The 56259-nt window shown below is 62.1% G+C and carries 54 protein-coding genes and 1 riboswitch (2 of these 55 only partly in view); of the genes, 28 read left to right on the top strand and 26 right to left on the bottom strand.

The genetic code is table 11. The features are described 5' to 3' along the window. Together RTCK_RS16315 and leuD are read right to left on the bottom strand one after the other, a co-directional pair. Window positions 1-341 carry the 5' portion of a RidA family protein gene (locus RTCK_RS16315; RefSeq protein WP_142522432.1) on the bottom strand. 49 nt of this gene lie to the left of the window's left edge, so 341 of the gene's 390 nt are visible here — the first part of the coding sequence; it begins with the start codon at window positions 339-341; its stop codon lies off the left edge, out of view. A 6-nt stretch (window positions 342-347) separates the two neighbouring features. After that, window positions 348-953, bottom strand: coding sequence for a 3-isopropylmalate dehydratase small subunit (leuD, locus tag RTCK_RS16310; protein ID WP_142522433.1), 606 nt, complete (start codon window positions 951-953; stop codon window positions 348-350). A gap of 486 nt (window positions 954-1439) precedes the next feature. Here leuD and RTCK_RS16305 point away from each other — a divergent pair, with 486 nt between their 5' ends. Both RTCK_RS16305 and RTCK_RS16300 read left to right on the top strand, forming a co-directional pair. Continuing rightward, window positions 1440-7688, top strand: coding sequence for a HAMP domain-containing protein (locus tag RTCK_RS16305; RefSeq protein WP_235988747.1), 6249 nt, complete (start codon window positions 1440-1442; stop codon window positions 7686-7688). Window positions 7689-7695: 7 nt separating this feature from the next. Continuing rightward, a complete protein-coding gene (locus tag RTCK_RS16300) occupies window positions 7696-9384 on the top strand; it encodes a response regulator (RefSeq protein WP_235988726.1) in 1689 nt (562 codons plus the stop codon). Window positions 9385-9428: 44 nt separating this feature from the next. Here RTCK_RS16300 and RTCK_RS16295 read toward each other — a convergent pair whose 3' ends face one another. From RTCK_RS16295 to RTCK_RS16270, 6 genes are all read right to left on the bottom strand, one after another. After that, window positions 9429-9869: a type II 3-dehydroquinate dehydratase gene (locus RTCK_RS16295; protein WP_142522435.1), complete on the bottom strand. Its 441-nt coding sequence runs from the start codon at window positions 9867-9869 to the stop codon at window positions 9429-9431. 5 nt (window positions 9870-9874) lie between these two features. Next, window positions 9875-11176, bottom strand: a complete 1302-nt coding sequence (locus tag RTCK_RS16290) for a TRAP transporter large permease (RefSeq protein ID WP_142522436.1) — start codon at window positions 11174-11176, stop codon at window positions 9875-9877. Further along, a complete protein-coding gene (locus RTCK_RS16285; RefSeq protein WP_142593558.1) occupies window positions 11173-11691 on the bottom strand; it encodes a TRAP transporter small permease in 519 nt (172 codons plus the stop codon). Before RTCK_RS16285 ends, RTCK_RS16290 begins: the two co-directional genes overlap by 4 nt. 79 nt (window positions 11692-11770) lie before the next feature. Further along, window positions 11771-12772 carry a TRAP transporter substrate-binding protein DctP gene (gene dctP / locus RTCK_RS16280; RefSeq protein ID WP_142593557.1) on the bottom strand — a complete coding sequence of 334 codons (1002 nt, stop codon included), beginning with the start codon at window positions 12770-12772 and terminating at the stop codon, window positions 11771-11773. A 164-nt stretch (window positions 12773-12936) separates the two neighbouring features. Further along, window positions 12937-14826, bottom strand: a complete 1890-nt coding sequence (locus RTCK_RS16275) for a bifunctional sugar phosphate isomerase/epimerase/4-hydroxyphenylpyruvate dioxygenase family protein (protein ID WP_142522439.1) — start codon at window positions 14824-14826, stop codon at window positions 12937-12939. Beyond that, on the bottom strand, window positions 14823-15722 hold the full coding sequence (locus RTCK_RS16270) for a shikimate dehydrogenase (protein WP_142522440.1): 900 nt from the start codon (window positions 15720-15722) through the stop codon (window positions 14823-14825). Before RTCK_RS16270 ends, RTCK_RS16275 begins: the two co-directional genes overlap by 4 nt. A 170-nt stretch (window positions 15723-15892) precedes the next feature. Between RTCK_RS16270 and RTCK_RS16265 the strand changes: the two genes are divergently transcribed. Then, entirely contained in the window at window positions 15893-16573 is a 681-nt protein-coding gene (locus RTCK_RS16265) for a TetR family transcriptional regulator (protein WP_142593556.1), read from the top strand. Between the two features lie 23 nt (window positions 16574-16596). Here RTCK_RS16265 and RTCK_RS16260 read toward each other — a convergent pair whose 3' ends face one another. From RTCK_RS16260 to RTCK_RS16245, 4 genes are read right to left on the bottom strand one after another with little or no spacing between them, the layout of a single operon-like run. Then, a complete protein-coding gene (locus RTCK_RS16260; RefSeq protein WP_142522442.1) occupies window positions 16597-17922 on the bottom strand; it encodes a TRAP transporter large permease in 1326 nt (441 codons plus the stop codon). Beyond that, window positions 17922-18452 (bottom strand): TRAP transporter small permease, encoded by a 531-nt coding sequence (locus RTCK_RS16255; RefSeq protein WP_142522443.1) that lies wholly within the window; start codon window positions 18450-18452, stop codon window positions 17922-17924. Before RTCK_RS16255 ends, RTCK_RS16260 begins: the two co-directional genes overlap by 1 nt. A 4-nt stretch (window positions 18453-18456) precedes the next feature. After that, complete coding sequence (locus RTCK_RS16250) at window positions 18457-19491, bottom strand: TRAP transporter substrate-binding protein (protein WP_142593555.1); 1035 nt, start codon at window positions 19489-19491, stop codon at window positions 18457-18459. Window positions 19492-19544: 53 nt separating this feature from the next. After that, window positions 19545-21260 (bottom strand): thiamine pyrophosphate-requiring protein, encoded by a 1716-nt coding sequence (locus RTCK_RS16245; RefSeq protein WP_235988725.1) that lies wholly within the window; start codon window positions 21258-21260, stop codon window positions 19545-19547. A gap of 118 nt (window positions 21261-21378) precedes the next feature. On the opposite strand from RTCK_RS16245, the gene RTCK_RS16240 reads away from it, so the two are divergent. From RTCK_RS16240 to RTCK_RS16205, 8 genes are all read left to right on the top strand, one after another. Then, on the top strand, window positions 21379-22128 hold the full coding sequence (locus RTCK_RS16240; protein ID WP_142593554.1) for an IclR family transcriptional regulator: 750 nt from the start codon (window positions 21379-21381) through the stop codon (window positions 22126-22128). 460 nt (window positions 22129-22588) lie between these two features. Continuing rightward, complete coding sequence (locus tag RTCK_RS16235) at window positions 22589-23761, top strand: ABC transporter substrate-binding protein (RefSeq protein ID WP_142593553.1); 1173 nt, start codon at window positions 22589-22591, stop codon at window positions 23759-23761. Window positions 23762-23814: 53 nt separating this feature from the next. Then, window positions 23815-24675, top strand: coding sequence for a branched-chain amino acid ABC transporter permease (locus tag RTCK_RS16230; RefSeq protein WP_142593552.1), 861 nt, complete (start codon window positions 23815-23817; stop codon window positions 24673-24675). Between the two features lie 35 nt (window positions 24676-24710). Continuing rightward, window positions 24711-25703, top strand: a complete 993-nt coding sequence (locus RTCK_RS16225; protein WP_142593741.1) for a branched-chain amino acid ABC transporter permease — start codon at window positions 24711-24713, stop codon at window positions 25701-25703. Further along, window positions 25700-26443 carry an ABC transporter ATP-binding protein gene (locus tag RTCK_RS16220; RefSeq protein ID WP_142522448.1) on the top strand — a complete coding sequence of 248 codons (744 nt, stop codon included), beginning with the start codon at window positions 25700-25702 and terminating at the stop codon, window positions 26441-26443. Before RTCK_RS16225 ends, RTCK_RS16220 begins: the two co-directional genes overlap by 4 nt. Next, window positions 26440-27162, top strand: coding sequence for an ABC transporter ATP-binding protein (locus RTCK_RS16215; RefSeq protein WP_142593551.1), 723 nt, complete (start codon window positions 26440-26442; stop codon window positions 27160-27162). The genes RTCK_RS16220 and RTCK_RS16215 overlap by 4 nt, the downstream gene beginning before the upstream one ends. Before the next feature lie 112 nt (window positions 27163-27274). Beyond that, complete coding sequence (locus RTCK_RS16210) at window positions 27275-29575, top strand: FdhF/YdeP family oxidoreductase (protein WP_142593550.1); 2301 nt, start codon at window positions 27275-27277, stop codon at window positions 29573-29575. A gap of 148 nt (window positions 29576-29723) precedes the next feature. Continuing rightward, window positions 29724-31217, top strand: a complete 1494-nt coding sequence (locus tag RTCK_RS16205; protein ID WP_142593549.1) for an acetyl-CoA hydrolase/transferase family protein — start codon at window positions 29724-29726, stop codon at window positions 31215-31217. 37 nt (window positions 31218-31254) lie between these two features. On the opposite strand, the gene thiD is transcribed toward RTCK_RS16205, so the two are convergent. The 4 genes from thiD to RTCK_RS16185 form a co-directional block, all read right to left on the bottom strand. Then, window positions 31255-32073: a bifunctional hydroxymethylpyrimidine kinase/phosphomethylpyrimidine kinase gene (thiD, locus tag RTCK_RS16200; protein WP_142593548.1), complete on the bottom strand. Its 819-nt coding sequence runs from the start codon at window positions 32071-32073 to the stop codon at window positions 31255-31257. Further along, complete coding sequence (gene thiE / locus RTCK_RS16195; protein ID WP_142593547.1) at window positions 32070-32708, bottom strand: thiamine phosphate synthase; 639 nt, start codon at window positions 32706-32708, stop codon at window positions 32070-32072. The genes thiD and thiE overlap by 4 nt, the downstream gene beginning before the upstream one ends. Further along, window positions 32705-33511: a hydroxyethylthiazole kinase gene (gene thiM, locus RTCK_RS16190; RefSeq protein WP_142593546.1), complete on the bottom strand. Its 807-nt coding sequence runs from the start codon at window positions 33509-33511 to the stop codon at window positions 32705-32707. Before thiM ends, thiE begins: the two co-directional genes overlap by 4 nt. A 39-nt stretch (window positions 33512-33550) precedes the next feature. Beyond that, window positions 33551-33647: riboswitch (TPP riboswitch) on the bottom strand. 35 nt (window positions 33648-33682) lie between these two features. Next, complete coding sequence (locus RTCK_RS16185; RefSeq protein ID WP_142593545.1) at window positions 33683-35365, bottom strand: glycoside hydrolase family 13 protein; 1683 nt, start codon at window positions 35363-35365, stop codon at window positions 33683-33685. Between the two features lie 120 nt (window positions 35366-35485). Between RTCK_RS16185 and RTCK_RS16180 the strand changes: the two genes are divergently transcribed. Together RTCK_RS16180 and RTCK_RS16175 are read left to right on the top strand one after the other, a co-directional pair. After that, on the top strand, window positions 35486-35671 hold the full coding sequence (locus tag RTCK_RS16180; protein ID WP_142593544.1) for a hypothetical protein: 186 nt from the start codon (window positions 35486-35488) through the stop codon (window positions 35669-35671). Window positions 35672-35679: 8 nt separating this feature from the next. After that, a complete protein-coding gene (locus RTCK_RS16175) occupies window positions 35680-35892 on the top strand; it encodes a hypothetical protein (protein ID WP_142522456.1) in 213 nt (70 codons plus the stop codon). A 141-nt stretch (window positions 35893-36033) separates the two neighbouring features. On the opposite strand, the gene RTCK_RS16170 is transcribed toward RTCK_RS16175, so the two are convergent. From RTCK_RS16170 to RTCK_RS16160, 3 genes are read right to left on the bottom strand one after another with little or no spacing between them, the layout of a single operon-like run. Beyond that, window positions 36034-36816, bottom strand: a complete 783-nt coding sequence (locus RTCK_RS16170; protein WP_142593543.1) for an SDR family oxidoreductase — start codon at window positions 36814-36816, stop codon at window positions 36034-36036. A gap of 29 nt (window positions 36817-36845) precedes the next feature. Next, entirely contained in the window at window positions 36846-37289 is a 444-nt protein-coding gene (locus RTCK_RS16165; protein ID WP_142593542.1) for a metal-dependent phosphohydrolase, read from the bottom strand. After that, window positions 37286-37660, bottom strand: a complete 375-nt coding sequence (locus RTCK_RS16160; RefSeq protein WP_142522459.1) for a GFA family protein — start codon at window positions 37658-37660, stop codon at window positions 37286-37288. Before RTCK_RS16160 ends, RTCK_RS16165 begins: the two co-directional genes overlap by 4 nt. A gap of 242 nt (window positions 37661-37902) precedes the next feature. Here RTCK_RS16160 and RTCK_RS16155 point away from each other — a divergent pair, with 242 nt between their 5' ends. From RTCK_RS16155 to RTCK_RS16145, 3 genes are all read left to right on the top strand, one after another. Further along, a complete protein-coding gene (locus RTCK_RS16155) occupies window positions 37903-38856 on the top strand; it encodes a 1-phosphofructokinase family hexose kinase (RefSeq protein WP_142593541.1) in 954 nt (317 codons plus the stop codon). Between the two features lie 87 nt (window positions 38857-38943). Beyond that, complete coding sequence (locus RTCK_RS16150) at window positions 38944-39102, top strand: YqaE/Pmp3 family membrane protein (protein ID WP_142593540.1); 159 nt, start codon at window positions 38944-38946, stop codon at window positions 39100-39102. Window positions 39103-39214: 112 nt separating this feature from the next. Then, window positions 39215-39991 (top strand): DUF1194 domain-containing protein, encoded by a 777-nt coding sequence (locus tag RTCK_RS16145; RefSeq protein WP_142593539.1) that lies wholly within the window; start codon window positions 39215-39217, stop codon window positions 39989-39991. A 6-nt stretch (window positions 39992-39997) separates the two neighbouring features. Here RTCK_RS16145 and RTCK_RS16140 read toward each other — a convergent pair whose 3' ends face one another. After that, window positions 39998-41731, bottom strand: coding sequence for a sensor histidine kinase (locus RTCK_RS16140; protein ID WP_142593538.1), 1734 nt, complete (start codon window positions 41729-41731; stop codon window positions 39998-40000). A 300-nt stretch (window positions 41732-42031) separates the two neighbouring features. Here RTCK_RS16140 and RTCK_RS16135 point away from each other — a divergent pair, with 300 nt between their 5' ends. Together RTCK_RS16135 and RTCK_RS16130 are read left to right on the top strand one after the other, a co-directional pair. Further along, window positions 42032-42835: a TIGR02587 family membrane protein gene (locus RTCK_RS16135; RefSeq protein ID WP_142593740.1), complete on the top strand. Its 804-nt coding sequence runs from the start codon at window positions 42032-42034 to the stop codon at window positions 42833-42835. Window positions 42836-42844: 9 nt separating this feature from the next. Next, window positions 42845-43255 (top strand): TIGR02588 family protein, encoded by a 411-nt coding sequence (locus tag RTCK_RS16130; protein ID WP_142593537.1) that lies wholly within the window; start codon window positions 42845-42847, stop codon window positions 43253-43255. Here the strand turns inward: RTCK_RS16130 and pobA are convergent. Beyond that, entirely contained in the window at window positions 43252-44421 is a 1170-nt protein-coding gene (gene pobA / locus RTCK_RS16125) for a 4-hydroxybenzoate 3-monooxygenase (protein WP_142593536.1), read from the bottom strand. The genes RTCK_RS16130 and pobA overlap by 4 nt on opposite strands. A gap of 109 nt (window positions 44422-44530) precedes the next feature. Between pobA and RTCK_RS16120 the strand changes: the two genes are divergently transcribed. Then, on the top strand, window positions 44531-45421 hold the full coding sequence (locus tag RTCK_RS16120) for a helix-turn-helix domain-containing protein (protein ID WP_142593535.1): 891 nt from the start codon (window positions 44531-44533) through the stop codon (window positions 45419-45421). Here the strand turns inward: RTCK_RS16120 and RTCK_RS16115 are convergent. Then, the gene (locus RTCK_RS16115) at window positions 45411-46640 is read right to left on the bottom strand and encodes a glycerate kinase type-2 family protein (RefSeq protein ID WP_142593739.1); all 1230 of its coding nucleotides are present in this window, start codon (window positions 46638-46640) and stop codon (window positions 45411-45413) included. The genes RTCK_RS16120 and RTCK_RS16115 overlap by 11 nt on opposite strands. A gap of 153 nt (window positions 46641-46793) precedes the next feature. Between RTCK_RS16115 and RTCK_RS16110 the strand changes: the two genes are divergently transcribed. Next, window positions 46794-47132, top strand: coding sequence for a hypothetical protein (locus RTCK_RS16110; RefSeq protein WP_142522467.1), 339 nt, complete (start codon window positions 46794-46796; stop codon window positions 47130-47132). Window positions 47133-47137: 5 nt separating this feature from the next. Here the strand turns inward: RTCK_RS16110 and RTCK_RS16105 are convergent, their stop codons facing one another. Next, window positions 47138-47575 (bottom strand): Lrp/AsnC family transcriptional regulator, encoded by a 438-nt coding sequence (locus RTCK_RS16105; RefSeq protein ID WP_142593534.1) that lies wholly within the window; start codon window positions 47573-47575, stop codon window positions 47138-47140. A 114-nt stretch (window positions 47576-47689) separates the two neighbouring features. Here RTCK_RS16105 and rocF point away from each other — a divergent pair, with 114 nt between their 5' ends. Beyond that, a complete protein-coding gene (gene rocF, locus RTCK_RS16100) occupies window positions 47690-48610 on the top strand; it encodes an arginase (RefSeq protein WP_142593533.1) in 921 nt (306 codons plus the stop codon). After that, complete coding sequence (locus RTCK_RS16095) at window positions 48607-49677, top strand: ornithine cyclodeaminase (RefSeq protein ID WP_185928038.1); 1071 nt, start codon at window positions 48607-48609, stop codon at window positions 49675-49677. The genes rocF and RTCK_RS16095 overlap by 4 nt, the downstream gene beginning before the upstream one ends. A gap of 5 nt (window positions 49678-49682) precedes the next feature. On the opposite strand, the gene pcaQ is transcribed toward RTCK_RS16095, so the two are convergent. Next, window positions 49683-50609, bottom strand: coding sequence for a pca operon transcription factor PcaQ (gene pcaQ / locus RTCK_RS16090; RefSeq protein ID WP_142593532.1), 927 nt, complete (start codon window positions 50607-50609; stop codon window positions 49683-49685). Between the two features lie 94 nt (window positions 50610-50703). On the opposite strand from pcaQ, the gene pcaD reads away from it, so the two are divergent. The 5 genes from pcaD to RTCK_RS16065 are packed head-to-tail and all read left to right on the top strand — an operon-like array spanning window position 50704 to window position 54365. Beyond that, on the top strand, window positions 50704-51501 hold the full coding sequence (gene pcaD, locus RTCK_RS16085) for a 3-oxoadipate enol-lactonase (protein WP_142593531.1): 798 nt from the start codon (window positions 50704-50706) through the stop codon (window positions 51499-51501). A 4-nt stretch (window positions 51502-51505) separates the two neighbouring features. Next, the gene (gene pcaC, locus RTCK_RS16080; protein WP_142593530.1) at window positions 51506-51940 is read left to right on the top strand and encodes a 4-carboxymuconolactone decarboxylase; all 435 of its coding nucleotides are present in this window, start codon (window positions 51506-51508) and stop codon (window positions 51938-51940) included. Beyond that, window positions 51921-52661: a protocatechuate 3,4-dioxygenase subunit beta gene (gene pcaH / locus RTCK_RS16075; protein ID WP_142593529.1), complete on the top strand. Its 741-nt coding sequence runs from the start codon at window positions 51921-51923 to the stop codon at window positions 52659-52661. The genes pcaC and pcaH overlap by 20 nt, the downstream gene beginning before the upstream one ends. A gap of 1 nt (window position 52662) precedes the next feature. Then, entirely contained in the window at window positions 52663-53280 is a 618-nt protein-coding gene (gene pcaG, locus RTCK_RS16070) for a protocatechuate 3,4-dioxygenase subunit alpha (RefSeq protein WP_142522475.1), read from the top strand. 23 nt (window positions 53281-53303) lie between these two features. Further along, window positions 53304-54365, top strand: a complete 1062-nt coding sequence (locus RTCK_RS16065) for a 3-carboxy-cis,cis-muconate cycloisomerase (RefSeq protein ID WP_142593528.1) — start codon at window positions 53304-53306, stop codon at window positions 54363-54365. Between the two features lie 55 nt (window positions 54366-54420). Here RTCK_RS16065 and RTCK_RS16060 read toward each other — a convergent pair whose 3' ends face one another. Beyond that, entirely contained in the window at window positions 54421-55059 is a 639-nt protein-coding gene (locus RTCK_RS16060; RefSeq protein ID WP_185928037.1) for a L,D-transpeptidase, read from the bottom strand. A gap of 292 nt (window positions 55060-55351) precedes the next feature. After that, window positions 55352-56104, bottom strand: a complete 753-nt coding sequence (locus RTCK_RS16055) for an IclR family transcriptional regulator domain-containing protein (RefSeq protein ID WP_235988724.1) — start codon at window positions 56102-56104, stop codon at window positions 55352-55354. Between the two features lie 112 nt (window positions 56105-56216). On the opposite strand from RTCK_RS16055, the gene RTCK_RS16050 reads away from it, so the two are divergent. Next, a protein-coding gene (locus tag RTCK_RS16050) for a 3-oxoacid CoA-transferase subunit A (protein WP_142593525.1) crosses the window boundary here: on the top strand, window positions 56217-56259 show its 5' portion. Its footprint extends 665 nt past the window's final position; 43 of the gene's 708 nt are visible here — the first part of the coding sequence; it begins with the start codon at window positions 56217-56219; its stop codon lies off the right edge, out of view.

The following is a 56259-nucleotide window of genomic DNA, read 5'->3' as shown; positions in this document are numbered from 1 at the left end:
ATCTCCGGTGTGGTCAAGCCGCAAACCACCATGGTGGCTGCCGGCCTGATTCCGGCAAAGGCCCGCCCCAGGACCTCCACGATTGCATCGTAGTCCGCCATGTCGGTGATGTAGTAACGGACGCGAAGGACATCGTTCAGGCTGCCTCCGGCCTCGCGCAATGCCTTCTCGATCGTCGCAAGCGCATTGCGGGTCTGGTCGGCCACATTGTCGGGCATTTCCATCCGGGCATAGTCATAGCCGGTCGTGCCGGAGACATAGACCATGTCGCCGTCGATGACCGCGCGGGAATAGCCAATGCGGGCCTCGAACGGGGAGCCGGACGAAATGCGTTTCACCATCGCCGCTTAGAGCCAGGGCCGCTCGGTGCTGAGCTTCTGCTCAAAGCTGCCGATGACGGATTCGCTTTTCAAGGTGCTGGCAATGTCGTCCAGCCCTTCCAGCAGGATGTGGCGCCGCGCCGGATCGATGTCGAAACGGATGGACCCACCGTCCGGGCCGGTGATCTCCTGCGCCTCGAGATCCACCGTCAGCACCGCATTGGAGCCGCGCGAGGCATCATCCATCAGCTTGTCGAGATCGTCCTGGCTGACGACGATCGGCAGTATGCCGTTCTTGAAGCAGTTGTTGTAGAAGATGTCGGCGAAGCTGGTGGAGATGACGCAGCGGATGCCGAAGTCGAGAAGCGCCCAAGGCGCATGCTCACGCGACGAGCCGCAGCCGAAGTTGTCGCCGGCGACGATGATCTTGGCGTTGCGGTACGCGGGCTTGTTGAGAACGAAGTCTGGATTTTCCGACCCGTCCTCCTTGTAACGCGCCTCGGCGAAAAGGCCTTTCCCCAACCCCGTCCGCTTGATCGTCTTCAGGTAGTCCTTCGGGATGATCATGTCCGTGTCGACGTTGACGACCGGAAGCGGCGCGGCGACGCCGGTGAGCTTGGTGAACTTTTCCATGATCTGCCTCCGCATGGATTATCTGCGCAAGCCCTTAAAGCAAATCCCCGCCGATTTGAAGAACCGTTTGGGCCGCCGCGGTACGCCGACACCCCGAAAGCGATGAGTTCCTTGCCACTCAGACGGCGCGGAGGTCCGGTGTCGACCCGGAAGTCCACTGCGGTGGATGCGCTGGCTGACCGTAGGGGCGATGGCCGCGCTCCAGCAGAAGGGCTATTCGGAGCATGTACCGGTCATGGGGGACGATCTCCCCATGCATGCGGCAGCTATGCTTCCACCCACCAGAATCATGCTCAAGCCGCTGCGAAACAGAAGTTCTCGCAGTTGTCTGGTGATCCGCCCGCCCTAGTTTTACGCGATTGCTGGTCGTTCTCTGAGGGGGGAAAGTTGGTCAAGGCGAGCGGGAATTCTTCCGGAGACAAGCGGCGGGCCGGCGCTGGCGATCATGCAGTGGACGCGCCGGCGGAAGCGAATGCGCCGCCCAATGTGACCCCGCAGGAGGAAGCGTTGCAGCTCTCCGCACTGTTTGAGGTCGTGCAGCGGGTCAAAGGCGGCGATTTTACCGCCAGGCTGCCGGCGGATCTTACTGGCCTTTCCGGCAAGGTTGCCGATGCCTTCAACGAGATCATCGCCGCCAACCAGCGGATGGCATCCCAACTCGAACATGTCGGCCAGGTCGTCGGCCGTGAAGGCCGAACGAAAAACCACGTCCGGCTGAACCTGTCGGGCGGTGCCTGGAGCGGCATGGAAAACTCCGTCAACACGCTCATCGACGACCTCGTGTGGCCGACCCATGCGGTGACCAGGACCATCTCCGCCGTTGCCAAGGGCGATCTTCTGCAGACCGTTCCCCTGGACGTGGACGGTCGCCCCCTGAAGGGCGAGTTCCTCCGCTCGGCTGAAATCGTGAACGGCATGATCCGGCAGCTCGGCGTTTTCACGTCGGAAGTCACGCGCGTCGCCCGCGAAGTGGGGACGGACGGGAAGCTGGGCGGCCAGGCTCATGTTCCGGAGGTTACCGGCGTCTGGAAGGATCTGACCGAAAGCGTCAACTCCATGGCCTCCAACCTGACGGCCCAGGTCCGGAATATCTCGGACGTGACGATCGCCGTCGCGAACGGCGACCTGTCGAAGAAGATCACGGTGGATGTGCGCGGCGAGATCCTTCAGCTGAAGGAAGCGATCAACACCATGGTCGGCCAGCTTCGGTCGTTCGCATCAGAAGTGACGCGTGTCGCACGCGAGGTGGGCACGGAAGGCAAGCTCGGCGGACAGGCCATCGTCCCCGGGGTCGCCGGGACGTGGAAAGACCTGACCGATTCCGTAAACGCCATGTGCGGTAACCTGACCGACCAGGTCCGCAACATCGCTGAGGTCACCACCGCGGTTGCGCGCGGCGATCTGTCCCGGAAGATCACAGTCAACGTCTCCGGCGAGATCCTCGAGCTCAAGGAGACCATCAACACGATGGTCGACCAGCTCAACGGCTTTGCGGGTGAGGTGACGCGTGTGGCTCGCGAGGTCGGTACCGAAGGCCGCCTCGGCGGCCAGGCGAAGGTGCCGGGGGTCGCGGGCACCTGGAAGGACCTGACCGACAACGTGAACTCGATGGCCTCCAACCTCACCGCCCAGGTCCGCAACATCGCCGAGGTCTCCACTGCCATCGCCAATGGCGACCTGTCGAAGAAGATCACAGTCACGGTCTCGGGCGAGATCCTGGAGCTGAAGGAGACCATCAACACGATGGTCGATCAGCTGAATTCCTTTGCGGGCGAAGTGACCCGGGTGGCCCGCGAAGTCGGCACGGAAGGCCGGCTGGGTGGCCAGGCAAATGTCCGCGGCGTCGCCGGTACCTGGAAGGACCTGACGGAGAACGTCAATTCCATGGCCGGCAACCTGACGGCTCAGGTTCGTAATATCGCGGAGGTCTCGACCGCGATCGCGAACGGCGACCTTTCGAAGAAGATCACCGTCGACGTGAAGGGTGAGATCCTGGAGCTGAAGGAGACCATCAACACAATGGTCGACCAGCTCAACGGATTTGCCGGCGAGGTGACGCGCGTCGCCCGCGAGGTCGGGACAGAAGGCCAGCTCGGCGGCCAGGCAAATGTCAAGGGCGTGGCCGGGACCTGGAAGGACCTGACGGATTCGGTCAACTCCATGGCCTCCAACCTCACGGCCCAGGTCCGCAACATCGCCGAGGTGGCGACGGCGGTTGCACAGGGCGACCTTTCGAAGAAGATCACCGTCACGGTTTCGGGGGAAATACTGGAGCTGAAGGAGACCATCAACACGATGGTGGACCAGCTCAACGGTTTTGCATCCGAAGTGACCCGCGTCGCACGGGAGGTCGGGACCGAAGGCCAGTTGGGCGGCCAGGCGAATGTCAGCGGGGTCGCCGGCACCTGGAAGGATCTGACGGATTCGGTCAACTCCATGGCGTCGAACCTCACGGCCCAGGTGCGCAACATTGCCGAAGTCTCCACCGCGATCGCGAACGGCGACCTTTCGAAGAAGATCACCGTCGATGTGAAGGGTGAGATCCTGCAGCTGAAGGAAACCCTCAACACGATGGTGGACCAGTTGAACCGGTTCGCTTCCGAAGTGACGCGCGTGGCGCGCGAGGTGGGAACGGAAGGAAAACTGGGCGGACAGGCCCAGGTTCCCGGCGTGGCGGGAACCTGGCAGGACTTGACCGATAACGTCAATTCCATGGCGTCCAACCTCACCGGCCAGGTGCGAAACATCGCCGAGGTGACGACCGCGGTCGCCCGAGGCGACCTGTCGCGCAAGATCACTGTCGACGTGAAGGGAGAAATCCTGGAGCTGAAGGACACGATCAACACGATGGTCGACCAGCTCAACGCCTTCGCCGGCGAAGTAACGCGCGTGGCGCGCGAAGTGGGAACGGAAGGTAATCTTGGCGGTCAGGCGCAGGTGCCGGGAGTTGCCGGCACCTGGAAGGACCTGACCGACAACGTCAACTCCATGGCGTCGAACCTCACGGCCCAGGTCCGCAACATTGCCGAGGTGGCCACCGCGATCGCCGGCGGCGACCTGTCGCGCAAGATCACCGTCGATGTCAGGGGCGAGATGCTCCTGCTCAAGGACACGCTCAATACGATGGTTGACCAGCTGCGTTCCTTCGCCGGCGAAGTAACCCGCGTCGCACGCGAGGTCGGCACCGACGGACGTCTGGGAGGGCAGGCGGTCGTTCCGGGTGTGGCCGGCACGTGGAAGGACCTGACCGACAACGTGAACCTGCTCGCGGCCAATCTCACCACTCAGGTCCGCAACATCGCCGAAGTCACTACCGCCGTTGCCAGGGGAGACCTGTCCCGCAAGATCACCGTGGAGGTGAGGGGGGAAATCCTGGAACTGAAGAACACCATCAACACCATGGTGGACCAGCTGAACGCATTCGCGGGCGAGGTTACGCGCGTGGCGCGCGAGGTCGGCACGGAAGGTAAGCTCGGCGGGCAGGCGGTCGTTCCGGGAGTCGCCGGCACCTGGAAGGACCTCACGGACACCGTCAACGTCATGGCCACCAACCTGACCGAGCAGGTGCGCGGCATCGTCAAGGTCGTCACCGCGGTTGCGAACGGAGACCTGACCCAGAACCTGACGGTGGCCTCGAAAGGCGAGGTGGCCGCGCTCGCGGACACCATCAACAACATGACGCATACGCTGGCGACCTTCGCAGACCAAGTGACGACCGTGGCGCGCGAGGTGGGCGTCGAAGGCCGCCTCGGCGGGCAGGCGCGCGTGCCGGGCACGGCCGGCATCTGGAAGGACCTGACCGGCAACGTGAACCTGCTGGCCGCCAACCTGACGACGCAGGTCCGCGCCATTGCGGAGGTTGCGACCGCCGTGACCAAGGGTGACCTGACGCGTTCCATCCAGGTGGATGCCCGCGGCGAAGTGGCCGAACTCAAGGACAATATCAACACCATGATCGGTAATCTGCGCCTTACCACGGAGCAGAATACCGATCAGGATTGGCTGAAGACCAATCTCGCGCGCTTCACCACGATGCTGCAGGGGCAGCGCGACCTTGCACTCGTGGGACAGACGCTGCTGCAGGAGCTGGCTCCGCTGGTAGGCGCCCATCAGGGTGTGGTCTATCAGCTGAAGCAGGAGCCGGACCAACCGAACCTCGTGCTTCTCGCATCCTATGCGGACGGGGCCCCTCAACCTCACCCTGTTTCGCTCCGGCTCGGGGAGGGCTTGATCGGCCAATGCGCCCGCGACGGGAGGCAGATCCTGATCAGCGACATGCCGGAAACGGTGGTGCCCATCAGTTCCGGCATCTTCTCCGCCCGCCCGCGCAGCGCGATCGTTCTGCCTATCCTTTTCGAGGGGCAGGTAAAGGCCGTGCTGGAACTGGCTTCGATCGCCAACTTCACCGAACTGCAGCTCTCCTTCCTGGAGCAGCTGACCTCCTCGATGGGGATTCTGCTCAATTCCATAGAAGCGACCATGCAGACCGAGGCGCTTCTGCAGCAGTCGCAGGAACTGGCGGCCGAACTTCAGGCGCAGCAGAGCGAACTGCAACAGACCAACGAGCAGCTCGAACAGAAGGCGCAGCAGCTGGAAGAGCGCAATGTCGAGGTGGAGGCGAAGAACCAGGAAATCGAGCAGGCCCGACGGGCGCTGGAGGAGAAGGCGACCGAACTGGCGCTGACGTCCAAGTACAAGTCGGAGTTCCTCGCGAACATGTCGCATGAACTGCGGACGCCGCTGAATTCGATCCTCATTCTCGGCCAGCAGCTGGGAGAAAATCCGGAAGGAAACCTGTCTTCGAAGCAGGTGGAGTTCGCCAGGACGATCCACGGCGCCGGAACCGATCTCCTCAACCTGATCAGCGACATTCTCGATCTTTCGAAGATAGAATCCGGCACCGTCTCGGTCGAGGCCGAAGAGATTGCGGTCAACAACCTGCTCGAGGTGATGGCGCGGCCCTTCCGCCACGAGGCCGAGACGCGCGGCCTGGGATTCGAGCTGGAGGTGGACGACGGTCTGCCGCGCACGATCATCACCGATGCCAAGCGGCTTCAGCAGATCCTGAAGAACCTGCTCTCCAATGCCTTCAAGTTTACGTCCGAAGGGGGAGTGCGCTTGCGGGTAGCCCCGGTCGAGAGCGGCTGGACCGCCGCACATCCGTCGTTGAAGAATGCCCCGGCCGTGATTGCCTTCCAGGTATCCGATACCGGCACAGGAATTCCACCGGAGAAGCAGAGGATCATCTTCGAAGCTTTTCAGCAGGCGGATGCGTCGACCAGCCGGAACTATGGCGGAACGGGGCTGGGTCTCGCAATCAGCCGCGAACTCGCCAATCTGCTCGGCGGCGAGATCCAGCTCGACAGCAGACCCGGAGAAGGCAGCACCTTCACCCTTTACCTGCCGATGACATTCGTGGGAGCAGCATCGCAACCGGTCGGTATCGCTTCGACGGAGCCAGCCCCTCCGGCCTCCAATGTGGCTCCTGCCCTCAGTCATTCACGCAGGACGACCGGAGCGCTCGAGCTTCCGGAAGACGATCGTCATAAGATCAGCGGACGCGACGCGATACTTCTCGTCGTCGAGGACGATCCGGGCTATGCGTCTCTTTTGAGAGACGCTGCGCGGGCGAAGGGCTTCAAGGTATTGATTGCCGCCCGGGGAACCGATGCGCTGGCGCTGGCGCGCGATTATCGCCCCACAGCCATCTCGCTCGACATATGCCTACCCGACATGCTCGGCTGGACGGTGCTCAATCAGCTCAAGCAAAGCGCCGAGACGCGGCATATCCCGGTCCAGATCATCAGCATCGATGAAGATCGGCAGCATGGCCTGACGCGCGGGGCCTATGCCTTCACCCACAAGCCGGCGACGAACGACGGACTGGGGGATCTCTTCACAAAACTCAAGAGTTTCGCGGAACCCCGCCGCAAACGCCTGCTTCTGGTGGAGGACGACGAGCACGAACGGGTGAGCATCACCGCGCTGCTCGGGCATGACGATATCGACATCACGAGCGTTCCCACCGGGGGCGAAGCGCTAGAGATACTCGAGAACGAGGTCGTGGACTGTGTCGTGCTGGATCTTTCCCTGCCGGACATGTCCGGATTCGACGTCCTGACGCGGATCGGCAACGACGTGCGGATCGCAGATATCCCGGTCGTCGTCTTCACCGGCCGCGATCTTTCGGCGGAGGAGAGCGCCCGCCTGCAAACCATGGCCCGCAGCGTCATCGTGAAGGGTGTCGAGTCTCCCGAGAGATTGCTCGACGAGACCACACTCTTCCTTCACCGTGTCATCGCGGACATGCCTGCCGCCAAGCAGGATATGCTGGAGAAGCTCCATAGCTCCAACGAGGATCTCGTCGGCAAGACCGTTCTGCTCGTCGACGACGACGCCCGAAACATCTTTGCCCTGAGCAGCGTCCTGGAGCGCCGGAACATGAAGGTTCTGACCGCGACCACCGGCAGCGACGCAATCGACATCATCAACAGCCATCCCGAAATTGCCGTCGTTCTGATGGATATCATGATGCCGGGAATGGACGGATACGAGACCATGCAGATGATCCGTCGTGAGGACCGCCACGCCCGGCTTCCTATCATCGCACTGACGGCGAAGGCGATGAAAGGCGACAGGGAGAAATGCCTGGATGCAGGAGCGTCTGATTACCTGGCAAAGCCCGTCAACACGCAAGAGCTTCTCTCCGCGCTTCGCATGTGGCTTCACGAGTGAGATGAAGATGACAGACCCCGTCAATATCCTCCTGGTGGACGATCAGCCGGCAAAGCTGCTGAGCTACGAGGTGATCCTCCAGGATCTGGGTGAAAATCTCCTCGTCGCCCAATCGGCCCGCGAGGCGCTGGAGCAGCTCCTGCGAAGCGATGTGGCCGTCATCCTCGTGGATGTCTGCATGCCGGAAGAGGACGGTTTCGAGCTTGTCGAGCTGATCCGCAGCCATCCCCGCTTCGAGAAGACGCCCGTCATCTTCGTGTCGGCCGTCATGATGACGGAACTCGACAGGTTGCGTGGCTACGCTGCCGGTGCGGTGGACTATGTATCCGTCCCGATCGTGCCGGAAGTGCTGCGGGCCAAGGTGCGGGTTTTCGTGGAGCTCCACAGGAAGACCAGGGAACTCGAACGGCTGAACGCGGACCTCGAGCAAAGAGTGCAGGAGCGCACAGCCGAACTTGAGGAATCCTACCAGCAGCTCCGCAGCCTGAACGAAGATCTCGAGAGCCGCATCGAGCTTCGGACCCGCGAGCGCGAGGAGGCGATGGCGCAGCTGTTCGAGGCCCAGAAGCTCGACACGATTGGCCAGCTGACCGGCGGCGTGGCTCATGATTTCAACAATCTTCTGATGGCTGCACTGGGAAGCCTCAATCTCCTGCGGAAACGGATGCCGAATGACGAGAAAAGCCTCCGGCTTCTGGACAATGCCGTACAGGCTGCCGAACGTGGCGCGGCTTTGACCCAGCGTCTGCTGGCCTTTGCCCGCCGCCAGGAACTCAAGCCCCAGGCAGTCGATCTGGTTCGCCTCCTTGCCAGTATAGAGGGACTGCTGCAGCGGGCGGTCGGTCCGGCCATCCGCCTGGAGAACCGTCTGCCGGAACAGCTCGCATTCGCTCTGGTGGACGACAACCAGCTCGAACTTGCGATCCTCAATCTTGCGGTCAATGCGCGTGATGCCATCCAGCAGGAAGGTTCCATCTCCTTCGAGGCAGAGGAAATCGCACCCATGGCGGCCGACAGGCCTCCCGAGTTGAAGCCGGCCCGCTATGTCCGTTTCCGGGTGACGGACACGGGTGCGGGTATGGACGAGGAAACCCTGGCGCGTGCGGCGGAACCCTTCTTTACGACCAAGGGCCTCGGCAAGGGCACCGGGCTTGGTTTGTCCATGGTGCACGGCCTCGCCGCACAATCGGGCGGGCTCCTCAGGCTCTACAGCAATCCCGGACAGGGCACGACCGCCGAGCTCTGGCTGCCCGTCGCGGAGGAGACGATCGAGGAAATGCCGATGATCGCGGACACGATGGGCGCCGGGGCGGCAACATCGCCGGATTCGCTGAAGATCCTGGTGGTGGATGACGATGTGCTCGTCTGCATGGGCACGGTCGACATGCTCGAAGACCTTGGCCATCGGGTGACGGAAGCGAGCTCCGGCGCCGCTGCCCTGCAGATCATCGAGTCTGGGCACGCCTTCGATCTGGTGATCACCGATCACGCCATGCCGGGAATGTCCGGAGCGGAGCTTGCGCGGTCCCTGCTTGCGGGCAACCCGTCCCAGCCGATCATTCTGGCGTCCGGATATGCGGAGCTGCCGGACGACATGGCGATCGAAAAACTGTCCCGCCTCGTGAAGCCCTTCACCCAGGAACAGCTCGAACGAGCGATTTCTCGGGCGGTCGCCAAGCAGCCGACGGCCGCCTAGCACGTCAGTGACAAGGGGCGCGGATCAGAGCCTTTCCGTGTGGGTCACCGGGCGTTCTTCACGATCAGCATCTCCAGGGCGCGCACTGCGATCGGGTAGCCATCCGCACCGAGGCCCGCCATCACCGTGGTGGCGGTCATCGATACATAGGAACGATGGTAGATCGGCTCGCGCCGGTGGACGTTGCTGATATGGAACTCGATGATGGGTCCCTTGAACATCTTCAGCGCGTCGAGGAGGGCGAGCGATGTGAAGGTGAAGGCTGCCGGGTTGATGAGGATGCCTGCTCCCTCGTCGATTGCCTCGTGCACCCAGTCGATCAGCTTCTCCTCACTGTTCGTCTGGCGGAATTCGACCGGCCGCTCGCCAGCGGCCTCCCGGCACAAGGCCTCCACTTCGGCAAGCGTCGTCGTGCCGTAGATCTCCGGCTCCCGCTTGCCGAGGCGGTTCAGGTTTGGGCCGTTGAGAATGTAGATAGGCTTCATGATTCTTATCCCTGGTAGCCGAGAAGGCGCGGCAGCCACAGCACGCTGTCGGGCACGAAGGTAATGAAGATCAGGCAGACCACCATCCAGAACAGGAAGGGCAGCGCGTCACGGATAATGTCGCGCACCGGGCTTCCGGAGATATTGGTCATGATGAACAGCAGGAGGCCATAGGGCGGCGTGACCAGGCCAAGCATGATGTTGACCACGACAACAACGCCGAAGTGTACGAGGTCGATGCCCAGGGCCTGTGCGGTAGGGATAAAGACCGGCACGATGATGAGCAGGATGGCGGTCCCTTCCAGCACACAGCCGAGCAGCAGCAGGATGATGTTGACCAGGATGAGGAAGCCGATGGGCGTGAGGTCCATGCCTGTGAGCATGACCCTCAGGCTGTCGGGGATGTTCTCGATCGTAACGACATAGTTGAAGACGAGCGCGCCGGCGATCAGCATGCCGATCGATGCGGACGACTTGGCGCTGGTGTAGAGCGAGCCGTAGAAGTCCTTCAGGGTGATGCTGCGATACAGCAAAACCGAGATGACGAGGGCATAGGCCGCAGCGATGGCGGCTGCTTCGGTCGGTGTGGTGATACCGCTGTAGATGCAGCCGAGCAGGACCACCGGCATCATGAGCGCCGGAAAGGCCCGAATCGTGATGCGCGGGATCTCGCGCATATGCACCGGTTCCTCGATGGGGAAGTTCTTTCGGCGTGCGGTGATCGCCACCTGCATCATCTGCAGTCCGGCCATCAGCAAGCCGGGAACCATGCCAGCAAGGAAGAGGTAGCCGATCGAAGCATCCGAGACGAGCGCATAGATGATCATCGGGATCGAGGGTGGAATGATGGGTCCGATGACCGAGGTCACCGCTGTCAGCGCGGCGGCGTAGCTAGGTGTGTAGCGGCCGCCGCGGGTCATCATGTTCTGCATCATCCGGCCGCTCCCGGCCGCGTCGGCGATTGCAGAGCCCGACATGCCGGCAAAGATGATACTCTGAACGATATTGACCTGTGCAAGGCCTCCGCGGAAGCGCCCCACCAAGACGTTGCAGAAGGTCAGCAAGCGCTCCGTCATGGAGCCGACATTCATGAACTCGGCGGCAAGGATGAAGAGGGGAACCGCAAGGATGACGTAGTTGGAATACATCCCGTTGAGGAACTGTTCGGCAACGATCCCCATATCGGCGCCCACCAGGAACAGGTAGAGCGTCGAACCCGCCAGCATAGCGAGCCCAATGGGCAGGCCGAGAAACGCGAGAATGGTGATGATGACGATCGAGATCGAGAAAGGACTTGCGAAATTCATACGCCTGAACCCGCCTTGGTTGGGTCGAAGGCCTCAGGCGCCTGGCCGCGGATGGCTTGGATGCCGAGCCAGATGTAGCGGATGATCATGGCGACGACGAAGACGACGTAGATCGAATAGAGATAGTCGAACCGGATCTTCAGATAGGCTGTGCTCTCGACCTTCATGAAGGTGACGTAGTCGAAGATCGACGGCAGCGAGACACCAAAGAGGAAGACGAGCACAACGGAGCATATGATCTGCATCACGCGGCGGCTCTTGTCGCCTGCTCCGCCCCAGATGAGGTCGAAGCGGATTTCATCGACTTCCCTGATCACGAAAGCGGAGCCGAACAGGACGATCCAGATCCATAGCGCAACGCTGACCTCATGCGTCCAGCCAATCGAAAGGTTGAGGACATAGCGAAAGATGATCTGCAGAATGAAGACGACAAACATCGCCAGCAGCATCAGGCAGAGAATGTTCTCCGCTCGCCGCCTCAGCCAATCGCCGGCGGCTGCAAGCTTTTGCGTCATCACGTCTCTCCTCCCCCAAGGGAGGCGCGCTAGCTGACCAGCGCGCCTCAACAGTCATGGCCTTTCGGCCAGGCTGATCTTACATTCCAGCGACTTTTTCGAGAACGCCTTCCGGCCAGGACTTCGCCAGTTCGGAGTTCAGGTACTTCTCCTGGGCGAACTTGCGGAACGCATCCTGGTCCGGCTCGTAGATATCGAGACCGGCAGCCTTGAACTCCTCGACGAGGGTCTTCTCCTGCGCGACGTGCTGATCCTCGCTCCATTTCATGGCCTCATCGGCGGCTGCCTGGAAGGCCTGCTGCTGTTCCGGCGACATCTCGTCCCACACGCTCTTTGAAATGACGAGGAGGTCATATCCGATGAGGTGCGAAGTAAGCACGATCTGCGACATCACCTCGTAGAACTTCATGTTCTTGACGTTCGGCAGAGGATTGTCCTGGCCGTCGATCGCCCCGGTCTGAAGGGCGGTGTAGACTTCCGCATAGGCGACAGGCACCGGGTTGGCACCGATGGCCTCTCCCAGGAACTGCCAGGCATCGCCGCCCGGCATGCGCAGCTTGATGCCGGCCATGTCCTCGGGCGTGTTGATCTTCTTCTCGGGCTTCAGGCCCACATGACGGGCGCCGAAATAGGTCGGACCAAGGATATGGATCCCCAGTTGATCCTCGGCCATCTTCTTGAATTCGGCACCTGTCTCGCTCTTGAAGAAGGCCGAGACATGGGCGGCGTCACGGAACAGATAGGCCGAGGTCAATACCGACCATTCGGGGATCTGCTTGGAGATGTCCTGCGGTGCGATGTTGCCCATCTGCAGGTTGCCGCGCTGAATGGCGACGAGCTCCGTCCCCTGCTTGAAGAGGTTGCCGCCGTAGTAGGGCTCGAGCTTGAAGTTCTGGCTGATCCCCTCTGCCAGCTTCTTCGTCATCTCGGCGCGGATGTCCTGCTCCGAGAAGACGGCGGAGAACTTCAGGACCGGCTTGTCCTGCGCTGCTGCAGGCATCGAGAGCATCGGAAGGGCGAGAGCCGCCGCTGCCAAGGTGGTGGTGCCGAGGAACCGGCGCCGGGTCAGATCGAATGTCATGGATTTCCTCCTCCTGGTTTTCCATTTCAAGAACCGCATGATCTCCTCCAGATCCTGATCAAAACCACTGCGGCCCTAATACTTTCAGAATGTACGAAACGGTTCGTTTGGTCAAATGGAAGACTGTACCATTCACAATGGCTGCCCGGCGCTAATCCTCCTCGTCATCGGGCCGGCATTCCTTCCGGGCGAATCTGCTTCTTCAGCGCTGCGATACGGAAGATCGCGTTGGCCGCGCCGTAGCCGCGGTAGTCGCGCCGCTCGACGATTTCGAAGAAAAACCCTTCGGCGAACGTCCCGCTGTACAGCTGGAAGTATTCGCCGAACTCGTCGCGATCATAAAGGATGTTCTCCGCCTTCAGCCGTTCCGTGAGTTCCGGATCAAGGCCGAAGCGGGCTTCGACGTCACCATAATAATTCGGCGAGATCGGCAGCGCATTGAATCCGTTGGCGCGAAGCGCCTCGGCGGTGGCGAATATGTCCGCGGTCCGCAAAGCGATGTGTTGAATTCCGGAACCGAATTTCTCGGCGAGGAAATGCCCCGCAAGCGTGCGCCGGTTCTCCGCTCCATTCAGCGTGATGCGGAGCGTCCCCTGGTCGTTGTCGATCACCTGGCTGCGGACTACCCCGGCCGGATCGATGATATCCACCATGGGGGATTTGCGCGCCTCGAAGATGGACGTGTAGAACAGAAGCCAGGTCAGCATCTCCTCGTAGGCTACCGTCTGCGCGACATGATCCACCGTCTGCAGATGCGCGGACCGAGGCACATGGTCGTCCTCGGCGGGCTGAAAATCGATCTCCCAAAGGCGCCCGAGTTCACCTTTCCGGTCGATCAGGTAGATCAGTCCGCCACCCACGCCGCGAATGGCGGGTATCTCGAGTTCACCAGGGCGGACCGGCTGGGCAAAGTGTTCGGCACCCAGCGATACGGCCCGCGTCAGCGCGGCCGCCGCGTCATCGACGTGAAGCGCCATGGCGTAGGCCGAAGCACCGTGAACGGCATAGGCCGCGCCTGCGAATCCGACCGTTTCCAAGTTGATGAGGATCCGTATCTCACCCTGCTGGTAGACGCTGACCTTCTTGGTCCTGTGAATGGCAGTCCGGCGGAAGCCCAGCGAATGCAGCATCGCGACCAGTTCCCGTGCATCCGTCTCACTCACCGAGAACTCGATGAAGGCTATGCCCTCGACCCCCGCCCGATCGGGCATGGTTGTGACGGATAGGGCTGCCGCATTCGGCTTGCGGCGAACCTGGTCGCCAAGGTAGATCAGCGACCGGTGCCCATCGGCGGCGATGGCCTTGGCCGATCCGCCGCGAAACTGGTCGTTGAAGATCTCCAGGGAAAAATAGCCATCATATCCGGTTTCGGCGATTGCCGCGACGAAGTCAGCGACGGGAAGGTCGCCCTCTCCCGGCATGTTGCGGAAGTGCCTGCTCCAATAGAGCAGATCCATGTCGATAAGCGGGGCGTCGGCCAGCTGAACGATGAAGATCTTGTCCTTCGGTATGGAGCGGATGGAGCCGATGTCGATCTTTCGCGCAAGCGAATGGAAGCTGTCGAGGATGAGCCCGATGCTTGAATGATCGGCACGGCGCACGATCTCCCACGCGTCGCGGTGGTCATTGATATGCCTACCCCAGGCGAGCGCCTCGTAGCCGACTCTCAGGCCTCTCTTAGCCGCCCGCTCACCGAGTTCGCGGAAATCCTCCGCTGCGCGATCGATACCGCCGAGCGCGACGGGCGAGACGTTGGAGCATACCAGGACCAGATCGGTTCCCAACTCCTGCATGATGTCGAACTTGCGCTCGGCCCGATCGAAGGTTCTTTTACGATACGGCTCCGGCATTCCCTCGAAATCGCGAAACGGCTGGAAAAGCGTGATCTCCAGCCCGAAGTCCCGGACCATGCGTCCGACATCACGCGGGCTGCCGTCGAAAGCCAGGAAGTCGTTCTCAAAGATCTCCACCCCGTCGAAGCCGGCCCTGGCGATCGCTTCCAGTTTCTCCGGAAGCTCGCCGCTGATCGATACGGTGGCAATCGAGGTTTTCATCGCACACTCCCGGCAGCAAGGGCGGATGAGCGCGCCGGTTGCGTCAGCTCGATAAAATGCCGGCGCATCCGCTCCGCATCCGGCTCAAGGCCGGTGAAGAGCTCAAATGCCTTGACCGCCTGGAACACGGCCATACCGCCTCCGTCGAGAACGCGGCATCCGCGGCGCCGCGCTTCCATCAGAAGCTCTGTGTTCAGCGGGAAGTAGACGATCTCGGCCACCCACAGGGACGGGCGCAGGAGGTCTGCCGGTAGCGGCAACCCGGGATACTTCTCCATTCCGGTCGGGGTCGCATGGACCAGGCCCGAGGCGGCGGCCATCGCCATTTCCAGATCGCGCACCACTTCGACCTCCGCGGAAGGGAAATAGCGACGCATGGTGTCAGTCAGATTGGCGGCACGGGTCTCGTCGGAATCGAAGAGGGCCAGTCTTTCGGCTCCGGAGTGAAGAATCGCAAATGCGGTGGCCGCACCTGCTCCTCCCGCACCGAGCTGGACGACGGAACGGAGATCGGCTTGGGGCAACCCGCGCCGGAAGCTCTCGGCAAAACCCCACCAGTCGGTGTTGTGGCCATGCCGTCTGCCGTTGCGAAGGACTATGGTATTGATGGCGCCGAGAGCGGCCGCTTCGGCCGACAGCGTGTCGACGAGTTCCACGGCGGCCTGCTTGCAGGGATGGGTGACGTTGAGGCCGCCGAACCCTTCGGCTTCCACCTGGGCAATGAGATCGGCAAGACACGCCGAACCCGCATCCATTCGGTCGAGGTCGAGTAGTTCGTACCGGTAGTCCAATCCCTGCGCCCGACCCTCCATCATATGCATTGCCGGCGTGAGGGACGCCTGAATGCCTTTGCCGATGAGTCCCGCCCTGAAGGCCGGTGGTGGACTTGCAGTCATTCTCTTCCCTGGCCGGGAAGCGGAGACCAGATGCCCGCCCCGACACTCCTCCAAATGTCTGACGCTCTGCGTAATGTACTAACTAGTTCGTGTCAATCGTTGATCCATTGAAACGCTGTCGGAAGGTCAATATGACTAGAGAACCAGAGTGATCGGAAGGCGGCCGAGGGATGGCGGATGTGGACGTAGCGCGATCGGGGGAGCGGGAAGGGCGCAAGAACGACCCGGAGAAGACCAGAGAAGATATTCTGCGGGTCGCGACGGAAGAGTTTTCTGCCTATGGCCTTTCAGGCGGCAGGGTCGATGCCATCGCCGAAAAGACCCGTACGTCCAAGCGGATGATCTACTACTATTTCGGCAGCAAGGAAGGGCTGTACCTGGCGGTCCTCGAAAAAGCATATCGGAAGATACGTTCGCTGGAAGCCGATCTGGCACTGGCCGGAATGCCCCCTGTCGAGGCATTGCGGACGCTGATCGCCAGCACCTTCGATCACGACGAGAACAATCCCGAGTTCGTCCGGCTGGTCAGCATCGAGAACATTCATCACGCCAATCACATGAAGCGTTCCTCCGAGATCGGAGAATTGAACATTTCCATTGTCAGGACGATCGGGGAGATCCTCGAGAGAGGGCGCAGCGAAGGTGTGTTCAGGCGGGAGATCGACGCGGTCGACCTCCACATGCTCATCAGCGCGTTCTGCTTCTTTCGCGTCTCGAACCGATATACCTTCGGAACGATCTTCCACCGCGACCTGTCATCTCCAGACCTCTACAATCGGCACAAGCGGATGATCTCCGACGCCGTCATCGCCTACATGACGCAAGCGCCGGAGAAGCCGCTGTCCGACTGACTACCACATGCCCGGATCGGTGCTCAGCCCGCAACAATGTGCGGCAGCCACAGCGAGATTGCCGGAAACGCTACCAGCAGCGCCAGCCGGACCAGTTCGCCGAGGAAGAACGGGAAGACGCCCTTGAAGGTCTGCCACATGGGCACGTCCTTCGCCAGGGAATTGATGACGAAGACGTTCATGCCGACGGGCGGTGTGATCAGCCCGAGCTCGACGACGATCAGGGAGAGGATGCCGAACCAGATCTTGACGTCTTCCGGATCCATGCCGAAGTCCAACTCGCTCACCACCGGCCAGAAGAAGGGCATGACCAGGAGGATCATGGACATCGAGTCCATCAGGCAGCCGAGCAGGATCAGTGCCAGGAGCAGGAGGACCAGAATCACCATCGGCGAAAGACCGGAATTGACCATCATCTCCGCCGCCGCCTGCGGTACGCCGCCCCTGGACATGAAAATCTTCAGGAGCTCGGCGCCGAACAGGATCAGGTAGATCATACCCGATGTCTTGGCGGTTTCGAGAAGTGCCCAGCGGTAGTCGCTGAGACGGACCCCCCGCCTCAGTGAGCCGTAGAGGGCCACCAGCGCGACACCGACGGCCGCGGCCGGCGTCGGATTGTAGAGCCCGACGTAGATACCGCCGATGACGATGATGAAGATGCCGAGCACCGGAACGACACCGAAGGTTGCCGAGAGCCACTCGGCACGTGAGATACTGTCACCCGCAGGACCTGCATCCGGAACGAGCCGGACATAAATGGCGATCACCAGGATGAATATCGCAACCGCAATAAGACCCGGGATAAGGGCGGCCGCGAACATCGAGACGACGTTCGCCTCCACGATGATCGCGTAGACGACCAGGACCACCGACGGCGGGATGAGGATGCCGAGAAGTCCGCCGGCTGCCAGCGTTCCGGTGGCCAGGGCTCCCGAATACCTGTAGCGGCGCAGTTCGGGGAGCGCGACCTGCCCCATGGTGGTCGCGGTTGCAAGCGAGGAGCCACAGACAGCGCCGAAACCGGCGCAGGCGGCGATCGCCGACATGGCCACACCGCCGCGCATGCGACCGAACCAGGCATTCGCCGCCCTGAAGAGATCCTGCGAAAGTCCGGCGCGAGTGGCGATGTATCCCATCAGCACGAACATCGGGATGACCGACATGTCGTACTTGGAAAACTGGCTGAAGCCTAACGTCTTCAACTGGTTGAGGAAGACGGCATGGCCGTTGAGAGCGATGGTGCCAACCGCACCCACTACGATCATGGCGTAGGCGATCGGAACCCGGATGCCGATGAGCAAGACGAGGGCCAGGAGTCCGACAAGCCCTAGAAAGAGACTCTGGTCCATCAGTGAGACACATTCCTGCTGGGGTGGGCGATCTCGTCAAAGCTCTCGAGCAGAGTCATCACGGCTGCAACAGCGACAAGGACAAGCGATATGACGATGGGGATGAAGGCGTAGCCGATCGGGATCTGCAGGATGGCCGTCTGGTAGTCGTAGGCGAACTGATCCTGAGTACCGATCCAGGTGCGCCATGCCATGACGACCGCGAAGATGAGGGCTATCACCGCGGCGAAGAACACCAGGATTGCGCGATTGCGGCGGTTGAGGCCCGATGTGAAGATATCGGCGGTAACGTTGGCGTCGGTCAGTTGGCAATAGGGCAGGAAAGCGAAGACCCCGACGGCGACGCCGAGTTCGGTCAGTTCGAAGTCGCCCGGCAGGGGACGACCGAAGGCGCCGGTGACGACGCTGATCGTCTGGACCGCCACCACCAGCAGGATCACGATCCCCCCGAGAAGTGCCCATGTCTCGATAAGGCGGTAGGTGAGGCCTCTCAGCCCCACCCCCGTTCCTGTTCCGCTCGTTGAACCCATGATCCTACTTCGCCTGATTGGCCGCGACGAGTTCGCGGGCCTTGGCTACGAGAGTCGCACCATCGATCCCTTTACCTTCTACCTCCGTGACCCACCGGTCGACGACAGGCTCGAGGATCGTCTTGAAGACTTCGGTTTCCTCCGGCGTCAGCTGGATATGGGTGTTGCCGGCATCGGTGGCGACCTTGATGCCCCCGTCGTCGATCTTCCGCCAGATGTCCGCAGCCTTTGCCAACCACTCCTCATTGGAGTTGTCGAGGAAGGCCTTCTGGACGTCCTCGGGAAGCGAGTTCCACTTGTCGAGGTTCATCGCGACCTGGAAGATGGTGGTGCCGAAGCGGGTCATCTCGTGACCTTCGATCTGGTACTCGGTCTGATCCTGCAGCTTCAGCGCGGGAATGATCTCCCACGGGATCAGGGCACCGTCGACCACACCCTTGGAGAAGGCCTGCGGGATATCCGGGACCGGCATGGCGGCCGGTGCCGCGCCGAGCGCTTCGATGACCCATGCGCCAGTGCGCGTGGGGATGCGCATCTTCTTGCCCGCCAGATCGGCCGGCTTGCGCACCTCGTCCTTCACCATCTGGATGGCCTGGCCGGCATGGCTGTGAAGGAACATGACCTTCACGCCCTTGTATTCTTCGGCGAGATGCTCATCGAACATGGCGCGAATGGCCAGATTCGTCGCCTTGATGTCGTTGGTGTGGATGAAGGGAAGTTCGAAAGCTTCCGTGCGCGGGAAGAGGCCGGGCGTATAACCGTTCACCGTCCAGATGAGATCAACGACGCCGTCGCGGACCTGGCTGATCAGTTCCGGCGGCGCGCCGCCCAGGGACATGGAAGGATAGATCTCGATCTTAACCTTGCCGCCGCTTGCTTCCTCAATACTCTTCGCCCAGGGCTCGAGCATCTGGGTCTGCGCGGGGGACTTGGGGCCGAGGAAGTGGTGGAGCTTGAGCGTGAATTCCTGGGCCAGCGCCGAAGCGCTGAGTGCCGTGGTCGCCAGGCCGGCGAGTAGCAGTGTCTTGAACGTCTTCATTGGCATTTCCTCCCTTTTGTAGCCTTTGAATGTCCGCGGGGCCGATCTGGGTTCTAGGCCACCCGTATGTCGAGCAACGCGGTCCGTTTTCTCTCCGTCACCTCCACGATGGCGGCCTTCAAGGCGGCGGGCAAGTCGGCGCGATCCACGATCTTGCGTCCCCATGCATTGCTTGCTTCGGCAATCTTGCTGAAATCGGGGCTCGGCGATAGCCCGGTCAGCGGCATTCGGTTCGCCTTGGCGGCGAAGCCGTCGGGATACAGCATCGTCACCGACTGGCGCACCGCACCCCATTCCGCGTTGTTGAGGATTAAGATCAGCACCGGGATGTCGTAGGCTTCCATGATCTGATGGCAGGCCACCGGATTGGCGAACATGTAGGAACCATCCCCGAGGGTCGCGACGACGAGCCGGTCGGGTCGCGCGAGCTTCATTCCCATCGCACAGGGAAGCGACCAGCCAAGGCCGCCGGAATGGGGCTCCTGATACCAGGCCTGCGCGTGACCGAGGGTCATCGGCGCGAGCGGGCAACCAAGTTCCGACAGGACCGTTGTCTCGTGTTCCTTCAGCGCTTCGGAGAGGCACCAGGCGACGTGAGCCTTGCTCATCAGCGGACCCTGTTCGTCGCGAGCCGCCGCCACTTCCTTGTCCCGCTGGGCCGAAAGGGCCGGCAGGAGCTTCGCCCGCCGTGCCGCGCGAGCCGAAGGGTCCGGATCTTCAAGGGTTTCCATCGCTTCGGCGAGCGCGGCAATCCCGGCTGCGGTCTCTGTCGCGATCGACAGGTTCGATCGGAAGTTCCTCACCGGAAACCGGCTGAAAAGCGGATTGGGGCCAAGCTGAATGATCCTGGCATCTGCTCGCGGCGTATGAATTTCCGGCATCCACGGCGCCAGTGCATCGATCACCAGGATGACATCAGCATCCGAAAGCCATGGCGCTGGGTTGCCTCCCGCCCACATGGCATGGTTCGTGGGGATGCCGATCTGTGTCGCCCAGTAGTGGACCACGGGGATGGAGTATCGATCGGCGATATCGGACAGGGCGCGAAAGCCTTCGGCATCGCCCGCGCCACGCTGCACGAAGATGACGGGGTTCCTTGCCGCCAGCAGCCAGGCCGCCGCCGTCTCGACATCGCCGGCGGGAGCTTCTGCCCGGGCCGGAGCCATGAGCGGCTGATCGGTGATGCCGCCGGCGTCGATCGTCTCGCTCAGGACCTCGCGTGGCAGGCTGATATAGACGGGGCCTTTGGGAGTGGAGTTGGCGATGGCGTGGCCGCGGTCGATCACATCCGAAATCTGCTCGGGGAATCGCAGTTCGTAATCCCATTTGACGGCCTCGCGAACCAGTGCCGCCTGATCGCGCATCTCCTGTCCCCATCCAATGGGAACGGTGCGCGCGCCGAAGCGGCCCTTTTCCAGCGTCGGCGTACGGCCGGACATCAGAAGCATCGGCACGTGATCGGTGGCGGCGTTGATCGCCCCGATCGCCCCGTTCGCGAGGCCGACATTGGTGTGAAGGATGACGGCCTGCGCCTTCCCCGTCATGAAGTAGTAGCCGTGAGCCATGCCCAAAGCCGCATGCTCGTGGGGAATGGTCATGGCGTGGGGAAGATCGACGCCCGATGCGGCAGCCTCAGCCAGGCCCTCGATGATGGGCGGAAAGTCCGTGCCGGAATTCGCAAAAACATAGTCCACGCCAAGCGTCTTCAGGCGGCTGAAGATGATGCTTCCCGCGGTCACTGCATTGCGGCTGCCATTTCCGATATCCAACAGGATCTCCCCGCGACGCTTGACATTTCATATAATGAAATATTAATTTCAGATATCATGCCAGTTTGCGGCGCCGTGTCAAGAATGGAGGTGTCGCCGCCTAGTAACGGGGCTCCTCATGCCGACGCCGCTCAACAACTCGATCGTCAGAGCCGTGGCGATCCTGGATCTCTTCGACGACAAACGCCAGGAGCTTACCGCGCGCGACGTCGCTGAACTCGAAGGGCTGAACGGCATCACGGCGCACCGGTTTCTCAAGACCCTTGCAGAAACAGGCCTCCTCTATTCGCCACGCAGGGGCGTGTTCCGACTCGGGGGTAAACTGATCGACTACGGGGAGCGCGCCAAAAGCTTCAGCCGGCTGGCGGCGCAGGTCCAGCCCTTCCTCAACGAACTGGCGGCAACGACGAAGGAAGGAGCGATGGCGACCACCTTCGACGGCTCGTTCATCACCTGTATCGCCGCCGCGCATTCCGACGAGACATTCAGCTTCAATGCCCGCGTTGGTGCGCGCATGGAGGCCTATGCGACGGCGAACGGCAAATTGTGGCTCGCGATGGCGGACCCGGTGATGCTCGACAGCTATTTTGCCGCCAACTCGCTGGTGCCGCTCTCCGAGGATACGGTGGTCGAGGAAGGGGCGCTGCGGAAGGAACTCGACCGTATCCGCCGGGACGGCTACTCGATGAACCGCGGCGAGCGAGAGACCGGACTGTCTGCCATGGCCGTTCCCGTCACCACGCGTGCCGGCAACATGGTTGCTGGAATGTCCGTTTTCGGACCCTCTGCGCGGTTTGGCGGCGATCGATGGGAAACGCTTCTGCTGCTGCTCCAGACGACGGCAGACAAGATACGGAATGTCCTCTAGCGCGAACCGCGACGCTTTGCCGATAGCCGAATTCTTTCCCCGAACTGCAGCATGTTCGAGGGTTTGGCCACCGAGGCGCGGTACTTGGCATCGCGATCTTCCTCCCAAGGTATATCGGCATCATATTGACAGTAGCTGTATACAGAATCTACGCTTCCGACATCGTATGACGCTCGCCGCCGGACAGCGGGCCGGCGCGTCGAGGAAGCAGAGGAGATTGCGAGTCCCTGCGGATGCAGAGCGCGGGTTCGGGTGCGCCGGCGACTTCTCGATGTCCATCATAGGCAGCAGGACGTCACGGTTCGTGTATACATCTTGTGAGAATACGCTCGAAAGGCGGATCGGTATCTGCATGCGCGGGAGGAGTTGCGCAGCAGAAGACCGGCACACGACAGGCGAGCCGAAGTCGGAACCCACCCTTCAACGTGGCGGCCGGAAGTCTTGAGGAGGAGGAAAAGACATGCTCAGCAGAAGAATTTTCATCGCAGCAGCCGGCGCCGTACTTGGCGCGCTGGGGACGCTGCCTGCATACGCCCAGGAAGTCGTGAAGATCGGCTTGATCCTGCCGATGACCGGCCCGTTCGCATCCACGGGGCGCCAGGTCGAAGCCGGAGTGAAGGCCTATATGGCCATCAACGGGGATACCGCTGGCGGGAAGAAGATCGAGGTCGTGCTGCGGGACGACGCCGGCACCGCCGACCAGACACGCAGGATTGCGCAAGAACTGGTCGTCAACGATGGCGTCAGCATGCTTATGGGCTTCGGCCTGACGCCGCTTGCGATGTCGGTCGCTCCGGTGCTCAACCAGGCGAAGATACCTGCAATCATCACATCCGCCACCACGTCGGCGATCATGAAGCAGTCGGAGTACTTTGTTCGCACGAGCATGGGAGGTCCGCAGTCGGCGCTTCCCGTCGCCACCTGGGCCGTCGAGAACGGCTTGAAGCGCGTCGTGACGCTCGTGACCGACTACGGCCCTGGCCACGACATCGAGAAGGGCTTCGTCGACCAGTACAAGAAGGAGGGCGGAGAGATCGTCGAATCGGTCCGCGTTCCGCTTCAGAATCCCGACTTCGCGCCATTCCTGCAGCGCGTCCGAGATGCCAAGCCCGATGCCGTCTTCGTCTTCGTGCCCTCCGGCGTCGGCTCGCTGTTCATGAAGCAGTTCGTCGAGCGGGGACTGGCCGATGCCGGTATCAAGCTCATTGCGACCGGGGACGTGACGGATGACGATCTCCTGAACGGCATCGGCGAGGCTGCGAAGGGGGTAATCACGGGGCACTTCTATTCGGCCGACCACGACAGTCCGGAGAACAAGGCGTTTGTGGAGGAAGTCCGCAAGTCCAACAACGGCATGCGGCCGAACTTCATGTCGGTCGGTGGATACGATGCCATGCACCTAGCCTATATGGCCCTCGAAAAGAGCGGTGGAGATACCGATGGGACGAAGCTCGTCGAAGCGATGAAGGGTGCCGAATGGACCAGCCCGCGTGGGCCGATCATGATCGATCCGCAGACGCGAGACATCGTACAGGACATCTACATCCGCGAGGTGAAGGAAGTCGACGGCGAGTTGTACAACGTGGAATTCACGAAATACGAGAAGATCCGCGCTCCGAACTCGGCGCAGTGATCACCCACATTGCGAGGGCCGCTTCGGCGGCCCTCCTGAACGCGTGAGAGCCAATGCTGACAATCCTGTTCGATGGCATCGCCTATGGCATGCTCCTGTTTATCCTCGCTTGCGGACTGACGATAACTCTTGGCTTGATGAACTTCATCAACCTCGCCCACGGCGCATTTGCAATGACGGGCGGCTATGTGACCGTCGTGATGATGAACAGATACGGGCTGTCCTTCTACTGGTGCCTGCCCGCGGCATTCTTCGTCAGTGCCGCTCTGGGAGCGATCCTGGAGCGGACGCTCTACCGGCGGCTTTATCAGGCGAGCCACCTCGACCAGGTCCTGTTCTCAGTAGGCCTTGTCTTCATGGCCGTCGCGGCTGCCGACTATGTCATGGGGGGACAGCAGCAATTGATCCAGCTGCCGCCGGAACTATCCGGCCGGACGGAGATCATCGGGATCGGCATCGGCCGTTATCGCCTGTTCACGATCGTGGTCTGCGCGTTTCTGGCGATGGGGCTGCAGCTCATTCTGTCCAAGACCCGCTTCGGTAGCCGGCTGCGTGCCGCCGTCGATGACCGGCGCGTCGCGATGGGACTCGGCATCAATGTTCCGGTCGTCTTCGCGCTCACCTTCGCCTTCGGATCCGGCCTTGCCGGGCTGGGAGGGGCCATGGGCGCCGAGATCCTCGGCCTCGATCCGAACTTCCCGCTGAAGTTCATGATATATTTTCTGATCGTCGTGGCGGTCGGTGGGACTTCCACCGTAAGCGGTCCCTTTCTCGCCGCGATCCTGCTCGGCATTGCCGACGTTGCGGGCAAATACTACGTGCCGGCAATCGGCCCCTTCGTCATCTACGGGCTGATGATCCTAATGCTGATCGTGCGGCCGAACGGCCTGTTCGCACGTGGGGGTGCGCGATGAGCGTCGTTGCCGATGGGAGCCGGGCTCTTGCGCCAATGCCGGATGACGCGGCTCGAAGCCAGATAAGACGGCGCAGCCGCATTCGCCTCTATGAACTGGTCATCTGGTTCCTGGCGGTGGCGGCCATCATCGTCTTGCCCTCCAAGATGCTGATCCTGACGGAGATCGCGATACTGGCACTGTTTGCCGTTTCGCTTGACCTCGTGCTCGGCTTTGCGGGCATCGTTTCCCTCGGCCATACCGCCTTCTTCGGCCTCGGTGCCTATGTGGCAGGGCTTTTCGCGCGCCATTATTTCGCAGAGCCGGTCGCCGGCCTGATCCTGGCCGGCGCAGCCAGCGGGCTGCTGGGGTTTGCCACGAGTTTTCTGGTGCTGCGCGGCTCCGATCTCACCCGTCTGATGACGACCCTGGGGATCGCGCTGATGCTCGGCGAACTTGCCAACCAGATGGGCTGGCTGACAGGCGGCGCGGATGGGCTGAGCGGCTTCAGCCTGGACCCGATACTGGGGCTGTTCGAATTCGACCTGTGGGGCCGCAACGGTTATATCTACTGCCTGGCGGTGCTTTTCACCTCGACGATGATTGCGCGGCGGATCGCCTATTCCCCCTTTGGGCTTTCGCTGAAGGCCATCAAGACGAACCCGATGCGGGCAGCAATGGTGGGCGTGCCGGCCCGGAGGCGCATCATCATCGTCTACACCGTGGCAGCCGTTATGGCCGGTTTTTCCGGAGCGCTCCTGACCCAGACGACCTCCTTCGTCTCCCCCGACGTTCTGGCGTTCCACCGGTCGGCCGATGTGCTGCTGGTGCTGGTGATCGGTGGCACGGGCTATCTCTACGGCGGCATTCTCGGGGCGATCGGCTTCACGCTTCTGCGGGATTGGCTGTCCGTCGTCACGCCGCAATACTGGATGTTCTGGATCGGCCTCCTGCTGATAATCCTGGTGCTCGTCGGCCGTGACCGGTTGGCGGGTTGGATGCAGTATCTGCCCGGCCGGCTAGCTCAGTCGCGGAGTTCCCGGTCATGATCGCGTTGGAGACCCAGGGATTGAAACGCCGCTTCGGCGCCTTCGTCGTTACGAACGACGTGAGTCTGAGGGTGGAAAGGGGAGCGCGGCATGCACTGATCGGCCCGAACGGTGCGGGCAAGACGACTCTGATCAATCTCCTGACCGGAGTACTGAAGCCAAGCGCGGGGTGCATTCTCCTTGAAGGAGAGGACATCACCGCGCTTCCGGCCCATCGACGGGTCAAGAAGGGCATCACCCGAACGTTTCAGATCAACCAGCTGTTCGGTGAATATACGCCCCTGGAGACACTGGCTCTGGCCATCGGCGAACGTGACGGGATCGGCGGCAACCTTGTCCGCGACCTTGGCAGCTTTGATGATGTCGTGGATGAGGCGGCCGAACTCCTGTCGCGCTTCGGACTGGGGTCGGTGATGGGCCAGCGCACCGCGACCCTGGCCTACGGGAAGCAGCGCCTCCTCGAAATCGCGCTGGCATTCGCCTCGAAGCCCCGCGTGCTGCTTCTCGACGAACCCGCCGCGGGCGTTCCGGAGGATGAACGACACGAGGTGCTCAAGATCGTGTCGGATCTTCCGGGCGACGTCACCGTCCTGCTGATCGAGCACGACATGGACCTGGTCTTCTCGTTTGCGACCTGCATCACGGTCCTGGTTGCCGGCGCGATCTTTGCGGAAGGGCCGGCAACGGAGGTCGCCAACGATGCGCGCGTCAAGGCGGTCTACCTGGGAGAGAGCGCATGACCCGGCCGCTTCTGGTGATCGACGGCCTGGCGGCCGGCTATGGTGAGGCGGCTGTTCTTTCAGGCATAAGCCTGACGATCGAGGAGGGGCGCACGCTCGCCCTGCTGGGGCGCAATGGTACCGGCAAGACCACGCTGGTCGACACGATCGCAGGCTTGACCACGCATCATGCAGGCAGGATTCATCTTCTCGGGCAGGATATCACCCGCCTTCGTGCGGACCGGCGTGCGGCTGCCGGCATCGGCTGGGTGCCGCAGGAGCGGAACATCTTCAAGTCACTGACGGTCGAGGAAAACCTTACGGCGATCGCGAGATCCGGCCCATGGACCCTCAAGCGCGTCTTCGCGATGTTCCCGCGGCTGGAGGAGAGACGCCGCAATCTCGGCAACCAGTTGTCCGGCGGCGAGCAGCAGATGCTTGCGGTCGGTCGGGCGCTGATGGTCAATCCCAGGCTGCTGCTGCTTGACGAGCCGCTGGAGGGGCTAGCGCCCATCATCGTGGATGAATTGCTTGCCGCACTCCGCCAGATCGTCCGGAGCGAGGGCATATCGGCCATCATCATCGAGCAGAAGGCGCGTAAGATTCTGCCGCTGTCGGACGACGCCCTCATCCTAGACCGTGGATCGATCGTCCACCACGGCAGCAGTGCCGAACTCCTCGTCAATGATGACGTGATGGCGGAGCATCTGGCCGTCTCCCGCATAGGCACTTCCGCCTGATCCGCCCACGGATTTCTCATGTGCGTGCCGCTCTGCCGCATGGTGGAGGGAACCATGGCATGACCTCCGGATTACCCACGAAGGCCGTTACAGCCGACATGGGGATCCGGACATGCAGGCACATCAGCGTATCAGGTACTATTCGGGGCCGGCCGGGGGGTGGGGATCGGTCAAGTCTCTGTTCCGCAATGCGCTGCGCTCGCGCGTCCGGCTGGCGACCGCCGACGCGCTGCTGCGACAGAACAAGCCGAAAGGCTTTGCGTGCGTAAGCTGTGCCTGGGCAAAGCCCGCAGAGCCGCACCCGGCTGAGTTCTGCGAGAACGGGGCCAAGGCGACGTTTTGGGAGCTGACGTCGAGGCGTGCGACACCGGAGTTCTTTTCCGGCCACACCGCCGCAGAACTTCGGAGCTGGGACGACCACCACCTCGAAATAACGGGACGGCTGACCCATCCGCTGCGGTTCGATCACGCGTCCGACCGGTATGTGCCGGTGGACTGGGATGCGGCATTTTCCGAGATCGGGGAGGAGTTGGGGCGGATCCGGGCTGAAGACCCGAAACAGGTCGTTTTCTATGCCTCCGGCCGGGCTTCCCTTGAAACGTCATACATGTACCAGCTCCTGGCGCGGCTCTACGGCAACAACAACCTGCCGGACAGCTCGAACATGTGTCACGAATCGACCTCCGTCGCTTTGCCGGAAAGCATCGGCCAGCCGGTCGGGACGGTCCGGCTGGATGATTTCGAGCGTACCGATGCGATCTTTTTCTTCGGCCAGAATCCCGGGTCGAACAGCCCCCGGATGCTCCACCAGTTGCAGGAGGCATCCAGACGCGGCTGCTCGATCGTGACCTTCAATCCGCTCAAGGAACGGGGGCTGGAGCGCTTCACCAATCCCCAAAGCCCGTCGGAGATGCTGACCGGCGCCGAAACCCGGATCTCGGAACGCTACTATCAGGTGAAAGCCGGCGGGGATATCGCGGCGATGATCGGGATGTGCAAGTCGCTCTTCGAACGCGAGGCGGCCTCGGGCGGCATTCTGGATCACGCCTTCCTGTCGCAGCATACGCAGGGCTTCGATGCGTTTCGCAGCTTCGTCGAGGAGCAGTCCTGGGCCGTCCTCGAGAAGGAGGCGGGTCTCAGTCGCTCGGAGATGGAGGAGGCAGCGGCGATCTACGCCCGCTCCAATGCGGTCATGGGCATCTATGGCATGGGGCTGACCCAGCACAAGCTCGGCGTCACCACCATTCAGACGCTCGTCAATTTCCTGTTGTTGCGCGGCAATATCGGCAAACCCGGTGGCGGCATCTGCCCCGTGCGCGGCCATTCCAACGTGCAGGGGCAGCGTACGGTCGGTATCGCGGAAAAGCCTTCCTTGGTGCCGCTGGACAAACTCGCGGAGCTCTACGGCTTCGACCCGCCTCGCGAAGAGGGGCTCACGACGGTGGATGCCTGCCGCGCCATCCTGAATGGTGACGTGAGGGGTTTCATCGGCCTCGGCGGCAACTTCCTGCGCGCGGTTCCGGAAACCGGCCCGATGGAGGAGGCCTGGCCCCGCATGCGCCTGACCGTGCAGGTGGCGACGAAGCTCAATCGCAGCCACCTCTTCAACGGCGAAGTGGCCTATCTTCTTCCCTGCCTCGGAAGGCTGGAACGGGATGAGCAGGCGAACGGGCCACAGGTCGTCACGGTGGAAGATTCCACCTCGTGCTTCCATGCCTCCGTTGGCCGCTATCGCCCGGTTAGCGATCAACTCCGGTCCGAACCGGCGATCGTCGCAGGTATTGCGAAGGCCGCCCTTCCCGAGAACCCGAAGGTGCCGTGGGAGGAATGGGTTGCCGACTACGGTAAGATTCGCGATGCGATCGAGGCTACCTACCCGAAGGTGTTCAAGGACTTCAATAGACGTATGTGGACACCCGGAGGGATGGAAAAGCCGCTCGCGGCGCGGGAACGCAAATGGGAGACGGAGACCGGCAAGGCGAACTTCAAGCTGCCCCAGGCGCTCTCGGCGAGCTTCGATACAGGCAACGACCCCCACGTGCTGCGATTGATCACCCTGCGCAGCAACGATCAGTTCAATACGACGATCTACGGCTATCGTGACCGCTTCCGAGGTATCGAGGGGACGCGTGACGTCCTCCTTCTCAATCGGCAGGACATGGCCCGGCTGAAGATCGAAGACGGCGCACAGGTGTCGCTTCAGACGGAGGCGAGCGACAATGTGCCCCGTACGCTTTCGGGGCTGCGGGCAGTCGAATACGACATTCCGCCGGGATGCTGCGGCGCCTATTATCCGGAATGCAATGTTCTCATCCCGCTTTGGCAGCATGCGGAGAAGAGCAAGGTGCCGGCGGCGAAGTCGGTGCCCGTTCGCGTGGTCCCCGCCGGGATTGGACTTCAAGCCGCGGAATAGCCGCTGGACCACCGGGCGCTGTTCTTGATACCGATCAATGTCGCCAGGCCGGCCCCCTCCTACGGTCCGGCGCGCCGCCTGGGACCGTTGCGCCGGCCATTTGCCGCCTCGGGCCGTTGACGACGTGAAATCGAAAGAAGAGACAAAGATGATTGCCGACCGCATCCGACGCCCCGCCCTTCTGGACAGGATCGTAACCCCCGAGCAGGCAGCCGCCCTGATCCGGGACGGCATGATCATCGGCATGAGCGGGTTCACGAGGGCCGGTGATGCAAAGGCGGTTCCGATCGCCATGGCCGCACGCGCGAAAACCGATCCTTTCAAGATCACCTTGATAACCGGCGCGTCGCTCGGGCATGACGTGGACCGGATGCTGACCGAGGCGAAGGTTCTTGCGCGTCGCATGCCGTTCCAGGCCGACAGAACGCTCCGCGCCGCCATCAACCGCGGTGAGGTGATGTTCATCGACCAGCATTTGTCGGAGACGGTGGAGCACCTGCGTTCCAACCAGCTCGGGCCGATCGATTATGCCATCGTCGAGGCGGCCGCCATCACGGAAGACGGGGGGCTGGTTCCTTCCACCTCCGTGGGCAACTCCGCTAGCTTTGCCGTGCTGGCGAAGAAGATCATCGTCGAGATCAATCTTAGCCAGCCGGCGGAACTCGAAGGTCTGCACGACATCTATTTTCCGGGAAGACGTCCGTCGCGCGTTCCGATTCCCGTGGTCACCTGCGACAGCCGCGTCGGCTTCCCGTACGTGCCGATCGATCCGGATAAGATCGCCGCGATCGTCGTCACCGACGAGAAGGATAGCGCCTCGACCATCGAGCCCCAGGATGACGACACCGGGGCAATCGCTTCGCACCTCATCCGCTTCTTCGAGGCCGAGGTCGAGAAGGGACGCCTGGACCTGACCTTGCAGCCGCTGCAGGCGGGTATAGGTACCATCGCCAATTCGGTTCTGACGGGGCTGGCCGATGGGCCGTTCCATCACCTGCGCATGTACAGCGAAGTGCTGCAGGACAGCACGTTCGATCTTTTCGACGCCGGCAAGCTCGCCTTCGCGTCGGGCTCCTCGATCACCTTGTCCTCGGCCTGCGCCGAGCGGGTGTTTTCGGATTTCCACAAGTACAAGGAGCATCTCGTGCTCCGCCCCCAGGAGATCAGCAACCATCCCGAGGTCATTCGCCGCCTCGGGGTGATCGGCATCAATACGGCGCTGGAAGTCGATATCTACGGCAATGTGAACTCCACCCATGTCAACGGCACCCATATGATGAACGGGATTGGGGGTTCCGGCGACTTTGCCCGTAATGCCTATCTCTCGATCTTCGTCACGAAATCACTGGCGAAGGACGGGAAGATATCCTCTATCGTGCCGATGGTGCCGCATGTGGACCACAACGAGCATGACGTGGATATCATCGTGACCGAAAACGGCCTGGCCGACCTGCGGGAACTGGCACCGCGGGAGCGCGCTGTGGAGATCATCCGAAACTGCTCCCATCCTGATTTCCGCGAGGCGCTCTCCGGTTATTTCGAACGGGCCTGCACCCGTGGTGGCCACACGCCCCATCTTCTGGAGGAGGCCTTGTCATGGCACGAGCGGGTGCGGACCGAGGGTACCATGAGGCTCGACTGAGGGTCGGGTTCGTCGGTTTAGACAGGCGGCTGTTGCCTCATCGGCAATCGTTCGCCGGCTGCCACTGCTCGTGGAAGTGATGGACGGGCCCGTGGCCGGAGCCTGCCTGCAGCTCGTGTGAGCGTTCGATCGCCGTTGCCAGATAGTGCTTGGCAGCACGGACAGCCTCAGCAATGCCGCTGCCCTTGCCCATCTCCGCTGCGATGGCGGACGACAAGGTGCAGCCGGTTCCATGGGTGTTCCGCGTATGAAGGCGAGGGGACTCGAACCATGTCGTTCCGTTCGAATCTATCAGCACATCGGGACTTTCCGCCGATTCAAGGTGGCCGCCCTTGACCAGCACCGCCTGTGGCCCCATGCGACGGAGCGCGTCCGCCTGCACCGCCATTTCCGTGCGATCCGTGGCTTCGGACCGACGGAGCAGGGCCGCAGCCTCCGGGAGGTTGGGTGTGATGAGTGCCGCCAGGGGAAGAAGCCGCGTCCGGACCGCCTCGACGGCATCCGCCTCCAGAAGTGGCGCACCACCCTTGGCCACCATGACGGGATCGAGGACAATGGGGATGTGCGGGCGATCAGCCAGTATGTCGGCGATCGCCTCGGCGATCTCGGCATTGCCGATCATCCCGATCTTGATCGCGTCTACCTGGATGTCGTCCAGGACCGCCCGGAGCTGATCGGCGACAAAGGCTGCGGGTACGAAATGGACGCCGAAGACGCCTCGGGTGTTCTGTGCGGTAAGTGCGGTCAGGACCGACATCCCGTACGTGCCGCGGGCAGCAAAGGTCTTGAGATCCGCCTGGATACCGGCGCCGCCCGATGGATCGGAGCCGGCAATGGAGAGGATGTTCGACGTCACGTCCGCACCTTCCTGATTTCCCGCGCAAACCCCATGGCGGCCTGCTGTGGATCCGCGTTGCCGCATATGGCCGACACGACCGCGAGACCCCGCGCACCGGCCGAAAGTACGGAAGCGACGTGCATCTGCTTCAAGCCGCCGATCGCCACCGCCGGGACAGGAGAGGCAGCAACGATCCGCGACAGCCCGTCGAGGCCGATCGGTTGCTTGTGATCCGGCTTGGTTGCCGTCGCGAAGACAGGGCCGACGCCGACATAGTCCACGACGGCAGGATCGACCGCGCGAGCCAGTTCCTCTGTTTCGACAGAGAGGCCGAGGATGAGCCGGTTTCCGACTACGGCACGGGCAGCCGCAGCAGCCATGTCGCCCTGCCCCACATGCACGCCGTCGGCGCCGATCTCGACGGCGGCCTCGACATCGTCATTGACGATCAGGGGAATCCGGTATTCCGCCAACGCCGACTTGAGCGCCTTGCCCTTCGATATCAGGCTCGCCTTGTCGGCTGTCTTGTCGCGAAGTTGCACGAGGGTCGCGCCGCCCGCGGCTGCGAGACGTGCGGTGGCTTCCATCCCGATGTGGCCGCATAGGACCGGATCAAGCACGAGATAAAGGCTCAGGTCGAGTTCGTGTCTCATTGCAGGCTTATCCTCGCCTCTGCATCCAGCCGCTGCGGGCCGATCGCCGCCAAAGCGTCGAGGAACAAGGGCTGGAAGGAACCCGGACCTTGGGCCCGATGGCTCGCGTCCTCGCCGCAGACGGAGAATAGGGCAAGTGCGGCAATGGTCGCTTCGAAGGGCTGGCCGGGGGCTACCGCCGCGAAGGCGCCGGTCAGGCAGGTCAGCGCGCATCCGAGGGCCGTCACCTTCGGCATCAGCGGCGAGCCGCCTTCGATGACGGCGGATCGTGTTCCGTCCGTCACGAAGTCGGTGTCTCCGGTGACGGCTACGATGCATCGGTGACGGCGAGCCAGCGTGAGAGCGGAACCCCGTGCCGAAGCGCTGCTGTCACGGCTGTCGACGCCCTGCCCCTGCGAGACATCGCCGGCAAGAGCCCTGACTTCCGAGGCGTTGCCACGGATTATCGTGGGTTTCAGTTCAAGCAGTTCGCTCACCACCTGTCTGCGAAACGCAGTGGCATAATGGGCCACGGGATCGAGAACCCAGGGTTTGGCCGCTGTTCCCGCCTCACGAGCGGCTCCTTTCATTCCGGGCACGGCACCCGCCCAAAGGGTACCTATGTTGATCGTTACCGCGGCTGCAATGCCTGCGAACTCCGCAGCCTCCTCTTCCGCGCTGACCATGGCAGGCGATGCTCCCGCGGCGAGAAGGACATTGGCTGCGATGTTCATCGAGACATCATTGGTGATGCATTGCACGAGCGGATTTCGCTCCCGCACCAGGTCCAGCAGTTCACCGCAGAAAGATGTGGAAGTTCTCACCACGACGCCTTTCGAAAAGGCCGGGCAGGGCGAGGGGACCGTCGATCCCGCGCGACTCCCTACGCCAGCATGATCTGGTTCAGGTTCAAAGGGTACTTCTCAGCCCAAGCAAGCCCGGGCGCCCCTGTCTCCCTTAGGCATAGGTGGAAACGACCCGGATGTCACCCTATTTCACGCTGGCGGGGCACATAGCAGGGCGAACGCCTCGTACGGCCGCAGATGCAGCTCCTCTCCCAGCTCGTGGGGAGGCGAATAGTTGCTGATGAGGCAGTGTCCGGAGAGTTGAAGCTCGCCGGGCAGCGTCAGGGCAACCTCCCGCGGGACAAAGTTGGCAACGACCAGGAGTTGCTGGTGATCGAGGGTCCGCGTGTAGACGAAGACCTCCGGATGCTGGTCGAACCAGGACTGGAAGGTCCCGTAGACCACGACCGCATGCTCCTTTCGCAGGGCGATGAGTTTCCTGTAGTGGCTCCAGATCGATCTTTCATCGTTCACCTGGTTTTCCGCATTCAGCGTCGGGTAGTTAGGGTTGACTTCGATCCAGGGAGAGCCGGTCGTGAAGCCGCCGTGAGGGGCGGTGCTCCACTGCATCGGCGTGCGCGCGTTGTCGCGGCCGCTCTGGTTTGCGCCACGAAGGAACTCCTCGGGCGACAGCCCCGCCTCCACATGAAGACGATGCATGTTGAGGGTTTCGACGTCCCGATACTGCTCGATCCTCGCAAACGGCACATTGGTCATGCCGATCTCTTCACCCTGATAGATGAAGGGGGTTCCCTTCATCAGGTGCAGCACGGTTGCGAGCATCTTTGCCGATTCCACATGATAGCCGCTGGCGTCGCCATATCGCGAGACGGCGCGCGGCAGATCGTGATTGCCCCAGAACAACGAATTCCATCCATCTTCGGCAAGGGCGTGCTGCCATTTCCCGAGTACCGACTTCAGCTTGACGAGATCGATCGGTTTCGGGCGCCATTTTCCGTGGACCTCGTCCCAGCCCTGGGTCACATGCTCGAACTGGAAGACCATGGACAGTTCCTTGCGGTCGCGTCCGGAATAGAGAAGCGCCGACCCCGGTGTCGCGCTCCATGCCTCGCCGACCGTCAGGATGTCCCGGCTCCCGAAGGTCCTGCGGTTCATCTCCTGCAGATAATCGTGCAGGTGCGGACCGTCCGCGGTAATTCCTTCATCGACCTTCTTTCCGATGAGATCGATCACATCCATCCGGAAACCGGCAATGCCCCTGTCGAGCCACCAGTTCATCATGCGGTAGATCTCGTCTCTGACCCGAGGATTTTCCCAGTTCAGATCCGGCTGGCGCCGCGAGAAGAGGTGCAGATAGTATTCCTGTGTCGTCGAGTCAAAGGTCCAGGCCGGCCCTCCGAAGGAAGAGGTGAGATCGTTCGGCGGACCGCCATCGGGCGCCGGCGGCCGCCAGACATAGAAATCGCGATAAGCGTTGTCCTTTGAGCGCCGGGCCTGCGTGAACCACGGATGCTCGTCCGACGTATGGTTCACGACGAGGTCGAGAATGATCCCCATTCCCCGCTGGCGGGCCTGCGCCACCAACCGGTCGAAGTCGGCGAGCGTGCCGAACTCCGGCGCGATCGCCTGATAATCCGAGATGTCATAGCCGTTGTCGTCCATCGGCGAGGCATAGATCGGCGAAAGCCAGATCACGGCCACACCCAAGGCCTGGAGATAGTCGAGCCGGTCGATAATGCCGGGCAGATCGCCGATCCCATCTCCGTTGCTGTCACGGAAGCTGCGCGGATAGATTTGGTAAACGGTGGCGGTGTGCCACCATTTCCGCTCGATGCCGAGGGCAGCTTCGGGCGGCAGGGCGAAATCCGGCATGTGGGGCTCCAGCATCTCAGACCATGAGGCCGGAACGTCCGCCCGCCGATCCGGTTCCGCTCGGGGAACATAGGGCGAGGCTGTCTGTTAGCTTCCTGACTGCAGCAGAAAGGAGTTCCCATGAACAGCAAGCTCCCGCCCATCCCGGAGGAAAACCGGAGCGACAAGGGGCCAGGCGAAGGCGCCGCGGCGGCCCTGTCGCAGGAGAAAGCCGCTGATCCCGCCACGAAGAACTACGCCAAGCAGGGTCAGCAGGGAAATAGCAAGATCAACACCACGAACCAAGGTTACCAGCAGGATCGATAGGAGGCCTCATGTCGACGTCAGAAAAAACTCCCGCCAGTATCCGGCAAGGCGGCCCAGGGGCCTCCCATGAAAACGCGAAGGCGCCGTTGCAGGTGAAGAAGCCGGCGGCGGATTCCGACAAGCGTGCCCGGAGCCGTGTCTCCGGTGGCGGAGGCGAGGCTGACAGCCACCATACCCATGACGCGGAGCGAAAGGGCGGGTCTTCGCGGCCGGCTCACTAGCGGTCGAAACAATATGTCGAGTCCGCCGACCCGGACTCGGCACCTCCGGATCTCCGAGGTGGCGCGTGGTGTGGCAACGAAGTGGTAGGCCTTCCTCTATTGCCAACGCCGGTTGTGGAGTGGGGAGACAGGTGGCAACAATTATCGAAGCAGGCTCTGCCCGCCGTCCACGAAGATGGGAACGCCCGTCACATGCCGGGCCCTCGGGGAGGCCAGGAACAGGATCACATCGGCGACCTCCGCGGCATCGCCCGGCTCCCCTTCCGTCAGAGGGATGTCACCTTCCGGCCAATCGACGGGAATGGCAGTCTGCTGCGGGTTCCTGAGATCGGTATTGTCCTGAATCTTGGTGGCGATCTTCCCCGGACACACGGCGTTGACCCGGATTCCGTGTTTTCCAAGTTCGAGCGCGAGTTGCTGCGTCATGGCCACCTGTGCCGCCTTCGTGGCGGAATAGGCCGTGGCGCCCGGCGACGTGAAGGTGCGATTGCCGTTGATGGATGAGACGATGATGATCGAGCCGTCGCCTTGGGATTTCAGGATCGGAACGGTGGTATGAAGCGTGAGATAGGTGCCGCGCAGATTGACGCGGATCGTCTTGTCCCATTCCTCCGGCTTCAGTTCGTCTATCGGCGCCCAGACCCCGTTGATACCCGCATTGGCAACGACGATGTCGAGTCGGCCGTAGGCTTCAAGAAGCCGGGCGATGGCCGCCCGCATCTGTCCTTCGTCGGCCACATCGGCAACGAGGTCGATCGCCCGTCCGCCCGCAGCGACGATGTCCTCCACCGTCTGCCGGAGCTCGCCGGACGTGTGACCTAGCGCGGCGACCGTGGCTCCCTGGGCTGCCAGCGTCAATGCAGCCGCCTTCCCGATGCCGGAGCCAGCACCTGTTACAAGGGCCACTCGAGATTGTAATTCCATGGCGTCACTCCCTGAAACATGCCGGCCGCTCAAGACGACCGCGCGTCGATCGAAGCCTCCGGCCGTCGGCCAAGCAGCCGCAGACCCTCCTCATACTTTGCGGTATCCGCTCCGGCTTTGCGGGCTGCCGCGAGATTGTCCCGGAGGTCCGCTTCCTTAACCTTTCGCGCCAGGGCATTTCCCGCAGTGCGCCTCACCAGAGCCGGATGGCTTTCGTCCGCGCGTCTGGTGAGGGCGGCCACGGCTGCGACGATGCCGTTGGTAAATCCTTCGTGCCGCAGTCGATCGAGCGACCAATCCGGTGCGCTCTCCACCACATCATGCAACCAGGCAACGATCTTTTCGTCTTCCGCCGAGACTGCCGCCGCAACCCGGGCGACGTGACCGAGCACCGGCTCGCCCGTCTTCCGCTTGATCTGGCCCGCATGGGCCTCTTCCGCGATCGCACGTGCGCGCTCAACCAAGGCGGTCATGGCCGGTCCTCGTCGAACTGCTCGGCGCCGGAAAGGGGAGGAAGCCAGTCTTCCCGCCGCTTCGTCCAGATCTCGTAAGTCGGCTCCAGATCCGTGGGTGCCATGTCGAGCGAGCCGACGCGAATCTCGACCTCATCCCTGCCCACGTTGAAAAGCCTGGACCCGCATGTGCTGCAGAAGCCGCGACCGTTGAATGTCTTAAGTTGGCCGCGGCTCTCGAATGCATGAGCCGGCCAGACGGCGAATGTGACGAAAGCGGAGCCGCTTTCCCTGCGGCAATCCGTGCAATGGCAAAGACCAACGCGGATCGGAGGGCCTTTGGCCGAGTAGGTGACAGCACCGCAGAGGCAACTGCCGGAACGGATGATCATTGCAATCTCCTGCGGGCAAGTTCCGCATCGAGCTCTGTATACGAGTAGTCCGGGAAACGGCGCGGGAGCCTCGATGGTTCCTGCACGCTCGTTCCCGTGGTTCAGCGAAGGAACGAGCTGCCGGAACCGATTGTCGGGCGCTAGCACTTGGCTGTTCCGGAATGACCCCTTAAATGGCTGATGCATGGAGACCGTGTCCCTGACACCGGCTCCATCTGGTACCGACCGAAAGGCTAAGGTGTATGGCTTCGATCCTGTGCGTAGCGCTCAATCCCTCGATCGATCTTGCCAACGAGGCGTCGAGGGTGGTCCCGACCAAAAAGGTCAGAACTCGCAATCAGCGCCAGAATATCGGAGGCGGGGGCGTGAACGTCGCGCGTGTTCTGGCGGAGATGGGCGACCGATGCGAGCTTTTGGTACTTGCCGGTGGCGCAACGGGTCAGGTCTTCCTGGATGCGATTCGGAAGCTACCCGTCGATCTGCATACGATCACGACTCAGGGTGCGACCCGCATAGCCTTCATGGTCAAGGACATGGAAGCCGGCGACGAATATCGTTTCGTTCCGGAAGGGCCCCTGGTCACGCCCGATGAATATCAGCAGGTCCACCGCTACCTGTCACAGGGACAGTGGGATTACGTCGTCCTGAGCGGCAGCCTGCCGCGAGGTATTCCGGATGATGCCTACGCACAACTGGCGGCGCTGTTGGTAGATCGCGATACCAGGATCATCCTAGATACGTCCGGTCCGGCCCTGAAGGAAGCCCTCAAGGTCGGCGGATTGTTCATGATCAAGCCCAGCCTCGATGAGCTTGAGGGGATCGTAGGGCAGAGCCTGACGGAGGAGACTGCCGTGGTGAAAGCTCAAGAACTCATTGCCCGGGGCGCGGTCCAGCATGTCTGCCTCTCGCTCGGGCGGCAGGGCGCCATGCTGGTCAGCGCGAACCAGTTCCTGAAACTGCCGTCCTTCCCCGTGAAGGTCGGATCGACCGTCGGTGCAGGAGACAGTTTCGTCGGAGGCATGCTGTGGGGGTTGATCCACAATTATCCGGTGGAGGAAGCTTTCCGGCTGGGGGTTGCTGCGGGTGCCGCAACGGTGATGAGCGAAGGGACTGACCTGTGCCGCCGCGAGGATGTGTTCGCTCTTTACCGGCACGGCAGCCAAGGTCTTACGACCGGTCAGTTGGCTCCCGCCTAAAGTCTCTGGTTCGCCCGCTCCGGGAGATGAACCACATCACGTCTGCGGCGTTGTCCCACCACATGACGGTCAATCCGGAGACATCTCGTGGACATCATCCGCATTCTTCTCGCGTTCCTGCTCCCGCCGCTGGGGGTCTTCCTTCAGGTGGGGCTCGGCCTGCATTTCTGGCTGAATATCCTACTGACGCTCATGGGCTGGCTACCCGGCATTGTTCACGCCCTCTGGGTGATCCTGAGGAGATGAGGCGTCCGGCGCTGAGTCTCACTCGAATTTGAAGAGGGGCAGGAACGCGTGCATACCGGAAGGCAGATCCTGTGCTACAGTGCGTCCGGACGGAGTTCAGGATCGAGGCCCCATGCTAGCCACGCTTGCCGTACTCGTTTCGCTGTCGGCGGCTCCGCCTCTTCTTGCTCAGGCCGGCGGAGGCAGTGAAGTCGATGTCGAACTCGTCCTCGCGGTCGACGTTTCCCGCTCCATGGACTACGAGGAGGTCCGTATCCAGAGACAGGGCTATGTTGAGGCGTTACAGCACCCCGATTTCATCAATGCCGTTCGTGGCGGTCTTCTCGGCCGGGTGGCGATCGCCTATTTCGAGTGGGCGGGGACCGTCGATGCGAGTTCGGTGATCGAGTGGGCTGTCGTCGAGACGAGTGAGGACGCCGACGCTTTCGCGGCGCAAATCGCCGAACGGCCGATCCAAACCAAGCGCCGCACCTCGATCTCCGCGGCCATCGCCGAGGGGGGGTCGATGATCGTCTCCAATCGATTCCAGGGAATGCGGCAGGTCATCGACGTTTCGGGGGACGGCCCCAACAACGTCGGCCAGCCGGTGGTGCCTGCGAGAGACCGGGCGGTGGAGGCGGGCATCGTGATCAACGGCCTTGCCATAATGATCCGGCCGTCCGGAGCTTTCGTACCTCTAGACGAATATTACGGAAATTGCGTGATCGGCGGACCGGGTGCATTCGTGTTGCCGGTTCACGACATCAAGGACTTCGCGGTCGCCGTGCGCCGAAAGCTGGTCATGGAAATCAGCGGGATTTCGCCGTCGCCCGACTACAAGCGTATCGACTACAGCGAAGCCGACTGCCTTGTCGGAGAGCGGCAATGGCAGAACTTCCTCGACCGATAGGACGCCTCAGGACATCCCGTTGCTGGCGGGCTCGGCCTCCCCTGGCGATGCCTGCGTCAGGTTCTGATCGCTATCATCCTCGGAGGTTGACAGTAGCCGGGTCATCGAAGCCGCCATCTGAAAAAGCAGCCCTTCCGGCAGGTATTCGAGCTTAACGTCCGCCTGTAACTGCTGGGAAAGGACCCGTTCGATCATCAAGGTCCCGAAGCCTTCCCGTTCGGGGGGGCGAACAAGCGGCCCCTGCCTCTCCTGCCAGGTGAAGGTAAAGGGCTCGCTTCTGTCGCCAAAGCACCACCGGATGTTGATCCGCCCTCTCTCCGTCGAGAGTGCTCCGTACTTTGCCGCGTTGGTGCATAGTTCGTGCAGTGCCATGGAAAGGGAGAGGGCAACCGACGAGGCGACCTCCAGGTCACTTCCGGCAATCGAGAAACGCGGATGGGCCGGATCCTCGAACGGAGCGATAGCGGTCTCGACTGTTGCCTTCAGCGATGCGCTCTGCCAGTTCTTCGTCAGCAGTTGGTGCGCGCCTGCCATGGCATGAAGGCGTCGGAAGAAAGCGTCGGAGGCTTCCTCCATGGATTGGGAGGACCGGAAGGTCTGGCGCGCCACCGCCTGAACCATGCTCAGGATGTTCTTGATGCGATGGTCCAGTTCGCGGATCAGCAACTGGCGCATCCTGTCGTCTCTTTGTTGCTGCTCACGCCTTAGCGCCAGTTCGTCCATGAAGGCATCAATGGCCGCACCGATCGTTTCGAACGTACCGTTCCCCGTCATGCCGGTGCGGGCGGTCTCGTCGCCTCGGCGCCATGCATTCACGGACCGCACCAGGTGGCGAGCCGGACGACGAATGAGAGCGTGGCCGGCCCACCATACTACGAGGAACGGTCCGACGATGGCCAGCGCGATCACCGCGAGGCCGAAGCGAGTCACTTTGCTGACCTGCTGAAGACCCCCTTCTACGGAAACACCCGCGCTCACGTAGAAGGTGTCTTGAGACGGATAGTATGCGATCACCCGTCGCGTCCCATCCTGGCTCGTCACTTCCATCGTTCCGGGGACGTTTGCTTGCACCAGGTGCTGGTAGTCTTCCGGAATTTTTGTTCCGACGAACCGCTCGGGGAAGGGTTCCCGGGCGATGATAACGCCGTTGCGGTCGGCAATGGTCAGCGCGTTGCCCCCGAAGTATTCCCGCTCGCGCACCCTGGCTCCCAGCCAATCGAGGTCGAGATAGGCAACGACCACGCGGGCAAGGTTGCCGTTCTCGACGACGGGCAGTGCCAGCGGCAGTGCGGGCTGCTTCGTCATCCGATCGATGATGTAGGTTCCGAGGATGAACTCTCCCTTCTCTACTGCTTCCCGAAAATAGTCCCGGTCAGAGAAGTCGGTATGGTCGTTTGCCTGGGATGTACACAGCAACCGGCCTGAGGGATCCAGGACTGCGATGTTTTCAACCACCTCAAGTTTGTCATCGACCACGCGCAGATAGTCGCTGCACGGCTGCCCGGGTCCCGTCTGCAAGATCGGGACGGTCGAGAGAACATCGAGCGTGCTGCGGATGGAGGACACGATGCGGCCCATTTCCAGCGAAGCCAGGCGGCCCGCCGTGAGCGCATTGGTGTGGATCTCCCGATAGGCTGCCTGGCGTGCCGACAGAAGGTTATATGTCAGCACGAGCATCGCCGGCATGAGCGCCAGAAGCGTCAACAGCAGCAGTCGCCCGGTGACCGACATTCTCTTCATCGCATGCCCCGCACGGTCCCGAGGGCCCTACCAAGCTTCTAGAGCAAATTCCTTTCATCGCAAAGCGGGGACGGGGCAAAACCCCGAAAGATCAAACGCCTGCACGGGAGGACCGGCGTGATGAATGGCTTGATCTTGTTCCGCCTCATCCTAGCTAATGACGCAAACGAAGCCGTTGCGGCAGCGTCGCCTGGAGGGCGTGCCAGAACGGCGTGCCGGGACAGGATCGAGGGAGCGAAGGCGGTGGAAACAGCAGTCAGCGGAGAGGCGGACAAGTCTTCCCGCGAAGCACGCCGGTTCATGGTCGGCATCGGGCGCGGCGCCGCAGGCGCGCTGATCTTCGGCATTCCGATGTTGATGACGATGGAGCTCTGGTATCTCGGCTTCTACATGGAGCGATACCGTCTGCTTCTGCTCCTGCTGGTCAACATCCCCCTGCTGGTCGTGCTGGCCCACCGGATAGGATTTGAAGAGACGTTCACTTGGCGGGAGGCGCTTCGTGACGCCGCAATCGCCTACGGGATTGCAATCGTTATCAGCGCCGCGGTGTTGCTGATGCTGGGTGACATCAAGGCGGGGATGCCGCTGAGCGAGGTGGTCGGAAAGATCGCCATCCAATCCGTTCCCGCCAGTATCGGCGCTCTGCTGGGACGATCCCAGTTTGGTGGGCAGGAGGAGGCCGAGGACGATCGGAAGGAGAGCGAAATCAGCACGGGCTATGGCCGCGAGCTCTTCATGATGGCGATCGGTGGGCTTTTTCTCAGCCTGAACGTCGCTCCCACCGAAGAGATCATCCTGATCGCCTTCAAGATGACGCCCTGGCACGCGATCACCGTGATCGGCGTGTCGATCGTCGTCATGCATGGGTTCGTCTATGCTGTGGCCTTTCGGGGAACCCATGAACTTTCCGAGGAGACGCCGGGCTGGCACGCCTTCGTGCGGTTCACGCTGCCCGGCTATGTCGTCGCCTTTCTGATCAGCCTCTATGTCCTTTGGACCTTCGGGCGGCTTGACGACACCGCTCCCACCCAAATCCTCATGTCCGCGGTCGTGCTTAGTTTCCCCGGTTCGATCGGCGCGGCCGCGGCGCGCCTGATCCTGTAGGGTATCCTCATGACTACAAGTTCCAACAATCGCCATACAGAAGCCGTCAAGCCCCATTGGGTGGAGTGGGCAACCGGGGTCGTGTCGGCCATGATCGTGCTGACGATGATCGCGTGGATCGCGGGAGAGACGTTGCTGCAGGAGGATGTGCCGCCGAGCTTCAGCTTCACCGTCAGCGCCGTTACGCCGGTCGAGAACGGCCATCGCGTGGAATTCGATATCCTCAACCGCGGAACCTTGACCGCGGCTGCCGTCTCCGTGCGGGCAGAGATTACGGAGCAAGGGCAGCCGGTCGAAGATGCGGAGGTGACTTTCGACTATGTACCGGGCAACTCGAAGGCCAGTGGTGGCGTTGTCTTTACCGGGGACCCGACCGGCCGGAACATCCGCCTCCGCGCCATGGGGTACACGGATCCCTAGTAGGGAAGACCTACGTAGTTCTCCGCGAGAGCGGCGGATGCCGAGGTGGAGCCTATCAGATAGTCGAGCTCCGCATGCTGGATCTTCTGCTCGAAGGCTCCGGTCCCAGGGAACCGGTGCAGCAGCATGGTCATCGACCAGGAGAAGCGCTCCGCCTTCCAGATCCGCTTGAGTGCCCGGTCGGAGTAAGCCTCAATCCCGGCCTTCGTCCTGTCGCGGTAGAATTCGTTCAATCCCTCGAACAGGTAGTGCACGTCGCTTGCCGCCAGATTTAGCCCTTTCGCGCCTGTCGGCGGAACGATATGGGCGGCATCTCCGACCAGAAAGAGCCTGCCGAAACGCATGGGTTCGGCGACGAAGGATCGCAGCGGTGCGATCGACTTTTCAAAGGAGGGACCCGTGACCATTGCCTGCGCATGTTCCGCAGGCAACCGCGCCCGCAACTCGTCATAGAACCTGTCGTCGCTCCAGTCGTCGATCCGTTCGTCCAGCGCGCACTGAATGTAGTATCGGCTGCGGGTCGTCGACCGCATCGAGCAGAGAGCAAAGCCGCGCGGATGATTGGCATAGACGAGTTCGTGGCTGACGGGCGGCACGTCCGCCAAAATTCCCAGCCATCCGAAAGGATAGACCTTTTCAAAGGTCTGCAGCGCTCCATCCGGCAAGGATTTCCGGCTGATGCCGTGGAAGCCGTCACAGCCGGCGATGAAATCGCAGTCGATCCGGTGGCTCACTCCGTCTTTGCGATAGGTGACGTAGGGGCGTTCTCCTGCAAAATCGCAGGGCGCCACCTCCGTCGCCTGGTAGAGCGAGGTAGCACCGGTCTGCTCCCGGCGATCCATCAGATCGCGGGTTACTTCAGTTTGGCCATAGACCATGACCCGCTTGCCGGTCAGGGCGTGGAGGTCGATACGATGATCGCGGCCATCGAAGGCCAGCGATATGCCCTGGTGGGGCAGTCCCTCCGCATGCATGCGCTCACCGGCGCCGACACGGTCAAGCAGATCGACCATTCCCTCTTCCAGGACACCCGCCCTGACCCGTCCAAGCACGTAGTCCCTGCTCGCCCGTTCAAGGATGACATTGTCGATGCCGGCATTCGTCAACAACTGGCCCAGAAGGAGGCCGGACGGGCCCGATCCGATGATGACGACCTGTGTACGCACGCTTTGCTCCTCCCGAGTAACTTGACGAATGCTAGTCTTGCAGTGGGGAGGCCGGAATGGACAATCTCAACCAGTTATAGGACAAAACGTACCTCGTTGAGGTGTGTCGATGAACAACCTGCCCGTTCCGATTTACGGCCTGTACGGAGAGCGCCAGTCAAATGAGCCCGATTTCTGGGCCCATTGCGAAACCATCGCGGCGCGAAGCAGCACCCATGACTGGGAAATCAAGCCTCACCGCCACGACGGCTTCTTTCAGATTTTATACATTCGAGCGGGCTCGGGAGATGCCCTCATAGAGGGCCGCCGGACCGTATTGCAGCCGCCCTGCATCGTGCTGATGCCTCCACGCGTCAGCCACGGCTACCGCTTTTCCCGCGACATTGAAGGATTTGTCATCACGGTTGTCGCCGACCGGCTACCGATCACGGCTCATCTGTCTGTACGACGCGAGGATTGGCTGCAGGCTCCTCGGATGGTTATTATCAGAAGAGATGACCTCGATTACCTCGATGCGACAGTGCGGGAGCTGGCAAGGGAGTTCGAGGTCCGGCGCGGTCGCCACAGCGGCCTGATGGAGGCGCTTCTCACCACGACGGTCTTCCTTGCCGGGCGCGCCCGGATGCCGGAGGGAGGGGCGGCTCCGGCGCGGTCAAAGCAGGGCCGCGTGGATGCCTTGAAGGCCTTGATCGAGGCGCGGTTTCGCGAGCACCTTCCGGCGCAGGCCTACGCTCTGCTCCTCAACGTGTCGGCAACGCATCTGAACCGCATCGTGCGGGAGGTGACGGGAATGACGGTACACGATCTGGTCATGGTCCGGGTGATGGACGAAGCCTGCCGCGCCCTCGTCTTCTCGCCGGGAAGCGTCCAGCAGATCGGCGAAAGCCTAGGATTCACCGATCCCGCCTATTTCTCGAGGTGCTTTCGAAAGCGCGTCGGCCAGACGCCCGGCAGCTATCGCCGTATGGAACGCATGAGGTTCGACAGAACTACCGAATAAGAAGCGCTCGGAAGTCGTTGACGTTCGTACCCGTGGGGCCTGTTGTGAAAAGATCCCCCAAGGTGTCGAACGCGGTGAAGCTATCATGCGTCGCAAGCAGGGTTTGCGGGTTGAGGCCTGCCGCCCTTAGGCGCTGAACGGTCGTTCCGTCGACAAAAGCCCCTGCATTCGCTTCCGATCCATCGATACCGTCCGTGTCGGCAGCGAGTGCGGAGATCGAATGACCGGCTATGGACAGCGCCAGCGCAAGGGCGAACTCCCCGTTACGCCCGCCACGCCCGCCGGTTGCGTTCAGCGAAACCGTGGTCTCGCCCCCGGAAAGCAGGACGGTCGGTTTGCGGAAAGGCCGGTTGCGAAGTGCGATTTCCCTGGCGATCGCCGCATGGGCAAAGGCCACATCGCGAGCTTCTCCCTCCATGGCATCGGAGAGTATGTGGGCGGCCACCCCGTTCCGCCGGGCAACCTCTGCCGCCGCTTCCAGGGAAATGCCCGCCGACGCGATCACGTGGTGTTCGTTGCGATGGAACGCCTTGTCCTCCGGGTGGGGCGCACCGGCGCCAGGAGAGCGGAGATGCGCGAGCACCGGTGCGGGCAGATCAAGCTTGTAACGCGCAACGACATCGAGCGCATCCCGCCGTGTCGATCGGTCTGGGATTGTTGGGCCCGATGCAACGAAGGCGGGATTGTCGCCGGGAATGTCCGATACGACCAGTGTGACCACACGAGCCTTGGTCGCAGCGGCGAGCCGGCCGCCCTTGATCGTGGAGACATGCTTTCGCACGGTATTCATCGCGGAGATGGATGCGCCTGAAGACAGCAGTTCCCGGTTCAGGGCGATTTCGTCGGCAAGCGTCAGTCCCGGCGGCGGGGCCGGCAGGAGCGCGGAGCCGCCACCACAGATCAGTGCAATGACCAGATCCTCTGGGCAGAGGTCCGAAACGGCATCCATCAACTGCCGGCTTGCCGCCAATCCCGCATCGTCGGGAACGGGATGCGCGGCCTCGATCACCTTGATCCCGCGTGTCGAACATCCGTAGCCGTAGCGGGTGACGACGACGCCTGAGAGAGGGGCATCCCAAAGATCCTCCAAGGCTGCGGCCATCTGAGCCGCGCCTTTTCCCGCACCGATCACGACGGTGCGGCCCCCTATGGGAGCGGTCGGCAGATGCTTGAGAAGGCCGGCACGGGGATCGGCGGCAGCGACCGCGACATCGAACATGTGCGCCAGAAGGTCACGATCGTCCACTATCCGTCTCCTTGGTGTTCAACAGGTTGCCCATTCCCGCCGCTCGCGTCAACGCCGCCGGGAGATCGGAACAAAGACCGGATTGGCGTGTTGACAAACTGTCAAGCAGACGGAGGAGTGTGCAGCATGAGTGAGCACCTCACACAGGCAAGCTATCCCGGAGAGATCGACATCAAGGGCGACCGCGCCCCGGTCACATACAAGATCAAGGCGATGAAGGAGGACGACGGAGCCATCCACGTCGGCGTCAGCCTTACAGCGCCGCGCGACTGGCTTCTCAAGCACGGATTTCGCCATGAGGCCACACTACATCGCAAGAGCGGTGAGCCGGTGCCTGTCCGCTTCGAAGAGACCCTGAACGTTGCCGACAACATCGCAGTCACCTTGTATACGGACGAATTCGTCTACCGAAGCCGGGAAGAACTGACCAGGAGTTTTCCGGAATTGGCCTCGGCTGTCGGCTGAACCCGTCAGAGCTTGGCCCTGGTGCTGAGGGGCGTGGCAAGTAGAAGACTGGTCTCGCTGGCGGTGATACCGGGGACCAGTCGTATCCTCCGTAGAATGGCATCAAACTCGGTGAGCGTGGCGGCCCCGAGTTCGGCTATCAGATCCCACCGTCCATTGGTGGTGTGAATGGCGGATATTTCCGGGAAAGCGCTCAGTGCGGAAATCACGCGATCCGTCACCCGCCCTTCGATCTCAACCATCATGATTCCCCTGACGGGCAGGTCGACGGCATCGGCACGAAGGATGACGGTATAGCCGATTATGCTGCCGTTCTGTTCCAGCCGGTCCATGCGCGCGCGAACCGTAGAGCGCGAAGCGCCCAGTTCCGCAGCAAGGTCGGAAATGCCCCGGCGGCCGTTGTGCCGCAGAAGGGTTATGAGCTTCTCGTCCAATGTGTCCATGCATTTTGCTCAATCGTGGATGTCGAATTGATAACGTCCTGCGGAAACATTGGCAATTATCACTGTTCATTCCGCCGACGGTCCGTGGTCTCTTTGCTTGGAAAGGGGGGTCTCATGCTTTGCAAGTTGATCGGCATTCCGTTGCAGGAGGGCGCGTCGCGTCTGGGATGCGAAATGGGCCCGAGTGCCCTGCGTGTCGCAGGCCTGGAAACGGCTCTGCGGGAGCTTGGGCACGAGGTTCTCGATTTCGGGAACCTGTCCCCCTCTGGCGTAGTCGACAAACATCATCCCAACAGAGCCATCCGCAACCTCGGCACAGTCGCCGGATGGATAGATGCCATAGCCGAAGCTGCCTATAGCGAGAGCGGCGAAGGGCTGCCCATCTTCATGGGTGGCGACCACGCCCTATCGGCAGGGACCGTGGCGGGCGTGGCCCGGCGGGCGGCGGAAGAGGACAAGCCGCTCTTCGTGCTGTGGCTGGATGCCCATTCGGACCTCCATTCGCTCGACTCCACGGCCAGCGGCAACCTGCATGGGGTTCCCGTGGCGTATTTTACCGGACGGTCTGGCTTCGAAGGCTATTTTCCGCCCCTGGCGTTTCCTGTTCCGACCTCCAATCTCTGCATGATCGGCATCCGCAGCGTCGATCCGGCCGAACGGGCGGTTCTGGCCTCAACCGATATCACCGTCTTCGACATGCGCGACATCGACGAGCATGGGGTTGCGGCGCTGCTGAGGCGGTTTCTCGACCGCGTTTCGGCAGCCGGCGGGCGGCTGCATGTCAGCCTAGACGTCGATTTCCTCGATCCTGCCGTAGCCCCGGCCGTGGGGACGACGGTTCCGGGAGGAGCCACGTTCCGTGAAGCCCATCTCGTGATGGAGATGCTTCACGATAGCGGCCTCGTAACGAGCCTCGATCTCGTAGAGCTCAACCCCTTTCTGGATGAGCGCGGCCGGACGGCGACATTGCTGGTCGATCTGACAGCCAGCCTGCTCGGCCGCCAGGTACTCGATCGTCCGACACGGAGTTTCTGATGGTGCCGGAGAATCTGAATCTTGTGCCTTTCGTCAGTGTCGAGAACATGATGGATCTCGTCCTGGAGATCGGTATCGACACCTTTCTGCGTGAACTCGCCGAGTTCATCGAAGAGGATTTCCGGCGTTGGGAGCGTTTCGACAAGACGGCCCGTATCGCCTCCCACTCGGCGGACGGCGTCATAGAACTGATGCCGACGAGCGATGGGCGGCTCTACGGGTTCAAGTATGTCAATGGTCATCCCAAGAACACGCGTTCCGGCCGCCAGACTGTGACTGCCTTCGGTGTCCTGGCCGATGTAGACAACGGCTATCCCGTGCTCCTGGCCGAGATGACGATCCTGACGGCGTTGCGCACGGCTGCGACCTCGGCTGTCGCTGCGCGGTATCTCGCACGTCGAGAGAGTGCGACCATGGCTCTGATAGGCAACGGAGCACAGAGCGAGTTCCAGGCCCGTGCCTTTGCGGCTCTGACAGGCGTTCGGGCGTTGCGGCTCTACGATACCGATCCTTCGGCGAGCCGTCGGTGCCGACGCAACCTCGCCGATGTCGGGCTCGACATCCGCATCTGTAGCACCGCGGAAGAGGCGGTCGAGGGCGCCGACGTCATCACGACAGCCACGGCCGACAAACAATATGCGACGATCCTCACCGACAACATGGTCGGTCCGGGGGTCCATATCAATGCGGTCGGCGGTGATTGCCCGGGCAAGACCGAGCTTCACCGGGACATCCTCCTGCGGTCGGATATCTTCGTTGAATATTCGCCTCAGACCCGTGTCGAGGGAGAAATCCAGCAACTGGCACCCGACCATCCGGTCACCGAGATCTGGCGGGTCTTCACCGGCGTTGCGCCTGGCCGCAGTTCGGAATCGCAGATCACCCTCTTCGACAGCGTCGGTTTTGCGACGGAGGATTTTTCGGCGCTGCGCTATGTCCGCAGCAAGCTCTCCGGTACCGGTCACTACACCGAACTGGACATGCTGGCCGACCCGGACGAACCCCGCGATCTCTACGGCATGCTGCTGAGGCGCGAGGCGCAGAGGCGGGAACCGGTCGAGGCCTGACCGGGTCACCGTGTGGGCATGATCTCTTCGGCGGCTTGCCGGATCGTCTGCATGAGGATGGTCTGGGGTGCCGAAGGAGGCGTGTCCGCCTTCAGCGTCAGGCCGACCGGCCCTCTGGTCTCGCTCGTATCGACCGGCAGCGCGACCAGCAATCCCTCCGCGAGATCGCTCGACACAACGCCCTCGGAAATGATCCAGACGGCGTCACTCGTGCGGACGAAAGAACGGCCGAACGAGTGGGAGACGGTTTCCACCTGTGTCGGCAGATTGCCGATGCCGTTGGCGATGAGGAGCTGCTCGACAATCGGACGGATGATCGATCCGCGGGTCGGCATCAGGATCGGAAAATCTTCCAGTCGAGGGAAGATCGATGACGAACCGCCGAGCAGGGGGTGAGCCGGCCTGACGGCAAAGACCACCCGCTCCGAATAGAGATGCTCGAAGGAAAAGCCGGTCATCTTCTCCGGAGCCGCGAGGCGTCCGACGACGAGGTCGAGATCCCCCACCCGCAATTGCTCCATGAGGACCGCATTCTCTCCCGTGACGATCTTGATCCGACTGCCCGTATGGTGCTGGAGAAAGAGCGACATGGCGCGCGGCATGATGCGCGTGGAGACCGTGGGCAAGGCACCCACGCGAACGGGGGGTGCGGTATGGAACGCCTCCTGCGACACCGAATCGATCCCCTGCCGAAGTGCGGTGAGCGCTGCGCCCGCGTATCGCAGGAAGATTTCGCCATGACGCGTGAGCCTGATGCCGCGGCCATCACGCTCGAAGACCGCCACCCCGAGCGCGGCGTCGAGCTCGCGGATGGTCTTGGTGACTGCCGGCTGGCTGACATGTAGAATGTCGGCGGCTTTCACCACGCTTTTTTGCCGGGCAACTTCGAGAAATGTATGCAGATGCCGGAGTTTGACGTGATGATTTTCCATTTTTCCATAACCTTGTGGTTAAGGATATCGTTGTGTAAGTCATTTTACTTAACCGAATGCCGGATGCAATGCTGTCTCTAGGGAGGAGAGGCCAATGCAGTTTGTACGCATCAACGATGTCACCATTCGATATTCGGTGACGTCGGAAAATCCCGCCAATCCTGTCCTCGTCCTCGTCAATTCCCTGGGTACCGACGGCCGCATCTGGCACCATGTCCTGCCCAAGCTCTCCGACGATTTCACGATCCTGACCTACGACAAGCGGGGACATGGTCTCTCCGACCTTGGCGACGCCCCCTACAGCATCGACGACCACGTCGATGATCTGATCGGCCTCCTGGACCACCTGGAATTTTCCCGGGTTGTGATCTGCGGCTTGTCCGTCGGCGGAATGATCGCGCAAAGGCTCTACGAAAGGCGCCCGGAACTCCTGAGGGGAATGATCCTTTCCAATACCGCGCACAAGATCGGCGCCAGGGAGATGTGGAACCAGCGCATTGCGGCGGTGGAAGCGGGCGGTATCGGCAGCCTTTGCGACGAGATCATGTCGCGATGGTTCACGTCGGAATTCCGCCAGCCGGCCAACCCCGCCTATCAGGGCTATTGCAACATGCTAACCCGCCAGCCACTGAGCGGCTATACCGGCACCTGCGCGGCGGTGCGAGATGCAGATTTCACCGCCTCCGTTCCCAAGATTGCCGTTCCCGTCCTCTGTATTGCCGGCGAGTATGACGGATCGACGCCGCCCGAACTGGTGCGCTCGCTTGCCGATCTCATTCCGGGTTCGCAGTACAAGATCATCGAAGGTGCCGCACACATACCATGCGTCGAAGCGCCTGCAGCCTATGCCGCGGTGATCCGCAGTTTTCTTTTCAACGACATCATGGATTGAGCCGATGACCGATTCCCCGGGCGAAAGCGAGCGGTACAAGCAGGGCCTGAAGACGAGGCGGTCCGTCCTCGGCGACGCTCATGTCGATGGCGCCCTGCAGCGCGAGACGTCGTTCGACAGGCCTTTCCAGCAGTTCATAACCGAAGGCGCCTGGGGCACGCTGTGGTCGCGGCCGGGCTGGACGAAGCGGGAGCGCTCCATCGTCACGATCGCGCTGCTGGCGGCGCAGGGCCATTACGAGGAGGTGGCGATGCATATCCGCGCCACCGCCCGCACAGGTGCGACAAAGGAGGACATCTGCGAGGCGCTCATGCATGTGGCAGTCTATGCGGGCGTGCCGGCCGCCAATCATGCGTTCAAGATAGCCAAGGCGGTCTACGCCGAAATGGAAGGCAGCACCACAGCCGGGGGAGGCAAAGATGAGAAACGCACCGCCTGAAACCACACCCTTCTTTCCGCGCGATCGCGAGATGCATCCGCCGGCCTATACGCCGTGGTACAAAACGTCGGTCTTACGCTCACCCCAGCGTGCGCTGATCTCGCTGGAAGGAACCAAGAGCGAGATCACTGGGCCCGTCTTTGGCCACAACATCATCAACGAGTTCGACAACGACCTGATCGTCAACTATGCCAAGCCGGGCGAAAGCCCGATCGGTCAGCGCATTCTGGTTCACGGACGTGTTGTCGACGAGCGGGGCGTCGGCGTCGCGGGCGCGCTGGTGGAGTTCTGGCAAGCCAATGCCGGCGGCCGCTATCGGCACAAGAAGGAAACCTACCTTGCGCCCCTCGATCCGAATTTCGGCGGCGTCGGTCGTACGATCACCGACGAGAACGGCTTCTACTGGTTCAAGACGATCAAGCCAGGTCCCTATCCCTGGCCGAATGGTGTCAATGACTGGCGGCCCGCCCACATCCACTTCTCGATCTTCGGCCACGGATTTGCGCAGCGCCTGATCACTCAGATGTATTTCGAAGGCGACCCGCTGATCTGGATCTGCCCGATCGTCAAGACCATTCCGGACGAGGAAGCCATCAAGCGGCTGATCGCGCCGCTCGACATGAACGCCACGATCCCTCACGACATGCGGGCCTATAAGTTCGACATCGTGCTTCGCGGGCGTCGTTCGACCCTGTTCGAGAACCGCAAGGAGGGGAACTGACATGGTTCAGCCGCTGGGTTATCTGAAGGAGTCAGCCTCGCAGACCGCCGGGCCCTATGTTCATATCGGATGCACGCCGAACTTCACGGGCATCCATGGGGTTTATGATCATGATCTGGGCTCTGGTTCGCTGGTGAACGAACAGACACGCGGCGAACGGATCACCATCCGCGGGAGAGTGATCGACGGAGCCGGCACGGCTTTGCGCGATGCGCTCGTGGAGATCTGGCAGGCGGACGCCGACGGTTTCTACAACAGCCCGTCAGAAACTCGTGGCAAGGCGGATCCGAACTTCTTCGGCTGGGCGCGCTGCCCCGGCGATATGGAGACGGGGGAATTCGTCTTTGAGACGATAAAGCCCGGCCGGGTGCCCTTCCGGGACGGGCGGTTGATGGCGCCGCATGTGAATTTCTGGATCGTTGCGCGAGGCATCAATCTCGGCCTCAACACCAGGATGTATTTTTCCGACGAGACGCAAGCGAATGCCGAGGATCCGATTCTCGCACGCATCGAGCACAAGGTGAGGGTGCCGACCCTCGTCGGAAAGCGGGACGGTGACACCGTGACCTTCGACATCTATCTTCAGGGCGAAAACGAGACGATCTTCTTCGACATCTGAACGTAGACATCCGATTGGGCGCCATGAGCATCTGTGCTTTCGACCATCCCTATCTCGGCGGCCTCCTCGGTGACGAGGAGACGGCCAGGTTTTTTTCGGTCGAGGTAGAGATTGCGGCCATGCTGGCCTTCGAAAAGGCATTGGCCGGCGCCGAGGCGTCGGCCGGGCTCATTTCCGCGGAACATGCGGAGCGGATTGCCGAGGTCTGCAGCGATTTCAGGCCGGATGTGGAGGGCCTGAGGAGAGGGACGGCGAAGGACGGCGTAGTCGTTCCGGAACTGATCAAGCAACTGCGCCGGGCGATCGGCGGGGAGGCCGCCCAGCATGTCCATTTCGGTGCTACCAGCCAGGACGTCATCGACACTGCCCTGATGCTCCGCCTGAAGGGGATCTGCGCATTGGTTCAGGGTCGGCTCGACCAGTTGGACGCTGCCTTCCGCCGGATGGACGAAAGCTTCGGGTGCCGTCCGCTGATGGCGCACACACGCATGCAGCCGGCAATCCGGATCACGGTCGGTGATCGCGTCCGGGCCTGGGCGGAACCGCTTCGGCATCACGGCAGCAGCCTCGCCCGGCTCCAGGACAATGGGCTTGCCCTGCAATTGGGCGGCGCGGCCGGAACGCTGGAGAAGCTTGGCGAGAAGGGGGCGGTGGTTCGTGCCGCAGTCGCCGCCGAACTGGGCCTCGTCGACAAGCCCCAGTGGCAGAGCCAGCGCAATGTGATCGTCGAGTTCGGCAGCCTGCTGTCACTCATCAGCGGCGCGCTCGGAAAGTTCGGGCAGGATGTGGCCCTGCTTGCTCAAGGCGGCTTCGAGATCGAGCTTGCCGGCGGTGGCGGATCATCGGCGATGCCGCACAAGCAGAATCCGGTTGCGGCCGAGGTCCTGGTGTCGCTGGCACGGTTCAATGCCGCGCAGGTCGCCGGCCTGCATCAGGCGCTCGTTCACGAACAGGAAAGGTCCGGCGGCGCCTGGACCCTCGAATGGATGATCCTGCCACAGATGATCGCGGCAACCGGCGCAGCATTGCGGCTCGCTCTGGAGTTGACGGGCGCGATCGTATCCCTGGGTGCTGCGGAGAGCTGAACAATATCGGGCCGGTTGTGACCCTGCCTCCGCAGGGGATGCCACTAGGAGGTCGTCAGGCTTGCGGCGCAGCCGATGGGACGTGAGGTCCTTGGAGAACGACAACCCGTGTCCCGTTCGGAACCCGCCGGTAAAGGTCAACGATGTCCTGGTTCAGCAGCCGGATGCAGCCGCTGGAAACGGCCTTGCCGATCGTCCAGTCTTCCGTCGTCCCGTGAATCCGGTAGAGGGTATCCTGGCCGTCCTTGAACAGGTAGAGGGCGCGGGGCCCCAGCGGGTTCATGACGCCGGGCTCCATGCCCGAGGCGAGCGGTCCGTAGCGTTCGGGTTCGCGCGCGATCATATCCTGCGTGGGTGTCCATCGTGGCCATTGCCGCTTGTACTGGACAACGGCGTTGCCTTCGAATTCCAGGCCCGCCTTGCCGACCCCGATGCCGTAGCGCATGGCTCGGCCATTTTCCCCGACGAGGTATAGATAACGAGCCTGGGTGTCGACGACGATCGTGCCGGTGGGCTCGTGCGTCGGATAGCCCACCTCACGGCGCCAGAACCGGGGCTCCACGCGGCTGAGGTCCGCCGGGCCTATGGGAAAAGGCTCGCCCTCTATCGCCCCATACATCGCGATATACTCCGCCGGTATCACCGGCTTGGTGGTGTGGGTGGGACGCGCGGTCGTGGTGCAGCCGGCCATCATCAAAGGGCTTGCGATCAACAGAGTTCGGCGGGTGAATTTCAACAAGGTGGGATCCAGGCGAGGAGTGACGTCGAAAGGGTGTTCGGCGGTTTTGGAATGCACCCTGCTGTCAGCAGCACGGGTGGTCCTGCTCTTAACGGGCCCTTGATGGTGGCGGCAACTCACACACGCTCACCAAAGCGTGAGTACGCCAATCGTATGTCGCGGCCGACACGGAGCCCTTGCGCGCTGGTTCGTCGAAAGAAGGCGAAGTCGCCGTTGCGGACATCGGGATGTTCCGATGATCTCGTGCCTACCGAAGGATCGGCTGGAGCGTATCCGCGATGTCCAGCAAGGGTCTCAGAAAGCGGTCGGCCAGTTGGTTTGCCGGAATCTGTGCCGCCGGCGCGCCGATATTGACGGCCGCCACCACCTGGCCATGGGCATTGCGCAAAGGCACGGCGATGGAGCACAGCCCGAGTTCCAGCTCCTGATCGATGATGGCGAAGCCTTCGCGCCTGATCTTTGCCAATTCCTCCATCAGTTCCTCCAGGCCGGTTCTCGTATGGGATGTAAAGGCATGCCGGTCCGTCTCTTCCATCCTCCGTCTGGCGTCCTCGTCAGGCAAGGCGGCGAGCAGGACGCGGCCCATCGACGCGCAATAGGCCGGCAGCCGGCTTCCCGGGACCAGATTGATGGACATGACCCGCCGCTGCGACGCACGTGCCACATAGACGACATCCGCGCCATCGAGGACGCTTACAGAGGCGCTCTGCTCGACCTCGCGGCACAGGCGATCGAGATGGGGCTGGACGATCTGAGGGAGCGGCGTGGCGGAAAGATAGGCGTGCCCAAGCCTGAGGACGCGCGGCGTCAAGGCGAAGAACTTGCCGTCGTAGTCTGCATAACCGAGCTCGGCCAGAGTGAGCAGACAGCGGCGGGCCGTGGCCCGGTCGAGGCCGGTCAGCCGCGACGCGTCCGAAATGGAGAGCCGGGGGCTGGTTTCACCGAATGCCTCCAGTACCCGCAGTCCCTTGGCGAAGCCGCCGACAAAGTTCTTTTCCAAGCGTTTCTCGTTTTGTGCGTTATGCGAACAAAAATCGAATAACGCACAAACCGGTTGCTGTCCAGCCGGATGCCGGATATGTCTCCGCACGCGGCACGAAGTGGAGGGATGTGTGGACAAGACCGTTGCGAGCGTCAGGGACGCGGTGTCGGAAA

The organism is Pseudorhizobium endolithicum (assembly GCF_902153245.2).
GTDB lineage: Bacteria > Pseudomonadota > Alphaproteobacteria > Rhizobiales > Rhizobiaceae > Neorhizobium > Neorhizobium endolithicum.
The sequence above is the reverse complement of the archived record's forward strand: the minus strand, read 5'-3'. Positions and strand labels throughout refer to the sequence as shown.

What these genes read in the sequence shown, in the direction of transcription:
- leuD (WP_142522433.1), bottom strand. Translation starts at nt 953, where the DNA reads ATGGAAAAGTTCACCAAGCTCACCGGCGTCGCCGCGCCGCTTCCGGTC.
- RTCK_RS16300 (WP_235988726.1), top strand. Translation starts at nt 7,696, where the DNA reads ATGACAGACCCCGTCAATATCCTCCTGGTGGACGATCAGCCGGCAAAG.
- RTCK_RS16295 (WP_142522435.1), bottom strand. Translation starts at nt 9,869, where the DNA reads ATGAAGCCTATCTACATTCTCAACGGCCCAAACCTGAACCGCCTCGGC.
- RTCK_RS16290 (WP_142522436.1), bottom strand. Translation starts at nt 11,176, where the DNA reads ATGAATTTCGCAAGTCCTTTCTCGATCTCGATCGTCATCATCACCATT.
- RTCK_RS16285 (WP_142593558.1), bottom strand. Translation starts at nt 11,691, where the DNA reads ATGACGCAAAAGCTTGCAGCCGCCGGCGATTGGCTGAGGCGGCGAGCG.
- dctP (WP_142593557.1), bottom strand. Translation starts at nt 12,772, where the DNA reads ATGACATTCGATCTGACCCGGCGCCGGTTCCTCGGCACCACCACCTTG.
- RTCK_RS16275 (WP_142522439.1), bottom strand. Translation starts at nt 14,826, where the DNA reads ATGAAAACCTCGATTGCCACCGTATCGATCAGCGGCGAGCTTCCGGAG.
- RTCK_RS16270 (WP_142522440.1), bottom strand. Translation starts at nt 15,722, where the DNA reads ATGACTGCAAGTCCACCACCGGCCTTCAGGGCGGGACTCATCGGCAAA.
- RTCK_RS16265 (WP_142593556.1), top strand. Translation starts at nt 15,893, where the DNA reads ATGGCGGATGTGGACGTAGCGCGATCGGGGGAGCGGGAAGGGCGCAAG.
- RTCK_RS16260 (WP_142522442.1), bottom strand. Translation starts at nt 17,922, where the DNA reads ATGGACCAGAGTCTCTTTCTAGGGCTTGTCGGACTCCTGGCCCTCGTC.
- RTCK_RS16255 (WP_142522443.1), bottom strand. Translation starts at nt 18,452, where the DNA reads ATGGGTTCAACGAGCGGAACAGGAACGGGGGTGGGGCTGAGAGGCCTC.
- RTCK_RS16250 (WP_142593555.1), bottom strand. Translation starts at nt 19,491, where the DNA reads ATGAAGACGTTCAAGACACTGCTACTCGCCGGCCTGGCGACCACGGCA.
- RTCK_RS16240 (WP_142593554.1), top strand. Translation starts at nt 21,379, where the DNA reads ATGCCGACGCCGCTCAACAACTCGATCGTCAGAGCCGTGGCGATCCTG.
- RTCK_RS16235 (WP_142593553.1), top strand. Translation starts at nt 22,589, where the DNA reads ATGCTCAGCAGAAGAATTTTCATCGCAGCAGCCGGCGCCGTACTTGGC.
- RTCK_RS16230 (WP_142593552.1), top strand. Translation starts at nt 23,815, where the DNA reads ATGCTGACAATCCTGTTCGATGGCATCGCCTATGGCATGCTCCTGTTT.
- RTCK_RS16225 (WP_142593741.1), top strand. Translation starts at nt 24,711, where the DNA reads ATGCCGGATGACGCGGCTCGAAGCCAGATAAGACGGCGCAGCCGCATT.
- RTCK_RS16220 (WP_142522448.1), top strand. Translation starts at nt 25,700, where the DNA reads ATGATCGCGTTGGAGACCCAGGGATTGAAACGCCGCTTCGGCGCCTTC.
- RTCK_RS16215 (WP_142593551.1), top strand. Translation starts at nt 26,440, where the DNA reads ATGACCCGGCCGCTTCTGGTGATCGACGGCCTGGCGGCCGGCTATGGT.
- RTCK_RS16210 (WP_142593550.1), top strand. Translation starts at nt 27,275, where the DNA reads ATGCAGGCACATCAGCGTATCAGGTACTATTCGGGGCCGGCCGGGGGG.
- RTCK_RS16205 (WP_142593549.1), top strand. Translation starts at nt 29,724, where the DNA reads ATGATTGCCGACCGCATCCGACGCCCCGCCCTTCTGGACAGGATCGTA.
- thiE (WP_142593547.1), bottom strand. Translation starts at nt 32,708, where the DNA reads ATGAGACACGAACTCGACCTGAGCCTTTATCTCGTGCTTGATCCGGTC.
- RTCK_RS16185 (WP_142593545.1), bottom strand. Translation starts at nt 35,365, where the DNA reads ATGCCGGATTTCGCCCTGCCGCCCGAAGCTGCCCTCGGCATCGAGCGG.
- RTCK_RS16180 (WP_142593544.1), top strand. Translation starts at nt 35,486, where the DNA reads ATGAACAGCAAGCTCCCGCCCATCCCGGAGGAAAACCGGAGCGACAAG.
- RTCK_RS16175 (WP_142522456.1), top strand. Translation starts at nt 35,680, where the DNA reads ATGTCGACGTCAGAAAAAACTCCCGCCAGTATCCGGCAAGGCGGCCCA.
- RTCK_RS16170 (WP_142593543.1), bottom strand. Translation starts at nt 36,816, where the DNA reads ATGGAATTACAATCTCGAGTGGCCCTTGTAACAGGTGCTGGCTCCGGC.
- RTCK_RS16165 (WP_142593542.1), bottom strand. Translation starts at nt 37,289, where the DNA reads ATGACCGCCTTGGTTGAGCGCGCACGTGCGATCGCGGAAGAGGCCCAT.
- RTCK_RS16160 (WP_142522459.1), bottom strand. Translation starts at nt 37,660, where the DNA reads ATGATCATCCGTTCCGGCAGTTGCCTCTGCGGTGCTGTCACCTACTCG.
- RTCK_RS16155 (WP_142593541.1), top strand. Translation starts at nt 37,903, where the DNA reads ATGGCTTCGATCCTGTGCGTAGCGCTCAATCCCTCGATCGATCTTGCC.
- RTCK_RS16145 (WP_142593539.1), top strand. Translation starts at nt 39,215, where the DNA reads ATGCTAGCCACGCTTGCCGTACTCGTTTCGCTGTCGGCGGCTCCGCCT.
- RTCK_RS16140 (WP_142593538.1), bottom strand. Translation starts at nt 41,731, where the DNA reads ATGAAGAGAATGTCGGTCACCGGGCGACTGCTGCTGTTGACGCTTCTG.
- RTCK_RS16135 (WP_142593740.1), top strand. Translation starts at nt 42,032, where the DNA reads ATGGTCGGCATCGGGCGCGGCGCCGCAGGCGCGCTGATCTTCGGCATT.
- RTCK_RS16130 (WP_142593537.1), top strand. Translation starts at nt 42,845, where the DNA reads ATGACTACAAGTTCCAACAATCGCCATACAGAAGCCGTCAAGCCCCAT.
- RTCK_RS16120 (WP_142593535.1), top strand. Translation starts at nt 44,531, where the DNA reads ATGAACAACCTGCCCGTTCCGATTTACGGCCTGTACGGAGAGCGCCAG.
- RTCK_RS16115 (WP_142593739.1), bottom strand. Translation starts at nt 46,640, where the DNA reads ATGTTCGATGTCGCGGTCGCTGCCGCCGATCCCCGTGCCGGCCTTCTC.
- RTCK_RS16110 (WP_142522467.1), top strand. Translation starts at nt 46,794, where the DNA reads ATGAGTGAGCACCTCACACAGGCAAGCTATCCCGGAGAGATCGACATC.
- RTCK_RS16105 (WP_142593534.1), bottom strand. Translation starts at nt 47,575, where the DNA reads ATGGACACATTGGACGAGAAGCTCATAACCCTTCTGCGGCACAACGGC.
- rocF (WP_142593533.1), top strand. Translation starts at nt 47,690, where the DNA reads ATGCTTTGCAAGTTGATCGGCATTCCGTTGCAGGAGGGCGCGTCGCGT.
- pcaQ (WP_142593532.1), bottom strand. Translation starts at nt 50,609, where the DNA reads ATGGAAAATCATCACGTCAAACTCCGGCATCTGCATACATTTCTCGAA.
- pcaD (WP_142593531.1), top strand. Translation starts at nt 50,704, where the DNA reads ATGCAGTTTGTACGCATCAACGATGTCACCATTCGATATTCGGTGACG.
- pcaC (WP_142593530.1), top strand. Translation starts at nt 51,506, where the DNA reads ATGACCGATTCCCCGGGCGAAAGCGAGCGGTACAAGCAGGGCCTGAAG.
- pcaH (WP_142593529.1), top strand. Translation starts at nt 51,921, where the DNA reads ATGAGAAACGCACCGCCTGAAACCACACCCTTCTTTCCGCGCGATCGC.
- pcaG (WP_142522475.1), top strand. Translation starts at nt 52,663, where the DNA reads ATGGTTCAGCCGCTGGGTTATCTGAAGGAGTCAGCCTCGCAGACCGCC.
- RTCK_RS16065 (WP_142593528.1), top strand. Translation starts at nt 53,304, where the DNA reads ATGAGCATCTGTGCTTTCGACCATCCCTATCTCGGCGGCCTCCTCGGT.
- RTCK_RS16060 (WP_185928037.1), bottom strand. Translation starts at nt 55,059, where the DNA reads ATGATGGCCGGCTGCACCACGACCGCGCGTCCCACCCACACCACCAAG.